This window comes from Pseudoalteromonas sp. R86517 (assembly GCF_042466295.1).
Lineage (GTDB): Bacteria > Pseudomonadota > Gammaproteobacteria > Enterobacterales > Alteromonadaceae > Pseudoalteromonas > Pseudoalteromonas atlantica.
Genome location: NZ_JAXHCB010000001.1, coordinates 295,685 through 353,355, shown reverse-complemented (window position 1 = coordinate 353,355; position 57,671 = coordinate 295,685). Strand labels below are relative to the sequence as shown.

At 41.5% G+C, this 57,671-nt stretch carries 55 protein-coding genes and 1 other RNA gene (2 of these 56 running past the window's edge); 23 read left to right on the top strand and 33 right to left on the bottom strand.

Going from position 1 to position 57,671, the window contains the following annotated elements; all coding sequences use genetic code 11:
• The 3 genes from SJY38_RS01630 to SJY38_RS01620 all read right to left on the bottom strand — a co-directional run.
• Positions 1–1,090 carry the 5' portion of a PleD family two-component system response regulator gene (locus SJY38_RS01630; protein WP_064384744.1) on the bottom strand. The gene continues 38 nt to the left of window position 1, outside the view, so 1,090 of the gene's 1,128 nt are visible here — the first part of the coding sequence; the start codon lies at positions 1,088–1,090; its stop codon lies off the left edge, out of view.
• 49 nt (positions 1,091–1,139) lie between these two features.
• Entirely contained in the window at positions 1,140–3,131 is a 1,992-nt protein-coding gene (locus SJY38_RS01625) for an ATP-binding protein (protein ID WP_248530540.1), read from the bottom strand.
• 110 nt (positions 3,132–3,241) lie between these two features.
• A complete protein-coding gene (locus tag SJY38_RS01620; RefSeq protein ID WP_248451253.1) occupies positions 3,242–3,733 on the bottom strand; it encodes a GNAT family N-acetyltransferase in 492 nt (163 codons plus the stop codon).
• Positions 3,734–3,815: 82 nt separating this feature from the next.
• Here SJY38_RS01620 and SJY38_RS01615 point away from each other — a divergent pair, with 82 nt between their 5' ends.
• The 6 genes from SJY38_RS01615 to SJY38_RS01590 all read left to right on the top strand — a co-directional run bounded on the left by SJY38_RS01615 (position 3,816) and on the right by SJY38_RS01590 (position 9,307).
• Positions 3,816–4,388 carry a glutathione peroxidase gene (locus SJY38_RS01615; protein ID WP_248451254.1) on the top strand — a complete coding sequence of 191 codons (573 nt, stop codon included), beginning with the start codon at positions 3,816–3,818 and terminating at the stop codon, positions 4,386–4,388.
• 79 nt (positions 4,389–4,467) lie between these two features.
• Positions 4,468–4,749 (top strand): peptidylprolyl isomerase, encoded by a 282-nt coding sequence (locus SJY38_RS01610; protein ID WP_004589432.1) that lies wholly within the window; start codon positions 4,468–4,470, stop codon positions 4,747–4,749.
• A 55-nt stretch (positions 4,750–4,804) separates the two neighbouring features.
• Positions 4,805–5,383 carry a glutathione S-transferase family protein gene (locus SJY38_RS01605; protein WP_248451255.1) on the top strand — a complete coding sequence of 193 codons (579 nt, stop codon included), beginning with the start codon at positions 4,805–4,807 and terminating at the stop codon, positions 5,381–5,383.
• A gap of 17 nt (positions 5,384–5,400) precedes the next feature.
• The gene (locus SJY38_RS01600; RefSeq protein ID WP_004589430.1) at positions 5,401–5,751 is read left to right on the top strand and encodes a DUF2750 domain-containing protein; all 351 of its coding nucleotides are present in this window, start codon (positions 5,401–5,403) and stop codon (positions 5,749–5,751) included.
• A gap of 153 nt (positions 5,752–5,904) precedes the next feature.
• Positions 5,905–6,585 (top strand): hypothetical protein, encoded by a 681-nt coding sequence (locus SJY38_RS01595; protein ID WP_004589429.1) that lies wholly within the window; start codon positions 5,905–5,907, stop codon positions 6,583–6,585.
• 148 nt (positions 6,586–6,733) lie between these two features.
• Positions 6,734–9,307 (top strand): M1 family metallopeptidase, encoded by a 2,574-nt coding sequence (locus tag SJY38_RS01590; protein WP_377109178.1) that lies wholly within the window; start codon positions 6,734–6,736, stop codon positions 9,305–9,307.
• A gap of 65 nt (positions 9,308–9,372) precedes the next feature.
• Here the strand turns inward: SJY38_RS01590 and SJY38_RS01585 are convergent, their stop codons facing one another.
• Both SJY38_RS01585 and SJY38_RS01580 read right to left on the bottom strand, forming a co-directional pair.
• Positions 9,373–9,738: a hypothetical protein gene (locus tag SJY38_RS01585; RefSeq protein ID WP_004589427.1), complete on the bottom strand. Its 366-nt coding sequence runs from the start codon at positions 9,736–9,738 to the stop codon at positions 9,373–9,375.
• Between the two features lie 63 nt (positions 9,739–9,801).
• Positions 9,802–10,674 (bottom strand): hypothetical protein, encoded by an 873-nt coding sequence (locus SJY38_RS01580; protein WP_126008172.1) that lies wholly within the window; start codon positions 10,672–10,674, stop codon positions 9,802–9,804.
• Positions 10,675–10,790: 116 nt separating this feature from the next.
• On the opposite strand from SJY38_RS01580, the gene SJY38_RS01575 reads away from it, so the two are divergent.
• From SJY38_RS01575 to yjjG, 3 genes are all read left to right on the top strand, one after another.
• Positions 10,791–11,690 carry a phosphoribulokinase gene (locus tag SJY38_RS01575; protein WP_004589425.1) on the top strand — a complete coding sequence of 300 codons (900 nt, stop codon included), beginning with the start codon at positions 10,791–10,793 and terminating at the stop codon, positions 11,688–11,690.
• Positions 11,691–11,754: 64 nt separating this feature from the next.
• Positions 11,755–12,297, top strand: coding sequence for an inosine/xanthosine triphosphatase (gene yjjX, locus SJY38_RS01570; RefSeq protein WP_377109175.1), 543 nt, complete (start codon positions 11,755–11,757; stop codon positions 12,295–12,297).
• Positions 12,297–12,971 carry a pyrimidine 5'-nucleotidase gene (yjjG, locus tag SJY38_RS01565; RefSeq protein ID WP_121637951.1) on the top strand — a complete coding sequence of 225 codons (675 nt, stop codon included), beginning with the start codon at positions 12,297–12,299 and terminating at the stop codon, positions 12,969–12,971. The genes yjjX and yjjG overlap by 1 nt, the downstream gene beginning before the upstream one ends.
• Positions 12,972–13,100: 129 nt before the next feature.
• On the opposite strand, the gene lpxC is transcribed toward yjjG, so the two are convergent.
• From lpxC to mraZ, 16 genes are all read right to left on the bottom strand, one after another.
• Complete coding sequence (gene lpxC / locus SJY38_RS01560) at positions 13,101–14,012, bottom strand: UDP-3-O-acyl-N-acetylglucosamine deacetylase (protein ID WP_004589422.1); 912 nt, start codon at positions 14,010–14,012, stop codon at positions 13,101–13,103.
• Between the two features lie 106 nt (positions 14,013–14,118).
• A complete protein-coding gene (ftsZ, locus tag SJY38_RS01555; protein WP_004589421.1) occupies positions 14,119–15,366 on the bottom strand; it encodes a cell division protein FtsZ in 1,248 nt (415 codons plus the stop codon).
• 23 nt (positions 15,367–15,389) lie between these two features.
• A complete protein-coding gene (ftsA, locus tag SJY38_RS01550) occupies positions 15,390–16,622 on the bottom strand; it encodes a cell division protein FtsA (RefSeq protein WP_004589420.1) in 1,233 nt (410 codons plus the stop codon).
• Positions 16,619–17,404 (bottom strand): cell division protein FtsQ/DivIB, encoded by a 786-nt coding sequence (locus tag SJY38_RS01545; protein ID WP_377109174.1) that lies wholly within the window; start codon positions 17,402–17,404, stop codon positions 16,619–16,621. Before SJY38_RS01545 ends, ftsA begins: the two co-directional genes overlap by 4 nt.
• Before the next feature lies 1 nt (position 17,405).
• Positions 17,406–18,326, bottom strand: a complete 921-nt coding sequence (locus SJY38_RS01540) for a D-alanine--D-alanine ligase (protein WP_377109172.1) — start codon at positions 18,324–18,326, stop codon at positions 17,406–17,408.
• Positions 18,323–19,732 (bottom strand): UDP-N-acetylmuramate--L-alanine ligase, encoded by a 1,410-nt coding sequence (gene murC / locus SJY38_RS01535; RefSeq protein WP_051063459.1) that lies wholly within the window; start codon positions 19,730–19,732, stop codon positions 18,323–18,325. Before murC ends, SJY38_RS01540 begins: the two co-directional genes overlap by 4 nt.
• A gap of 42 nt (positions 19,733–19,774) precedes the next feature.
• Positions 19,775–20,851, bottom strand: coding sequence for an undecaprenyldiphospho-muramoylpentapeptide beta-N-acetylglucosaminyltransferase (gene murG / locus SJY38_RS01530; RefSeq protein ID WP_096740165.1), 1,077 nt, complete (start codon positions 20,849–20,851; stop codon positions 19,775–19,777).
• Entirely contained in the window at positions 20,848–22,023 is a 1,176-nt protein-coding gene (ftsW, locus tag SJY38_RS01525) for a cell division protein FtsW (protein ID WP_004589415.1), read from the bottom strand. The genes murG and ftsW overlap by 4 nt, the downstream gene beginning before the upstream one ends.
• A complete protein-coding gene (murD, locus tag SJY38_RS01520; RefSeq protein WP_096740166.1) occupies positions 22,020–23,354 on the bottom strand; it encodes a UDP-N-acetylmuramoyl-L-alanine--D-glutamate ligase in 1,335 nt (444 codons plus the stop codon). Before murD ends, ftsW begins: the two co-directional genes overlap by 4 nt.
• Complete coding sequence (mraY, locus tag SJY38_RS01515) at positions 23,355–24,437, bottom strand: phospho-N-acetylmuramoyl-pentapeptide-transferase (protein WP_004589413.1); 1,083 nt, start codon at positions 24,435–24,437, stop codon at positions 23,355–23,357.
• A complete protein-coding gene (gene murF / locus SJY38_RS01510) occupies positions 24,437–25,819 on the bottom strand; it encodes a UDP-N-acetylmuramoyl-tripeptide--D-alanyl-D-alanine ligase (protein WP_248443815.1) in 1,383 nt (460 codons plus the stop codon). The genes mraY and murF overlap by 1 nt, the downstream gene beginning before the upstream one ends.
• The gene (murE, locus tag SJY38_RS01505) at positions 25,816–27,294 is read right to left on the bottom strand and encodes a UDP-N-acetylmuramoyl-L-alanyl-D-glutamate--2,6-diaminopimelate ligase (RefSeq protein WP_248443814.1); all 1,479 of its coding nucleotides are present in this window, start codon (positions 27,292–27,294) and stop codon (positions 25,816–25,818) included. The genes murF and murE overlap by 4 nt, the downstream gene beginning before the upstream one ends.
• On the bottom strand, positions 27,287–29,104 hold the full coding sequence (locus SJY38_RS01500; protein WP_024033305.1) for a penicillin-binding transpeptidase domain-containing protein: 1,818 nt from the start codon (positions 29,102–29,104) through the stop codon (positions 27,287–27,289). Before SJY38_RS01500 ends, murE begins: the two co-directional genes overlap by 8 nt.
• Positions 29,101–29,427 carry a cell division protein FtsL gene (ftsL, locus tag SJY38_RS01495; protein WP_024033306.1) on the bottom strand — a complete coding sequence of 109 codons (327 nt, stop codon included), beginning with the start codon at positions 29,425–29,427 and terminating at the stop codon, positions 29,101–29,103. Before ftsL ends, SJY38_RS01500 begins: the two co-directional genes overlap by 4 nt.
• Positions 29,424–30,362: a 16S rRNA (cytosine(1402)-N(4))-methyltransferase RsmH gene (gene rsmH / locus SJY38_RS01490; RefSeq protein ID WP_004589408.1), complete on the bottom strand. Its 939-nt coding sequence runs from the start codon at positions 30,360–30,362 to the stop codon at positions 29,424–29,426. Before rsmH ends, ftsL begins: the two co-directional genes overlap by 4 nt.
• A 28-nt stretch (positions 30,363–30,390) precedes the next feature.
• Positions 30,391–30,849: a division/cell wall cluster transcriptional repressor MraZ gene (gene mraZ / locus SJY38_RS01485; protein ID WP_004589407.1), complete on the bottom strand. Its 459-nt coding sequence runs from the start codon at positions 30,847–30,849 to the stop codon at positions 30,391–30,393.
• Positions 30,850–31,617: 768 nt separating this feature from the next.
• Here mraZ and SJY38_RS01480 point away from each other — a divergent pair.
• Genes SJY38_RS01480 through SJY38_RS01470 form a run of 3 tightly spaced genes read left to right on the top strand, consistent with a single transcriptional unit; the run spans position 31,618 to position 32,662 of the window.
• Positions 31,618–31,956: a hypothetical protein gene (locus tag SJY38_RS01480; protein WP_004589131.1), complete on the top strand. Its 339-nt coding sequence runs from the start codon at positions 31,618–31,620 to the stop codon at positions 31,954–31,956.
• Between the two features lie 6 nt (positions 31,957–31,962).
• Positions 31,963–32,409: a hypothetical protein gene (locus tag SJY38_RS01475; RefSeq protein ID WP_055252737.1), complete on the top strand. Its 447-nt coding sequence runs from the start codon at positions 31,963–31,965 to the stop codon at positions 32,407–32,409.
• Between the two features lie 10 nt (positions 32,410–32,419).
• Positions 32,420–32,662, top strand: coding sequence for a hypothetical protein (locus SJY38_RS01470; protein ID WP_004589129.1), 243 nt, complete (start codon positions 32,420–32,422; stop codon positions 32,660–32,662).
• A 70-nt stretch (positions 32,663–32,732) separates the two neighbouring features.
• On the opposite strand, the gene SJY38_RS01465 is transcribed toward SJY38_RS01470, so the two are convergent.
• Positions 32,733–33,713 (bottom strand): glutathione S-transferase family protein, encoded by a 981-nt coding sequence (locus tag SJY38_RS01465; RefSeq protein WP_282337760.1) that lies wholly within the window; start codon positions 33,711–33,713, stop codon positions 32,733–32,735.
• A 21-nt stretch (positions 33,714–33,734) separates the two neighbouring features.
• Positions 33,735–34,577: a pirin family protein gene (locus tag SJY38_RS01460; RefSeq protein ID WP_004589127.1), complete on the bottom strand. Its 843-nt coding sequence runs from the start codon at positions 34,575–34,577 to the stop codon at positions 33,735–33,737.
• 345 nt (positions 34,578–34,922) lie between these two features.
• Between SJY38_RS01460 and SJY38_RS01455 the strand changes: the two genes are divergently transcribed.
• Positions 34,923–37,943 carry an EAL domain-containing protein gene (locus tag SJY38_RS01455; RefSeq protein ID WP_377109169.1) on the top strand — a complete coding sequence of 1,007 codons (3,021 nt, stop codon included), beginning with the start codon at positions 34,923–34,925 and terminating at the stop codon, positions 37,941–37,943.
• Between the two features lie 73 nt (positions 37,944–38,016).
• Positions 38,017–38,907, top strand: a complete 891-nt coding sequence (locus SJY38_RS01450) for a LysR family transcriptional regulator (RefSeq protein ID WP_377109167.1) — start codon at positions 38,017–38,019, stop codon at positions 38,905–38,907.
• Here the strand turns inward: SJY38_RS01450 and SJY38_RS01445 are convergent.
• Positions 38,904–39,866, bottom strand: coding sequence for a YihY/virulence factor BrkB family protein (locus tag SJY38_RS01445; RefSeq protein ID WP_004589124.1), 963 nt, complete (start codon positions 39,864–39,866; stop codon positions 38,904–38,906). The genes SJY38_RS01450 and SJY38_RS01445 overlap by 4 nt on opposite strands.
• Positions 39,867–39,997: 131 nt before the next feature.
• Here SJY38_RS01445 and SJY38_RS01440 point away from each other — a divergent pair, with 131 nt between their 5' ends.
• From SJY38_RS01440 to SJY38_RS01420, 5 genes are all read left to right on the top strand, one after another.
• The gene (locus tag SJY38_RS01440; protein WP_377110192.1) at positions 39,998–41,068 is read left to right on the top strand and encodes a mechanosensitive ion channel family protein; all 1,071 of its coding nucleotides are present in this window, start codon (positions 39,998–40,000) and stop codon (positions 41,066–41,068) included.
• Positions 41,069–41,589: 521 nt separating this feature from the next.
• Positions 41,590–42,861 (top strand): dicarboxylate/amino acid:cation symporter, encoded by a 1,272-nt coding sequence (locus SJY38_RS01435; RefSeq protein ID WP_004589122.1) that lies wholly within the window; start codon positions 41,590–41,592, stop codon positions 42,859–42,861.
• A gap of 33 nt (positions 42,862–42,894) precedes the next feature.
• On the top strand, positions 42,895–43,956 hold the full coding sequence (locus SJY38_RS01430) for a putative porin (protein WP_273588637.1): 1,062 nt from the start codon (positions 42,895–42,897) through the stop codon (positions 43,954–43,956).
• A gap of 494 nt (positions 43,957–44,450) precedes the next feature.
• Positions 44,451–46,157: a transporter substrate-binding domain-containing protein gene (locus SJY38_RS01425; RefSeq protein ID WP_377109165.1), complete on the top strand. Its 1,707-nt coding sequence runs from the start codon at positions 44,451–44,453 to the stop codon at positions 46,155–46,157.
• Positions 46,154–47,566, top strand: a complete 1,413-nt coding sequence (locus SJY38_RS01420; protein WP_004589118.1) for a sigma-54 dependent transcriptional regulator — start codon at positions 46,154–46,156, stop codon at positions 47,564–47,566. Before SJY38_RS01425 ends, SJY38_RS01420 begins: the two co-directional genes overlap by 4 nt.
• A gap of 75 nt (positions 47,567–47,641) precedes the next feature.
• Here the strand turns inward: SJY38_RS01420 and rnpB are convergent.
• Both rnpB and rsmI read right to left on the bottom strand, forming a co-directional pair.
• An RNA gene (gene rnpB / locus SJY38_RS01415) (RNase P RNA component class A) lies at positions 47,642–48,020 on the bottom strand.
• A 43-nt stretch (positions 48,021–48,063) separates the two neighbouring features.
• Positions 48,064–48,921, bottom strand: coding sequence for a 16S rRNA (cytidine(1402)-2'-O)-methyltransferase (gene rsmI, locus SJY38_RS01410; protein WP_377109163.1), 858 nt, complete (start codon positions 48,919–48,921; stop codon positions 48,064–48,066).
• Positions 48,922–48,982: 61 nt separating this feature from the next.
• Here rsmI and SJY38_RS01405 point away from each other — a divergent pair, with 61 nt between their 5' ends.
• The 4 genes from SJY38_RS01405 (at position 48,983) to dolP (ending at position 52,471) form a co-directional block, all read left to right on the top strand.
• The gene (locus SJY38_RS01405) at positions 48,983–50,866 is read left to right on the top strand and encodes a penicillin-binding protein activator (protein ID WP_121637965.1); all 1,884 of its coding nucleotides are present in this window, start codon (positions 48,983–48,985) and stop codon (positions 50,864–50,866) included.
• 12 nt (positions 50,867–50,878) lie between these two features.
• Positions 50,879–51,250: a YraN family protein gene (locus tag SJY38_RS01400; RefSeq protein WP_004589112.1), complete on the top strand. Its 372-nt coding sequence runs from the start codon at positions 50,879–50,881 to the stop codon at positions 51,248–51,250.
• Between the two features lie 68 nt (positions 51,251–51,318).
• Positions 51,319–51,912 (top strand): SIS domain-containing protein, encoded by a 594-nt coding sequence (locus SJY38_RS01395; RefSeq protein ID WP_004589111.1) that lies wholly within the window; start codon positions 51,319–51,321, stop codon positions 51,910–51,912.
• On the top strand, positions 51,905–52,471 hold the full coding sequence (gene dolP, locus SJY38_RS01390) for a division/outer membrane stress-associated lipid-binding lipoprotein (RefSeq protein WP_004589110.1): 567 nt from the start codon (positions 51,905–51,907) through the stop codon (positions 52,469–52,471). The genes SJY38_RS01395 and dolP overlap by 8 nt, the downstream gene beginning before the upstream one ends.
• Positions 52,472–52,541: 70 nt before the next feature.
• Here the strand turns inward: dolP and SJY38_RS01385 are convergent, their stop codons facing one another.
• From SJY38_RS01385 to rplM, 7 genes are all read right to left on the bottom strand, one after another.
• Positions 52,542–52,979, bottom strand: coding sequence for a ClpXP protease specificity-enhancing factor (locus tag SJY38_RS01385; protein ID WP_004589109.1), 438 nt, complete (start codon positions 52,977–52,979; stop codon positions 52,542–52,544).
• Complete coding sequence (gene sspA / locus SJY38_RS01380; protein WP_004589108.1) at positions 52,979–53,605, bottom strand: stringent starvation protein SspA; 627 nt, start codon at positions 53,603–53,605, stop codon at positions 52,979–52,981. Before sspA ends, SJY38_RS01385 begins: the two co-directional genes overlap by 1 nt.
• An 80-nt stretch (positions 53,606–53,685) precedes the next feature.
• The gene (locus tag SJY38_RS01375) at positions 53,686–54,435 is read right to left on the bottom strand and encodes a cytochrome c1 (RefSeq protein ID WP_024033324.1); all 750 of its coding nucleotides are present in this window, start codon (positions 54,433–54,435) and stop codon (positions 53,686–53,688) included.
• Positions 54,432–55,697, bottom strand: a complete 1,266-nt coding sequence (locus tag SJY38_RS01370) for a cytochrome b N-terminal domain-containing protein (protein ID WP_004589106.1) — start codon at positions 55,695–55,697, stop codon at positions 54,432–54,434. The genes SJY38_RS01375 and SJY38_RS01370 overlap by 4 nt, the downstream gene beginning before the upstream one ends.
• Positions 55,697–56,287: a ubiquinol-cytochrome c reductase iron-sulfur subunit gene (gene petA, locus SJY38_RS01365; protein WP_004589105.1), complete on the bottom strand. Its 591-nt coding sequence runs from the start codon at positions 56,285–56,287 to the stop codon at positions 55,697–55,699. The genes SJY38_RS01370 and petA overlap by 1 nt, the downstream gene beginning before the upstream one ends.
• 555 nt (positions 56,288–56,842) lie before the next feature.
• Positions 56,843–57,235, bottom strand: a complete 393-nt coding sequence (gene rpsI / locus SJY38_RS01360) for a 30S ribosomal protein S9 (RefSeq protein WP_024600778.1) — start codon at positions 57,233–57,235, stop codon at positions 56,843–56,845.
• Positions 57,236–57,243: 8 nt separating this feature from the next.
• Positions 57,244–57,671: the 3' portion of a 50S ribosomal protein L13 gene (gene rplM, locus SJY38_RS01355; RefSeq protein ID WP_004589103.1), read on the bottom strand. Its footprint extends 1 nt past the window's final position; the window shows 428 of its 429 coding nt (coding positions 2–429); its start codon straddles the right edge of the window (only 2 of its three bases are visible, at positions 57,670–57,671); the stop codon is at positions 57,244–57,246.

Below are 57,671 nucleotides of genomic sequence, written 5' to 3'. Positions count from 1 at the left end.
CAGCAAAGGCGGCTTTAACTTGTTTAACCGACTCTTCTCTGGCAATTGAATTTTGAATAGTTTCGTCCACTTTTTTATAAATAAATACCTCTTGGTCTTCATCTAACCCCATTGTGGGTATGCGTACTTCTAAGTCTTCTTGTAATTGCTTGAATACCTTTTCGTTACTTTCGCGGTTTTCGTTTAGTAACCCAATCAAGCCATGAAACTTACTATGCACTGTGCTGGCTACATCATTTAGCTTTTGCTGCTGCGACTCAAGCATTTGCTTGGTCATAATTGCACGTAACTGCTGTTCAGTCACACTGACAATAAAGCAAACGTGGTCACGAATACGCCCGTGTTTATCTGGGTCGTGATCTGGCATATTCAGAATTAATAAGCTTATCATCTCGTAGTTAACTAATATTCGGTGAGAAAACTCATGTAAGCGACCTTTGTTTTTAAGCATATCAAACAGCTCAATTACAATAGGCGAACACACTCCGCTAAGAGCAAAGTGCTCTATTGTATCGCCATGTCTAAATTCAACATTACTTTGTAGGTCAAACGTTTGTAAGCAGTCTATTAAGGCTTTACCTAAATCTTGCGGATTATTAATAAAACCAATGTTTTCAATGTAATTAACTATTTGCCCCATTTCGCTACTGTTTGCCATAGCGTTAAATGCCGTAGATGTTGCATCTTCTACTTGTTTTTCAAGGCTTTGTTTTTCTATTAATACTTGGTTTAAGTTTTTAAGTTTTGATTTAAGCTCATCATGCCCAAACGGTTTTACAATGTAATCCTCAGCACCGACTGAGTAACCTTCCATACGCTCTTCAACCGTTCCTCTGGCGGAAACAAACATAACAATTATATGCGCGGTATTCGGATTCGCCTTTAATGCTTTACACACTTCGTAGCCATTCATTTGCGGCATACTTACATCAAGTAAAATAACTTGGGGCATGTAGCCTTCAACCATGGCTAAACACTCAGGGCCGCTTGTGGCAACTTGTAATTCGAAATCAAGATCTTCTAAAATTTCTTCAATAATTTCAAGGTTGAAAGGTTCATCATCTACAGCAAGAATTTTAGTTAAGGCCATATTTTCATCATCCAATTAAATATCATTTAAACATTACTTACACATATAATTAGCTATCTTGCACTGCTAGCTTATCATCGGCTAAATGCTCATCTAAATCTATTTCTAGGGGTACCTGAATCCTAATTGTTGCACCACCATCGCTATTATTACTTGCCGTAATTTCGCCTTGATGAAGTGCTACAAACTCTCTACAAAGCGCAAGCCCTAAACCAGTACCACCAGCGCCACTGTTCGTTTTGCTGCTTTGTACAAATTTAGTAAACACGTGCTCTAATTCATCCTCAGGTATACCTATTCCATTGTCTATTACATCAATAATAGCGCTGCTTTGATCAGCCATTAAGTTCACTTCAATACGACTTTTAGGTTCGCTAAATTTAAGTGCGTTACCTAACACATTGCGCAATAGCTGATTAATTTGCTCTTCATCACACTGCACAACCACTGGCCCGGGTTTTGAAAAAACAATTTCAATTTCTTTTTCCATAGCCGTACCAGAGACATCATCAATACTGGTTTTTATAATACTTTCTATATTGTATGGGCGTGGATTAAATGGAAATTTCCCCACATCCAATTTAGATAAATCAAGTAAGTTGTTTAATAACGACAGTAAACGCTCGCCGCTGCTTTCAATACGAGATAAATATTTTAAGAGTTTATCTTTAGCAAAATCGCCCGCTTCTAACTTACTCAAACCAAATCGAGAAAAGCTTAATATAGAGTGCATAGGGGTGCGTAACTCGTGCGACATGTTAGCCAAAAATTCCGATTTGCTTAAATTGGCAGCTTCAGCCACATTTTTAGCATGCTCTAGCTGTGAAGTACGAGCTCGCACTTGCTCCTCAAGTAGGTCTTTGGCTTCAAGGAGTAATTCTTCTTTTTGTTTTAAGTGAGTTACATTTTTAAATATAACCGCCAACGCAATTTCGCCATGGTGGTCTATTTCGTTAAACGAGCCAACCAGCGGAATATACCCGCCGTCTGTTTTTTGCAAACGTAGGTCGCTACTAAATTGGCGGTTACGATTAAGTGTGCTGATTTTATTTTTTATTTCAGCACTTGATTCCTCATCTAAAAATTCAAATACAGAAAAGCCCGCAAGTTTGTCAAAGGGTAGCTTAAACAGCCTTAAGCAGGCATCGTTTGCTTCTATTACTTTGCCGCTGCGTTCAAATAGCATAATGGCGTCAGGGGTATTTTTATAAATAACTTGTAGTAGGCTGTCTTTTTCGATTAATGCATCAACGGTATCTTGTAAACGCTCAACTAGCTCAGCGTTACGGCGTTTTAAAAGCTCTGTTTGCCACAATTTATGTACCGATTGCAGCAGTACGCTATCGGTTAGAGGCTTTATTAAAACATCTTCAACCCCTTTACGAATTGCCTCAATCATTGAAACTTGCTCAGGGCGTGCGGTAAACAATAAGCATCGGCAATCTGGCTGAGACATTTTAATAGCAGAAAAAATATTTAAACCGGTGCCATCTTCAAAGCTAAAATCGCTAATTAAAATATCTATACTGTTTTCATTAGCCACTGCCACCGCTTCGGTTGCGCTGGTTGCGGTTAGCGTTTTGATATGCGCCCCGACTAAATTACTTTTCATTTTTTCAAGGCGCTCAGGCATATGATCAACAAGTAAAATAGTGGGGAGTTTTAAAACGTGGCTAGAGCCAAGCTCTAAGAGATTTTCGAGTAATGAGGTAATTTCTTTATTTGAAAAAAACGGATAAATAACCGTTGCATCTGGGACTAACTTATTAAGCTCGCTAAAGGCGCTAAGTTGCTCACCGCTTTCGGCTTTAGGGGCAAGTAATACACAGCGGTCTTGTGAGATTTTTTGAGCTATCGACTTTACTACTTCACACGGCACTCCGTAAGCACCAATTACCAAGTCATACTGGCTGGTGTTAGAGTATAAATCAATCATAGAGTAATGAACGAGCTCAGCCTCACAACCTATTAATTCTAGTAAAACTTTCACTCTCATTGCGATAACACTGCTGCTATCTACAATTAAAATTTTTCGACTCATTAAGCCACACTATCGTAAACACTTTATATGTTAATAGCGTAGCCTATAATTTCTTAGTTGGTATAGGTTGTTAGACTTAATTTTGATTTTTTTACCGATAAGCTCCACAACTATTTTGGTAGATGCTTACCGAATATTGTTAAACTGTAGCGTGTGTTATCCATTACCGCGATATTAGGCAACTCACCCCATACGCTAAAACCAAAGTGCTTGAATAACTTAATACTTGGTAAGTTGTGGCTAAATATAAAACCAAGCAATACATCAATTCCTAGCTGTTTAGCCTCTATTTGGGCAAACTCCATCAGCTTTTTGCCAAGTCCTTTACCTTGCGCCGCTTTGGTAATATAAATGCTCATTTCGACGGTGCCATCGTATGCGGGGCGCCCGTAAAACGATTTATAACTTAGCCAGGCAAGTACTTGGTCATTTTCGCAATAAACATAAATAGGCCGTTTATCGGTGTGGCTATTAAACCACTCACGTTTGCTCTGTACCGATACTTCTTCGGTATCGGCGGTCACCATACGCGAGGCGATCGTTTCGTTGTATATTGCGACAATGGCAGGTAAATCTTCTATAGTGGCTAAACGTGTAGTCATAACAGCTTAATATTGTTGATCACTTTTGTGCATATTAGCGTAAGATAGACTAGTCAAACAATTATAAATTTAGGCGTTGAGTATGTTAAAAAAAACGATACTAGGGCTCAGTATTTTTATTACGAGCTTAGCTGCCCAAGCAAATGACACGTTACCCAGCAAACAACAGCAGCAACAATGTAAAGACTTTACAAATGTAGAGATACGTAAGCTGCGCTCAAAAGAATCCTTAAACTTATGCCAATTTAAAAACCGCCCTTTGCTCATTGTAAATACGGCTAGCAATTGTGGTTTTACATCTCAATTTGAGGGCCTTGAAAAAGTACACCAACAATACAAAGATAAAGGTTTAGTGGTATTAGGTTTTCCATCTGATGATTTTTTTCAAGAAGAAAACGATGAAAAAGACATAGCAAAAGTGTGTTTTATTAATTACGGCGTTACTTTTACTATGTTTACTACCAGCGAAGTTCGCGGCAGTGATGCAAATCCAATATTTAAACACTTAAACGCGCAAACCAGCTCACCTAACTGGAACTTTTATAAATATTTAGTTTCAGCTGATCGTAAAACAATTAAACGCTTTAACAGTAAAGTAGCTCCTAATTCAAAAGAATTAATTGATGCAATTGAAAATACGCTACTCATCAATTAAGTTTATACTGGTACTGCGAGTTAAAACTAACTAGACTGGCTTTAATGGTTAAATACACCAACTTTAAACAGGAGATTTTATGGCAGTGGCAAGTGCAAGGCACATTTTAGTAGACAGCGAAGCAGAGTGCTTAGATTTAAAAGCTAAGATTGAACAAGGCGAAGACTTTGCAGAGCTTGCAAAAACATATTCAAACTGTCCTTCTGGTCAAGACGGCGGAGCACTTGGCGAGTTTGGCCCAGGTATGATGGTACCTGAGTTTGATAAAGTTGTATTTTCAGCACCAATTAATCAAGTGCAAGGCCCTGTACAAACACAGTTTGGCTATCACTTACTAGAAGTGACAAGCCGCTCAGAATAACGTTGACTTATCGCAACACAAAAAGCCGCTTATGCGGCTTTTTTTAGGAGCAATTATGAAACTTATAGGATCTAACCCTTCTCCATTTGCGCGCAGAGTAAGAATGTGGGCAGCACAAAACAATGTTGACTTAGCGCTAGTAAACCTAGATATTTTTTCTGAGCAAGACCGCCCTACCTTAGCCAGTAACAACCCAGGAAGAAAAATACCGGTTTTAATTGATGGTGATTTAACGCTAAGCGATTCAACTATTATTTTACGTTACCTTATCGCCAAGGCTGGTAAAACACCACTAAGCTGGTCGCAAGAGCACCTACTTAATATTATTAACGCCTGTAACGACTCGTTAGTAGAATTAGCACTTAGCAGACGCTCAGGATTTGATACTAGCGACGATAAATTATTTTTTAATCTGCAAAACGAACGAATTGCACAAACATTAAGCTATTTAAATAGTCATTTAAACGATGATGAATTTAAAGGCTGTGAATGCCTTAACATCAGTTTATACTGCCTACTTGATTGGATTTGCTTTCGTGAATTAACAGACTTTAGCCAACACGCTGCTTTAGTCAGTTTTTATAAAGACTATGGCACGCGTCAAGCTGCAGTAAGCACCGATCCCAGACTCTAAACAAATAAGGTAAACACATGAGCGATATTGAAATTGAATCACAACTAGTTAGCTTTGTAGAAAAAGTACGTTTAAGCGAGCAAGTGTGGGCGTTAGGTGGCGACGACGGCGGCTTTGTAGTGTGCGAATCTAACCAGTTTGCCGAAACGGATGTACTGCTTTTATGGGAAAGCGAAGACGCAGCAAAAGCCCAGTGTAAAGAAGAGTGGCAAGAATTTACGCCTGTAGAAATTAATTTAGATGAATTTTTAGATGAGTGGGTAGAAGATTTAAACGAAGACAGCGCATTAGTTGGTTTAAATTGGAATGACGACCAAGTGTGTGTAGAAATAGAGCCTGTTGGCTTAGCACGCGCACTTAGCGAATAACTGCCACTATAAATTAAATAGTGAATACAACACCTGCTTTTTAAGTGGGTGTTTTTGTTTTGTAGCTAAAAACATAAATACTAAAATCGATACTCGCATGTTTATCTGTTTTAAGTATAAAATATAACATGTCATTAATTTCAAGGGATTACGTTGAAAACCCATCTTGGCCGCCGCCCTTTTTCAGCAATGGAACTGCATACGCTTTATAACGGCTATATTTATGGCGATTTTAAAGTAGCAAGAGAGCAAGCAAAGCACTGGCATTTTTGGTTGCCTTTAATTGCCTATTACAGTGGCGCATATAGCGATGAAATTGGCTGCTTAACGCTTGACGATCTTGAGCTTAAAAATGGCATTTTATGTTTTAATTTTCATACTAATGGAAAAATAAAAGCGCGTTTGGTTCCGGTGCATCAAGCCTTAGTTGATGCAGGGCTTAACGACTTTATTGCCTTTGTTAAAGCACATAATCACACACGTTTGTTGTTTGATTTACCGGCTAAGTCTGGCCGTTACAGCGAAAAAGTACGCATTTGGTTTACTGGTGAAGGTGAGCGTGCGGGTTATTTGCAAAAATGTGCCATTCCCACTGTTGATCAACTTGGTATGAAAACCGCCATAAGTAGCCTACGACTTAATTTTGAGCAACAAGTACGTATTTACGCATTACAGGCTAATTCAAAAGACGCCTTTAATTATTTAATGGGGTTTAACGAATACCCCAATGATAAATTTGACGATACCGCCTTACTAAACAACGTAATACAGCAAATTCGCACCATTAACCCACAGCTGCATTGGCAGCGCTTTAAGCAGCGCCAGAGCCACTGACACTATTTGTTACTATTTTAAATCCAAGCAGCCACTTTATTAAATTACTCTCATAAAAAAAACTGCTAGGATATCTAAATCTCAATTTTTAAGGGCATAGAAATGCCTGTTTGAGTCAGTTTCTAACAACAACAATCTAGGGATCACTATGTTTTTAAAAAGCCTATTAACAGTAAGTGTTGCTTTAGCAATGACTACTGCCAACGCTAACGAGTTCGTTATCGAAAAGCTTGCTAAACCAAGTTCACAAAAGGTGTCGTTAACACTCGACCCAAGCCAAGACACCTTTACAGGGATGACAGAAATAGCCCTAGAAGTGTTAAAACCCACTCATTACATTGAACTTAACGGCGTGGCTTACGCTGTTAAAATGGCGCAGTTACTAGGCGATGAAAACTGCGACTTAAATAACGAAATGCTAAAAACAGAAAAAGTAAAATTTAGCTGTGATGAGCAAATTCAGCCGGGTAAGTACACCCTAAAAATAGATTTTTCTGCGCCGTATAATCGCCAAAGTGTGGGCTTATACAAAACAATTGTTCAGGGCACACCTTATTTATTTACTCAGTTTGAAATGAATGATGCACGCCGTGCATTTCCAGTATTTGATGAGCCAAGTTATAAAATACCGTTTCAGTTAACAATTACAGCGCCAACGTCTCAAAAGGTTTATGCCAATACGCCAGAGCTTAAAACCGCAGTTAACGGCGAGATGACAACGCATTACTTTGATAAAACGCCACCTATTCCTTCTTATTTAGTGGCTATGGCCGTGGGCCCTTTTGAAGAGCTTGAAATAAAAGATATGCCAATTCCAGGGCGTGTTATTACCCCGCAGGGTAAAATTCATTTAGCTGATTACGCAAAAGAGAACATGCCAAAAGTACTTGCTGCACTTGAGGCATATTTTGGTATTCCTTATATTTATAAAAAGCTCGACTCGGTAGCAGTACCCGAGTTTCCTTTTGGCGCAATGGAAAACTCAGGCCTAGTAACCTACCGCGAAGATATATTACTGGTTGATTTAGCAGCTGCTACACGCAGTAAAAAACAGCGTAATGTGTCGATTATTGCTCACGAGCTTGCCCATCAATGGTACGGTAACTTAGTGACCATGAAGTGGTGGAACGACTTATGGTTAAACGAAGCATTTGCCAGCTGGATGGCGGCAAAGATTACTAAGCAGCTTAATCCAGAATTTGAATCTCACCTTGATTTACCACAAAACAACGTAATGGCATTAGATGCTCGATTAAGCACTAAGCCGATTCGTAAACCGATTAAAACCGAAGCCGATATTATGGATGGTTTAGGGCTTGCCTACAGTAAAGGCAGCGCTGTACTGGCTATGGTTGAAAACTGGATTGGTGAAGAGGCATTCCAAAAAGGGATTCAAAGTTACTTAAAAAAATTCTCGTATAAAAACGCCGAAGCAGCCGATTTATGGGAAGCGCTAGGTAAAGCTTCTAATAAAGATGTTGCGAGTGTTTTAAAATCATTTATTGAACAGTCTTCTTTTCCGCTTGTAGATGTAAAACAAGACGGTAAAAAAATTACTATATCGCAAAGTCGCTTTGCTAATGCTGGTGTAGATGCACCCGCACAGCTTTGGAATGTCCCTGTTGGGATAAAATATGGCGCTGGTGATAAAGTAAAAACTGCGAGTATTTTACTTAATAAGCAAAGCCAAACCTTAACACTTGATTTTGAGCCACAGTGGATTTATCCCGATGAAGGGGCGCTAGGTTATTACCGCTGGGTAATGGACGATGCGCAGTTTGATTCACTTATAAAACATGCTCCGCAAGCACTTAATGATCGTGAGCGTTTAGCGCTGCTCTCTGCCACTGATGCACTACTTGATGCGGGTGTAATATCGGCGGCTAAGTTAATGCAAACCTTAGAAGTATTTGTGAGCGATGATCATCCTCGTGTTGCAAATACAGCACTGGGCTATTTGGTATCGCAAAAAAATACCTTTAAAGATGAAAGCAACGAAGCGTTATGGCCTGAGTTTATTCGCAGTGCAGTAATGCCTGCAGCTAAAAAATACTCACTTGAAGCACAAGCTGGCGAAGACGGTGCAGTATCGCAACTACGTGCGGGTGTTGTGTCCTTGCTTGGTTTTGATGGCGAAGATCAACGTGTGATCAGCAAAGCAAAAGAGCAAACGCAAGTGTACTTAAACGATCCGCAAAAAGTGGATCCGTATTTAGCAGCTACCTACTTAAAACTTGCCGCCTATAATGGGGATAAAGCCTTACTTGATCAATTTATGGCAACCTTTAAAACCACTAAAGATCCACAAGTACGCACAAACATGCTGGCTGCAATGGGCTTTATGGGTAAAGCGCAGTTACAAAAGCAAGTATTAGCGTACACCCTAACCGACGAAGTAACCGCATCTGATATGCGCACCATTTTAGCGGGTCAAAGTTATAGCGAGTCACGCCAAGCACTATTTATTGAGTGGATATACAGCAATTACGACAAGGTAACACAAAGCTTACCGCCGTTTTTTGTGCCTAACTTACCGTACTTTACAACCGCGCGTTGTGATGAACAAAGTTTAGCAACCACGCAAACATTCTTTAAAGATAAAATTGAAGAAACACCGGGCTACGCGCGTACACTAAGCAAGCTTGAAGAAAGTACCCATGACTGTATTGCGCTTAAAAAGCGTGAACTGGCATCAGTTAATGACTTTTTAAAAAGCAAGTAAGCTTAATTAAAAGTAAATATGTATAATTAAAGAAGCCGCTGAGTTATTCACTCAGCGGCTTTTATTTACCCGTTAATAATCTGTGTTAGCTTGGCAATAAAGTCTTTTGCTGCTTGCTCTGAGTTAATTTTAAAGGCCACACCATAGTGAATCGGCTGCGCACTTTTGTGAATACGTGTAGGAAAGCGTGTCATCTCGCTACTATGAAAATAACCTTGTACTCGTGTTACCTCATCAATTGTTGCAAAATCATCGCTAAACACCTCAAAGGCTGGGCGAATAATTATTTTTCCTTTACCCGCTTCGCTGTGGGTATAAATTGCTTCTTTAGAATTTGCTAACATGTACTCAGCAATGTTTTTAATTTTAAAGTTGCTTCTGCACTTTAACTGAATGAGCTGCTCTGTTAACTCATCTGCACTATAAGCCACGTGGTGATCCCTTTAATGTTTAATTGTGCATTACATTAGCCTATACGCGCTGCAAAGTCCGAATTATTTTACATCACATACAAAGGCAAGTTTGTCGTTTTTATAACTCATTCGCGTTATATTTGTCTCGCAATATGGGCTTAAGTTAAGCCATTGAGAAACCTCATCGCTGCCGCTTAAGTTACGCATATATACACGATTTTTAACCGCATAAGCCACTGTATTAGCATCTTTTAAAATAAAGTCTTGTACTTGCTCTGGCAATCTAAGTAAATCTTCTACCTGTTTAGATTGCGGGTTAAAGCTTGCTAAAATATGCTGATCATTTTTTGTGTAGCTAAATAAAAATGTTGCGGTTTTACTGTTATAAATAAGCGTGCGCCCTATGTTACTTGCTACCACCTCGCCTTTTGCCGCAGCAACCGAAGTATATTGCAATGTATGTGGCTCACCCAAAATAAACATCACTAAGTCGCTTTGAGCGCCCCATGCGTGGTAGCCAACAGGTTCAATCCAATCAAAGATACGGCTCGGTGCTTGCTCAGTATCGAGTGGGTATTGCCACAACTTTTGTTTGCTATCTTGCTCTACCACAATGGCCGATAAACTTTGTTTTGAGGGCATAACAGTGGGCGAATATTCGCTCACTGGCGTATTTGTTATGTTGCTTACTTGCTTGGTTGCTAAGTCATAATAGGCAATATCGGTTTGACTTTGCTCGCTTGAAATAACTTCATGGGTGAAATAAATACCCTGGTTTGTTAAATAAGGTTGGTTGTTATAGCTATTTTTGTCGCTCACTATACTCACTTGCATACCGTAGGGTGTATTTAAATCAGCAAGTAATATTTGGCTTTTAGGCATGCTAGCCTGCGCTGTAGCAAGGCTTAGCGCCGCTAAAGAGACTAGCCCAAGCCATGGTTTAATAAGTTTCATGCTTTCTCTCGTTTTATTTTTAAGCACCTCATGATAACGTTATTTGCCGATGGCGTCACTTGACCTAAGTCAGTCAACTCTTTATAACTAACTTGGTCCTAAAAAAGAGAAAATACATGTCAGCTAAACATCCTATCATTGCTATTACAGGTTCGTCGGGTGCGGGAACTACCACTACCACCAATGCAATTAAACATATTTTTCGTAGCCTCAACATTGATGCGGCTTTTATCGAAGGAGATAGCTTTCATCGTTACACGCGCCCAGAAATGGATAAAAAAGTACGCGAAGCACAACAAGAAGGTAAACACATAAGTTATTTTGGCCGTGAAGCCAATGACTTTGGCGCATTAGAAACCTTATTTGGTACCTACGGCGAAACAGGCCAAGGCAAATTGCGCCGATACTTACATACCTTTGACGAAGCAGTGCCTTATAATCAATTACCGGGGACCTTTACCCCTTGGCAAGATCTTGAAACAAACACTGATTTAATGTTTTACGAAGGCTTGCACGGTGGCGTGGTTGATCAGGATCATGATGTAGCTAAGCACGTGGATCTACTTATAGGCATGGTGCCTATTATTAACCTTGAATGGATCCAAAAATTGATCCGCGATACGCAAGACCGCGGCCACTCTCGCGAAAAAGTAATGGACTCAATTGTACGCAGTATGGATGACTACATTAACCACATCACACCGCAGTTTTCGCGCACCCATATTAACTTTCAACGTGTGCCAACGGTTGATACGTCAAACCCATTTAGCGCAAAAGATATTCCTTCGCTAGATGAAAGCTTTGTGGTTATTCGCTTTAGAGGAATTGATGACGTTGATTTTCCGTATTATTTACAGATGATTGAAGGCAGCTTTATGTCGCGTATAAATACCCTTGTGGTGCCAGGCGGTAAAATGGGTTTAGCAATGGAGCTGGTGCTTACTCCGCTAATTAAAGACATTATTGTTAAAAAGCGTGCTCTTGAAAACCTAGCCCCTTTAGATATACCCATTTAGCCCCTCTTTTATGATTTACACTTCTGACGTACACTGCTGCTTTTGCTAACAGTGAGGGGAAAACGTGTCGCACTCATTAAAAATTATTGTGGGCTCTAAAAACCCAGTAAAAATTAACGCTGCAAAACATATTTTTGCAATGTACTTTCCTAGTTACGAAATTGATTGCCAAGGCGTTGATGCTCCCTCAAATGTTCCCGATCAACCAATTGGCGAGGAACAAACCCGTATAGGCGCACAAAACCGAGTTACTTACTGTAAAAACATGTACCAAGCAGATTACTACTGTGCAATGGAAGGCGGTGCAGAGCAATTTAGCTATGGTGCTGCCACCTTTGCCTATGTTGTGATTAATAATGGCTCTGAGCAAGCGATAGGACGCAGCAGTAACCTGCCGTTACCACAAGTGTTATATAACGCGCTGCTAAACGGAGAAGAGCTTGGCGATGTAATGGATAAAGCATTTAACACCCATAATGTTAAGCAAAAAGGCGGCGCGATAGGACTTCTCACAAACAATCATGCCACTCGCCAGAGCACCTACACCCAAGCGCTTACCTTAGCTATGGCTCCTTTTTTACACCCTAGCCTTTATCAGGAAAATTAATGAAATACAGTTATGTACTGTTTGATGCAGACGAAACACTATTCAGGTTTGATATTTTAGCGGGAATGACCCGCATGTTTAAAGCGTACAACATTGAGTTTACCCAAACCGATTACATCCATTACCAAAAAACTAATAAGCAGCTGTGGATAGATTATCAAGATGGAAAAATTAGCGCCGATTACTTACAAGTAACCCGCTTTAACGAGTGGGCTGTAAAATTAGGGGTACCCGCTAAGGAGCTAAACGATGCATTTTTAGATGCTATGGCACAAATTTGTGAACCACTCCCCGGCGCAATCGATTTACTAAATGCACTCAAACCGCATGCACGATTGGGTATTATTACTAATGGCTTTGCACGTTTGCAAGCCCTGCGCCTAGCGCATACCGGCCTTGAAAATATGTTTGATTGGCTGGTTATTTCGGAACTGGTAGGCATTGCTAAGCCTAACAAGGCTATTTTTGAGCACACATTTGAGCTTATGGGTAACCCAGACAAAAGCAAAATATTAATGGTGGGCGACACTGCCTCTAGCGATATTTTAGGAGGCAATAATGCCGGTATTGATACCTGTTGGCTACAGCACCCTGGCGAGCAGTTACCAGCAGGCATAATCCCAACCTACACCATAACTGAACTGGCACAGTTACCAGCAATTTTAGCGCTTTAAGCTGCGCGTTAATTATTAAAAATTAATAGTAATTAGCTGCAACTCGCTAATTTAAGGCAAAAAAAATGACGCTATTAAGCGTCATTTTTTATAACTGTTTGTGAGCGTGTATTTTTAAAAAATACTAAATTAGGCCGTCGCTAATTCAAGGCCGGGTGCAGGCATCGTAACAGGCGTTTCAAATGTTGCCCACTCCCATGCTGACTCTGTTGCCATAATTTTGCGAAGTAACTTATTATTTAAATCGTGACCCGATTTATAAGCCGTTACTTTACCTAGTAGGTTATGACCTGTCATAAACATGTCGCCCACACAGTCTAATATTTTGTGTTTTACAAATTCATCGCTGTAGCGCAAACCATTTGGGTTTAGTACTTTAAAGTCATCAAGTACTACTGCGCTGTCCATGCTGCCACCAAGTGCTAGGTTATTAGCATGCATGTATTCAATGTCTTTCATAAAGCCAAACGTACGTGCACGGCTAATTTCTTCAGTAAAGCTTTGCGCAGTAATATCTAAACCAATGCGCTGGCGGCTTTCATTAATGGCCGGGTGATCAAAGGCAATTTCAAAGTCGATATGAAAACCATCATATGGTTCTACTTCGGCCCATTTATCGCCTTCTTCAATACGTACTTTTTCTTTTATACGAATAAAGCGTTTCGCAACATTTTGCTCTTCAATGCCGCCTTTTTGTAATAAATAAATGAACGGTAATGCACTACCATCCATAATCGGCACTTCTGAGCTGTCTAATTCAACAATTAAATTATCGATACCCATTGCAGCAACCGCTGCAATTAGGTGCTCAGTCGTTGATAAGCGAACGCCATCTTTGTTAATTAAACAGGTACACAGCTGCGTATCACCAACGGCTTCAGGTGTTGTTTCAAAATCAACAACCGGATCAAGGTCGACACGACGAAATACAATCCCGGTATTTGCGCTCGCAGGTCGGAGAGTTATTGTGACCTTCTCACCTTTATGAAGTCCAATTCCTATGGCTTTGACTACTTGTGCAATCGTACGCTGTTTAATCATAGGTTCGCTCACTTTTAAATCAGTTACAGATAGACGGCGGAGTTTAACATAAATCCTTTTGCCTTTCAATATTTGTACATATTTCAAACAAAAGCATTAGTAAATGTTAATCAGCCTGCTTACGTAAAAAAGCCGGAATATCAAAATAATCTCCGCCTTCTGATTTATCCGCTTTTTTACTGTTTTGCGCTGATGAACTTGCCGTGTTGCTTGAGCTTGTAGATGGCGCTTGTTCTTTGCTTTCTACTTGCGTGCTTGGCGTCGTTTCTTCAGTGCTTGTGCCTTGGCTTGCAAAGCTTGGTACGTACATGCTGCTAGATTGGTTTGATGAACTTGCTACATCAGAACCTGATGCCTTTTTAAAGCCGTTATCAACAATACCAAACTGCGGACGACGATCGCCGCCTAAACCCGTAGCAACAACGGTTACACGTAACTCGTCGCTCATTTCTGGGTCAATAACCGCACCCACAACCACGGTTGCATTTTCAGACGCTAGCGCTTTAACGTGGTTACCCACAATTTCAAATTCTTCAATCGCAATGTCCATACCCGCGGTAATATTAACCAAAATACCTTTAGCACCGGTTAAATCAACGTCTTCTAGTAATGGGCTTGAGATAGCCGCTTCTGCAGCTTCTTGAGCACGATCTGGGCCTGATGCAGAGGCTGTGCCCATCATGGCAGTACCCATTGCTGACATTACGGTACGTACGTCGGCGAAATCCACGTTAATTAAACCAGAACGTGTAATTAGCTCCGCAATACCTTGAACAGCACCAAAAAGTACATCGTTTGCTTTAGCGAAGGCATCTAACAGTGTAGTCCCTTTACCTAAAACTTTAAGCAATTTATTGTTCGGAATTGTAATAAGTGAGTCTACAATTTCTGACAATTCGTTAATACCTTGTTCAGCAGCTGCTGCACGCTTTTTGCCTTCAAAGTCAAAAGGACGCGTTACTACAGCAACCGTTAAAATACCTAATTCTTTGGCAATTTTAGCAACCACTGGTGCAGCACCTGTACCTGTACCACCACCCATGCCGGCAGCAATAAATACCATATCTGCGCCTTCAAGGCTGGCACGGATTGTTTCTGCATCTTCTTCAGCCGATTCGCGGCCTACTTCTGGGTTTGCACCTGCACCTAACCCTGAGGTTATTTGCGTGCCTAGTTGTACGGTAATATCGGCAGCGGAATTACGTAATGCTTGTGCATCCGTATTTGCGGCTATAAAGCGTACGCCTTCTATTTGTTGTTTTACCATGTGCTCAACAGCGTTACCGCCGCCACCGCCCACGCCAATTACCTTAATTACAGCTTCTTCGCTGTGTTGTTCCATCATATCAAACATGTTTACTCTCCGACTTGAGTACTTTAAAACTCGCCTTGGAACCATTTAGTAATGCGGTTCCACCAATTATTATTATCCTCTGCTTTCGACTTTTGTGCATTCATCGATTGCATAGTGCGCCCGTATTGTAACAAACCTACAGCGGTTGCGTACGAAGGATCGTCTACGTAGTCTGTCAAACCAACTATCCCGATTGGTTTGCCTATCCTCACTGGCATTTGGAAAATGTCTTCAGCCACTTCCATTGCGCCAGTCATTTTAGCGGTCCCGCCTGTAATAACGAGGCCTGCCGCAATTTGGTCTTCTAAACCTGAGCGACGAATTTCTTCCATCGCTAGTTCAAATAATTCTCTAAAACGAGGCTCTACCACTTCAGATAAAGTATGGCGCGACATTAATCGTGCTGGTCGCCCGCCTACACTTGGTACTTCTATGGTGTCTTCGTTACTGGCCATTTGGCTACTTGCACATGCATATTGTACTTTGAGTGACTCAGCATGTGATATAGGTGTACGAAATATTTTTGCAATATCACCGGTTACTTGATTACCCGCCACTGGGATAACCGAAGAATGACGTAATGCCCCATTAATATAAATAGTGATATCCATTGTACCACCACCAATATCAAGTACCGCTACACCAAGCTCTTTTTCGTCATCGGTTAAAACCGAGTAACACGATGCAAGTGCGGTAAATATAAGCTGATCAACCTCTAAACCACAGCGCTCAACACATTTTTCAATGTTTTTAGCCATGTCGTTTGAGCAAGTAATAATGTGTGCACGTGCTTCCATACGTACACCGCTCATACCAAGGGGGTTTTTAATGCCCTCTTGCATATCAATGCTGTATTCTTGCGGTAATGCATGCAGCATTTTACGCTCGGCCGAAATAGGCACAGAGCGCGCTATATGAATTACATTTTCAATGTCTTCATCGGTTACTTCTGTATTATTGATAGCAACCACGCCGCTTTCGTTTTGACACTGTATGTGCTTGCCAGAAATCCCTAAGTACACTGAGCTAATACGACAATCAGCCATTAACTCGGCTTCATCTATTGCTCGGCGAATCGACTCAGACACTAAGTTTAAATCGTTAACGCCGCCTTTATCCATACCATGAGATACTTGGCTGCCCACACCAACAATGCTGAGCTTGTTATCTGCGGTGATTTCACCTACCGTGGCCACCACTTTTGAGGTACCAACGTCTAATCCAATCACTAGGTTTCTTTCTGCTGACTTAGTCATGCCTTACTCTTATTTTGTAATTGCTGTTCTTGCACAGGCTTATAGCTAACTGCAAGGCCGGTATCATAGCGTAAATCTATTGCATCTATTTCTGCATCTGCACGCTTTTCCATGCGCGGGTACACATCTATAAACCGCTGTACTCGCTTTGCTTTGTCTTTGCGCCCTAAATTTAAGCGCACACCATTATCTAACCATAACTGCCACGAAAAACGCTCCGAAAGGGCTAAGCTTTTTAACGTTAATGCATTTACCTTTAGCATTTCGTCAAACTGCTTAAAGGCAATCCACGCTTCTTTTTCGCTGCCTTCTGGGCCGTAAAGTTGCGGTAAATCATTGGCGAGTTTATCGCTACTTGCTTCAAAGGCATCGCCACTTTGGTTTAGCAGTAAATCGCTATTCCAATGGGCTACGGCTTCGTGTTCAACTACGTACACTTGTATTGTATCGGGCCATTGCTTGCGTACCGATACGGTTGCAACCCAAGGTAAATCTTTTACCAGTTGCTGTACGCGTTTTACATCTAGCTCAAAAAAACTGCTTAAATCGGCCTTTTTTATTGCTTTTATTATGGCCTTTTCGTCAGTGTATTTGGGCTTTCCTAGCACTGTTAAGTGCTTTATTTGTGCATCTTTGTTCTCTACTAGCCAATCAGATACACCGGTAGTTATTTGCACGAGCCCAATCACTACCACCAGAAAAAAGCTCACACCAAAAATTAGCGACCAATTAAAGTTAAGTTGCTGTTTTAACTGTTGAGCTTTTTCTAAAAGGGGATGCATATTAAAGCGTTTGCCCCAAAATGCGAACAACTAATTGCTCAAATGTTGCCCCGTTTGCTTTTGCCGCCATAGGCACCAGCGATTTTTCGGTCATGCCAGGGACTGTATTTACTTCTAATAAATAAAAGTTCCCCTGCTCATCTTGCATGGCATCTACACGGCCCCAGCCGCTTGCACCCACTAAATCAAACGCCTCTAACGAGATAGCCTGTAAGTGCTGTGTATCTTTCGCCGATAAATCTGCAGGGCAATGATACTGTGTTGTATTTGATTGATACTTAGCTTGGTAATCGTAAAAACCATTTGGAGTCGTCATTTCAATCACAGGCTGTACTTCATCGCCTAATACAGTCACGGTAAATTCGCGCCCAGTTATCCACTGCTCTACTAACACTTGGCTATCAAACTTAAAAGCGTGTGTAAGGGCATCTTCAAGCTCTTGAGCGGTACTTGCTTGCGCCATACCTATGCTTGAGCCTTCGTGCGATGGCTTAACCATTACTTTTTTAAACTCATCCATAATGGCTTTTGCATCAAAGCCTTTTTTAGCATCAACAACTGCATAAGGCGCTGTGCTTAGCCCTGCAGATTTAAATAAATGCTTACAACGGACTTTATCCATTGCCAAGGCTGAGCCTAATACAGTGCTGCCCGTGTATGGCAAGTTCATAAATTCAAGCGCGCCTTGCACTGTACCATCTTCGCCACCACGGCCATGCAAAGCAATAAAAACACGATCGACCTGTAATTCTTTTAGCTCCCACAAAGAGCGATTTTGCGGGTCAAAAGCAATGGCATCAACGCCGGCATTTTGTAGTGCATTAAGCACCGCTTGCCCTGAACGTAGTGACACTTCGCGCTCTGCTGAGTTACCCCCAAGCAGTACTGCTACTTTACCAAATTGCGCGTTTTCTTGCGTCATACTTCACCTTGCTTTAATTTTTCCACCGACATACCTGTTGCCGCTAATGTTTTAACCAATTGTCCTATATTACCAGCGCCTTGCGTTAAAACTAAGTCGTTATTTTGTAAGTTATCGGCCAGCACACCAGCAAGCTCTGCGCTCGTTGCTACATGTAGAGGCTCTTTTCCGCGCTGACGTAAGCTGCGGCACAGGCTTTTACTGTCTGCACCAACAATAGGCTCTTCGCCGGCACTGTACACATCTAGTAATAAAAGTTGATCTACATCTGCTAATACTTTTACAAAGTCTTCGTATAAATCGCGTGTACGGGTAAACCTGTGCGGTTGATAAACCATAACTAAACGCTTTTCTGGCCAGCCTTCGCGTACCGCTGCAATGGTGGCAGCAACTTCTGATGGGTGATGTCCGTAATCATCCACCAACATGACATTGCCGCGCTCGTTTTCAAAGTTGCCATAATGCTGGAAGCGTCGTCCTATGCCTTCAAATTTTTGCAGCGCCTCTAAAATTGCGTGGTTAGCAATGTTTTGATCTTTAGCCACTGCAATTGCCGCCGTGGCATTAAGTGCGTTGTGCTTACCTGGCATATTAAGCGTTGCACTTAAGCTTTCACCGCTTTTATGTGTCACAGTAAAAGTACAAGTACTTGCTGATTGGCTAAAATCGCTCATGCGGTAGTCGGCATCTTTTGACTCGCCATACGTGATCACAGGGCGACCAAAACGCGGGATCAGCTCACTTGCTACTTGCGAGTCTATGCACACTACGGCTAAGCCATAAAATGGCAGGTTATGAATAAAGTCCACATAGGTGTCTTTCATTTTCTCAAGGCTGCCGCCATAGGTTTCCATGTGATCTTCTTCAATATTGGTGATCACCGATACCATAGGCTGTAAATGCAAAAACGATGCATCGCTTTCATCTGCCTCAGCAATTAAAAAGTCGCTCTTGCCCACTTTTGCGTTACTGCCCGCGCTATTTAATAAGCCGCCAATAATAAAAGTAGGATCAAGCCCCGCCTGAGCATAAATGCTGGCAATTAAACTGGTTGTTGTGGTTTTACCATGTGTGCCCGCAATGGCAATGCCATGGCGAAAACGCATTAATTCGGCAAGCATTTCTGCACGGCGAACTACCGGTATACGCGCTGCTTTTGCAGCAATAATCTCAGGGTTTGTTTCGTCAATAGCACTTGAAACAACAACTACGTTGGCGTCTTTTACGTTGTTTTCGTGATGGCCTATAAATACTTCTGCACCGGCTTTAATTAAGCGTTCAGTCATTGCGCTGTGCGCTATATCTGAGCCTGTAATGCGGTAGCCTTCAAAAGCCAGTACTTCAGCAATGCCGCCCATACCCGCACCACCAATACCAATAAAATGGATGGTTTCTATTCGACGCATAGCAGGTCGAGTTTGTTGTTCTTGTATTGACTTATCTTTCACTTATTTTCTCTTATTTGTTACTTGCTCACAGTGCGAGGCAACGCTTGCTGTGGCATCTAAAATGGCTTGCTGCTTAGCATTGCTGGCCATTTGTTTAATTAATATAGGCTTTGCCAAATACGGGTTTAATAGCTCAACTATTGAATCTTTATTAAACTGCGGCTGAGGCATTAAAAGCGCGCCATTTGCGGTTACTAAATATTTTGCGTTGGCGGTTTGATGATCGTCTACCGCATGTGGAAACGGCACAAACACAGCCATTTTACCCGCTGCGGCAATTTCACTAACAGTCAGTGCACCAGCACGGCAAATAACAATATCGGCCCACGCGTAGGCGGCGTCCATATCATCTATAAATTCAGCAACTTTTAGCTCTTCATCTGCAATGTTGTTTTTCGCATACGCGCTTTTCACGCCCTCAATATGGCCTTTACCTGTTTGGTGCCACACTTTAATTGGCGCTGTTTTAGCAAGTAAATTAAACGCCTCTGGCAGTGTTTGGTTAAGCACTTGTGCGCCTAGCGAGCCACCTACCACTAAAATATTAATAGGGCTTGAAACATCACGTTTAGCTACATTAGCAACGCTTGCACGAACTGGGTTACCGACTAATTCGGCTTGCCCTGGTGCAAAGGCGCTTGGAAACGCAGCAAGTACTCTGTTAGCAAATTTTGCCAACCACTTGTTGCTCATTCCTGCCACTGCATTTTGCTCATGAATCACCAGTGGAATGCCTAAACTTTTAGCGGCAATGCCGGTTGGCCCGGTTACATAGCCGCCCATAGCAAGCACTACATCAGGTTGCTGAGATTTCAATACCTTACGCGCCTGCAATATTGCATTAAGTACCATGAATGGGGCTTTAATAAGACGCTTTAAGCCATTACCGCGTACGCCCTTTACATTAATAAAATCAATTTCAATGTTATGCTTTGGTACAACATCCGCTTCCATTCTGTCTGGCGTGCCTATCCAGCTTACTTGCCAGCCTTGCTCTTTTAAATAATCGGCTACAGCAATACCTGGGAATATATGCCCACCTGTACCACCGGCCACAACTACTAATTTTTTACTCATCGCTTACCTCCGCGTGAGGTGGCTTGTTTGGTTGCCATTTTAGTTTCAAAATCAACACGCAATAAAATACCGGTGGCAATCGTCATTATTAATAAACTTGAACCACCATACGAAATAAACGGCAAGGTTAACCCTTTAGTCGGTAATAACCCCGCACTGGCGCCTACATTAACCATGGTTTGAAACGCAAACCAAATGCCAATAGCAAACGCAAAATAGCCTTCGTATTCTTTGCCACATTTTAAAGCTTGTTGGCCTATTAAAAGCGCCCTAAATACAAACACAGCCAACACACATAAAATACTTGCTACACCTACAAGGCCTAGCTCTTCACCTATAACGGCAAAAATAAAATCGTTATGTGCCTCGGGTAAATACTGTAACTTTTGCACGCTGTTACCTAACCCTTGGCCAAACCAGCCACCTTGGCTGTAGGCCATAAGCGACTGCACTAACTGATACCCTTTACCAAATGGGTCTTCCCAAGGGTCTAAAAAGCCCACCACTCGCGCCATTCTGTATGGCTCTACAATAATCAGTAATACAACAAGCCCTACGCCCGTTAAAATAAGTACAAAAAACTGCCATAACTTTGCGCCGGCCAAAAATAACAGCCCCACAGTTGTTACAAACATAACCACCACGGTTCCTAAATCGGGCTGCAGTAAAATAAGTAAGGCATATACCGCGAATACAGCGATAGGCTTAGCAAAGCCTTTAATATTTTCTTGTACTTCTTCGCGCTTTCTTACCAAGTAGCCTGCTATATAACTGAAAAAGTATAATTTAGCGGCCTCGGCCACCTGAAAACCAACAGGCCCAATGGGTATCCAACGCTTAGCGCCGTTGACTTCGCGGCCTATTATTAACACGGCAATAAGTAGCACCATACCAAGCAGCAACAAATACGGGTTTGAGCGTTTCCACCAATCCATAGGCACGCTGGCGGCAATCCAAAATAAAACAAATGCCATCGCTAAAAACATGCTGTGGCGAATGGTAATATGGTATGAGTTATCAAACAGCCTTTCGGCTGTGGGCATTGAGGCGCTGGTCACCATTATAAAACCCACCCCTATAAGCATTAACATGCAATAAAGCAGTGGCACATCGTAAAGCTGTGCTGAGGGTTTAGGGGTGAGTGTTTCTTTTAAATCGGCAAAGGCAATCATAATTGCCCTTCCATTACACATTGCACAAAGTCATCACCGCGTTGCATGTAGTTGTTATACATATCAATGCTGGCACAGGCAGGGGCAAGTAATACAATGTCACCGCGCTTGCTAAGTACTTTCGCGAGCGATACCGCCTCTTGCATTGTGTTTACCAAGTGCGATTTACTCGTTAAAGCAGCAAGCTCTGCTGCATCTTTACCAAAGCATACAAGCGCTTTTACATGACTTTTTATATATGGCTTTAACGCACTTAAATCAGCGCCTTTAGCATCACCACCGGCTATAACAATCAGGTTTTCGTGATCTGAGGCCAAACTATCTATTGCCGCTATAGTGGCGCCAACATTGGTGGCTTTAGAGTCGTTAAAGTATTGAACACCATGTTGCTCATCAACAAACTGGCAACGGTGCGCTAAACCATTAAATTGACAAAGCGCCGCTGCGTACTGTTCTTTGCTAATATCAAACGGGCTTAATAACGCCATAACCGCAAGTGTATTTAAGTAATTGTGCTTACCAACGACCGCAAGCGTGCTAACAGGTAAGTACGCCTCGCCTTTTACTATAAAGTGCAGCTCATTATTGCGCTCAGCTAAGTGGTAATCACCGTGGTCGGTGCCAAAGCTCATTTGCGGCGCTAAAGCGCGACTAATAGGCTTAGTTTGAATATCATCTGCGTTGGTTACTAAAAGCTCAGCATTGTTATAAATGCTTAATTTAGAGTCGATATAAGCTTGGTAGCTGTCGTAACGATCTAAATGATCTTCAGATATATTTAATACCGCTGCGCTTATTGGTTTTAAGCTTGAGCAGGTATCCAACTGAAAACTCGAAAGCTCCAGCACATACACGTCAAAATCATCACTTAGTAAATCCAATACCGCAGTGCCAATATTGCCACCTAATGCCACCTTATAACCTGCTGCTTTTAATACCTCGTAGGCTAAGGTAACAACGGTTGATTTACCATTAGAGCCTGTAACAGCAACAACCGGTTTTGTATTTATACGAGCAAACAGCTCTACATCACCAATTACTTCAACGCCTGACTCTATTGCTTGAGCAATTGCGGGAATTTTTAAGCTAAGCCCAGGGCTTATGATGATCATATCGGTTTTACAAAGCGCGGCGCTGGCTAAATCACCAAAATGCGTATTAAGCTCAGGAGCATGCTCGCTTAGCCAATCCATACCTGGTGGCGCAACCCGGCTATCAACGACCTTTGGTGCAAAACCATGAGATAATAAAAAACGCACAATGCCCAGACCGGTTACACCGAGTCCGAGCACTGTTATATGTTTGTTTTTTATCTCGTTTAAATACTGCATTTATCGAATCTTTAATGTCGCAAGGCCAGCAAGTACTAGCACAATTGAAATTATCCAAAAGCGCACAATAACACGTGGCTCTGGCCAACCTTTTAGCTCGTAATGATGATGAATCGGCGCCATTCTAAAAATGCGCTGTCCGCGTAATTTGTATGAGCCCACTTGTAAAATTACCGATAAAGCTTCCATTACAAACACACCGCCCATAATAATAAGCAGTAGCTCTTGGCGTACTAAAATAGCAATAATGCCCAGCGCGCCGCCAAGTGCCAGCGACCCTACATCACCCATAAACACTTGTGCTGGGTAAGTGTTAAACCATAAAAAGCCTAACCCAGCGCCAACAATAGCGGTACACACAACCACCAGCTCACTAGCAAGCGGTAAATGCGGGATATGTAAGTAAGCCGAAAAGTTAATATTACCGGTTAAATAAGCAATTATCGCCAGTGCAGCAGCCACTAAAATAGTCGGCACAATCGCCAGGCCATCTAAGCCATCAGTCAGATTTACCGCGTTTGAAGTGCCTACTAATGCAAAGTAAGTAATTACAATGTAAAACAAGCCTAATTGTGGCAATACATCTTTAAAAAATGGCACAACAAGTGAGGTTTCTGACGCTTGTGTACTCGTTGCATACAGTGCAGTTGCCACCACTAGAGCAATAACCGATTGCCAAAAATACTTCCATTTAGCAATTAACCCTTTAGGGTCTTTACGTATTACTTTGCGGTAGTCATCTATAAAGCCCACTAAACCTAATGAGCCAATTACAAATAAGGTTGCCCATACGTATTTGTTTGATAAATCAGCCCATAATAAGGTGCTGGTAAATATGGCGCCTAAAATAAGTAAGCCTCCCATAGTAGGAGTGCCTTTTTTAGATAAGTGAGATTCTGGGCCATCATCTCGCACTACTTGGCCAATTTGCATTTTTTGTAACGAACGAATGAGCTTAGGGCCAAAATAAAGCGACATCATTAACGCTGTTAATATGCCTAAAATGGCACGTAGGGTTAAATACGAAAAAACATTAAAGCCACTGTAATATTGGGTTAAATACTCTGCCAGCCAAACTAACATTATGATACTCCATTGATGGCTTGTTGCTGGCCATTTACTAAATCGGTTACTAATAATTCCATGCGAGAACTGCGCGATCCTTTCACCACAAGCGTGGTTTTATTGTTTGTGTTATTAAGACTGGTTTGAATTTGCTTGAGCATCTCTTCTCGGTTAGAAAAATGACGGTTTGGCTTATCAAATACATCGCTTGCGTATTTACTTAACACACCCAGCGTATACAGCTCATCAATGCCTTGTTGTTTTGCGTATTCGCCTACTTCTTGATGATAAGTTCTGGCTTGCTCACCAAGCTCTCCCATATCGCCCAGTGCTAAAATACGGTGCCCTTGAATATCACTTAATAAATCAATTGCTGCTTTTACCGACTTAACATTTGCATTGTAGGTATCATCAATAACAGTCAGTGAATCAGTTACTTTTATTAAATTTACCCGCCCCTTCACATCGCCCATGGTGGCAAGTGCGGTGGCTATCTCTTCAAGTGATACATCAAACTCGCTGGTTAAAGCCGCGGCAATAAGCGCATTGCTCACGTTGTGCTTACCAGGAAGAGCAAGCGTTACTGGTACTTTTTGATCTTGTGTACACAATAAAAAGCTCGCGCGAGCGTTTTCGTCTAGGCTGATATTTTCAGCCCAAATATCAAGTTTTTCAGTACTTGAAAAACACTTAACAGTGCGCCCTTTTAATTTATCAAGCCAGTATTGGCTAAATTCGCTATCGCAGTTAACAATGGCAACGCCATCGTCTTTTAGGCCATCAAAAATCTCACCTTTTGCCTTAGCAACTCCCATTAGGCTACCAAAGCCTTCTAAATGCGCAGCGGCCACATTACACACCACAGCTACATCGGGTTTTGCCATGGCGGTAGTGTAAGCAATTTCGCCTAAATGATTAGCGCCAAGCTCTATAACAGCAAAACGGTGCTGCGGCTCTAAACGTAATAGCGTAAGTGGTACGCCAATATCGTTATTAAAATTACCTTTTGTAGCAAGCACATCTCCGTGCACCGATAAAATAGCAGCGCACATTTCTTTTACCGTTGTTTTACCCACGCTGCCCGTAATGGCAATGGTTTTAGGGTTAACCTGCGCCATAACCGCCGCACCTATATTACCTAATGCAATACGGGTATCGCTAACAACAAACTGCACAATATCTACATCTACTTTATGCTGAACAATAACGCCAATAGCGCCTTTTTGTTTAGCGTCAGCAATAAATTTATGGCCATCAAAATTAGGCCCTTTTAAAGCTAAAAACACCTCACCGTCGCAAATGCTGCGGGTATCGGTATTAATATTTACTACATTGAGATTATCACCTTGATAATCGGTTGCTAACACATTTGCCAGCCAATCAAAGTCCATTGGGATCATTGAGTTATCCCTCTTACTGCTTTTTTTAGTTGTTCTTTTACATAACTGCGATCGCAAAAGTCGATACGTTGATCGCCAATAATTTGGTAATCCTCGTGGCCTTTGCCGGCAATTAAAATAACGTCATCCGCATTTGCATTTTCTATTGCATAGCGAATGGCTTTTGCTCTGTCAGCCTCTAAATGGGCTTTTTCAGGCTGCGATAAACCCGCTGCCACATCTGCCAAAATAGCATCTGGGTTTTCTGAACGCGGATTGTCGCTGGTAACAATAACCTTATCTGCATTTTGCTCTGCTGCTTGCGCCATTAAGGCACGCTTGCCTTTATCTCTGTCGCCGCCACAACCGAAAACACAACTAACCCCACCAGGCACATGCTTTTGCAATGCTTGTAAAGCCAGAGCAAGTGCATCTGGCGTATGGGCGTAATCAACAACGCACGTGGGTAAATTAACTTCGCTAAACGCTTGCATACGCCCAGCAACGGGTTGCAAATGCGCGCATCCGGCGGCTAACTGCTCAAGCGGATAACCTAGCCCCAACAATGTTGCCAGTGCCGCAGTTAAATTATATAAGTTAAACTCACCAAATAGAGGCGATGTTACGCTAATATCACCCCAACTTGTGCTCAATTGCGCCGAAATGCCATTTTTAGAATACTCAACATCAGAAAAATACACATATTGTGCATTTTTAGGCGCTAAATTTTTACGACCATAACAAATAAGATTATTAAAACTGTATTTTTCAAGCCATTGCTCTGCTTGCCCATCGTCTTGATTAAGCACCACTAACTGTGGGTCAAAATCGCGAAACAGCATAAGCTTAGCGTCGCCATAACTTGTCATATCGCCATGGTAATCAAGGTGATCGCGCGATAAATTAGTAAATACCGCCGCTTTAAATTGGCATTGTGCCACACGTTGTTGCACTAACCCGTGCGATGAAACCTCCATCGCCACAAGCTTTTTATGCTGCTGTTTTAAGTCATGCAATATGTGCTGCAAGTCAACAGCCGAAGGCGTGGTATTAATAAGTGGCGTAAGTGTATCAGGGTGGCCGTAACCTAATGTGCCTATAATGGCCGAAGGGGTACTACAAAACTGCGCTAAATGCGCCATCATAGCCGTTGTTGTAGATTTACCATTAGTGCCCGTTACACCAATTAAATCGAGAGATTGGCTTGGATTTTCATAAAATTGACTCGCCAGTTCTGGGAGTTTTTTATCAAGCTCGGTTACTAAATACAGTGGCTCAAAAGTAACATCAAATTCGCACAGCCTATCGGCAATAATGGCTGTAGCGCCGTTTTCAATTGCTTTGGCAATAAACTGTCCGCCATCAAGCGCATGGCCTTTTATAGCCACAAATACATCGCCAGGGGTTACATCACGGCTATCAAGGCGTAAATCTTTAACTAGCTGCGAAGGTGCATCTATGTCGATGTATTTTAAAATAGCCTTTAAATCACGCATCGTTATCTTTACCTTTTACGTAAGCCACTTCTTCCTTATCAGGGGCTACGTTTAATATTCTTAATGCGTTAGAGACGATTTCTGCAAATGCAGGGCCTGCGGTGGCACCTCCATAGTACACATCGCCACCGGGCTCATTTATCATCACTACCACAGCCAAGCGTGGATTACTTGCCGGTGCTACACCTGCAAAATAACCTACGTATTCATCACCGTAACCACCAGCAACCGCCTTTTTAGAAGTACCGGTTTTGCCTGCCGCACGGTAGCCATCTACTTTTATGTTTCGGGCTGTACCGTCTTTTTCAAACACGCTTTCCATCATGTGAACAACGGCTTCTACGTCTTTTTGTTTAAAAATACGCTCGCCTTCTGGCACACCGTCTTGCTTTAAAATCGTTAACGGACGATTAATCCCACCGGCACCTAACATGGTGTAAAAGCGGGCCATTTGCGCCGTACTTACCGAAATAGCATAACCAAACGATAACGTGGCAATTTCAAAGTCAGACCAGCGGCGGTTTGGATAAAATAAACCACTACTTTCGCCAACCATGCCTGTGCCGGTATCGCTACCAAAGCCCACTTTTTGATATAAGCCAACTAAGTAATCTTTAGGTACTTGCTGCGTTACCTTCGCCACGCCCATGTTTGATGAATACTTTAAAATTTCGCGAAGCGTCATTTCACCGTGGTTACGGGTATCTTTTACTAAACTGCCGCCTAAACGCATCCAACCTGGGTAGGTATCAATGGTGTCGTCGGCTTTAATTGCGCCGTAGTCTAGCCCAGCTAAAATGGCTAGTGGCTTAACGGTTGAGCCTGGTTCAAACAAATCGGTAATTGCGCGGTTACGGCGTTTATGTGGTTGTGCATCGTTCAAATTATTTGGATTAAATGATGGGCTATTTACCATGGCCAAAACTTCACCGGTTTTAACATCAACCACCATGGCCGACCCCGATGTCGCTTTATATGTGAGTACAGCAGATTTTACTGCTTTATAAGCAATTGCTTGGATACGTTGATCAATACTCAGCTGAATGTTTTCAGGCTCTACACGCTCACGCTCATCTAATACTTCAACTTCGCGGCCTTGGGCATCTTTACGAATAGTGCGACGGCCTTCTTCGCCTGTTAAGGCATTTTCGTAGAGTTTTTCAATGCCTTCTATGCCTTTTCCATCAATGTTTGTAAAACCAATAATGTGGGCCGTTACCTCTCCTGCAGGGTAATAACGTTTAGACTCATCTAACAAATGAATACCAGGTAAGCGTAATTGGCTAATGTAGTTGGCAACCGCCGGTGTAACTTGGCGCTTTAAATACACAAAACGACGGGTGGGATCATTTAATAAACGCGAATTTATTTTTTTAGGATCGATACGTAATACATCTGCCAGCTCACGCCAACGCAGATCATTTTCATAATAAACAGAAGTACGCTTATCAAGCTCAGCGGCATTTTCTGCAAGCGTTTTATGATCTTCACCGTTTTTACGTGCTTGTTTTATAACTTTGGCAACAAGTGACTTATGTAATGCTTTAGGATCGGCATACACACTGACTACAGGCACACTTACAGCAAGCTCTTTGCCTTGACGATCGAAGATCATACCGCGTTGTACATGTAGTTTTTCTACACGAACGGTGCGTTTATCGCTTTCTGAACGGGCTTTATCTGGCTCAATAACTTGTAAATAGGCAGCACGCGACACCAGTGTTACAAACACTAAAAACACCACAGTGCACACCAACATAAAGCGCCATGTGATTAAGTTATTGACCTGTTTTTTGCCGCGATTTCTCATTGTATTATTATTACCTGTTCATCCTGACTGGTAGGGCGCTTCATTTGAAGCTGCGTGGTAGCAACTTCTTCAATGCGCGCATGCTGCGAATAAAACTCTTCTTCTACAAGTAAATAACGCCATTCAAGGTCGAGCTCATCTCGCTCTTGTAGCAGCGTATCTTGCTTAATTAGCTGCGCGCGAGCCGAGTGCGTAACCTGTACTACTGCAAAGCTTGAAGCGAATATCACAACCAACAAGGCCGAGGTTAGCTTGTTAGCTCCTAGGCCTTTTAATATTTCTAAAAATAAATTGGGTTGGCGATGATTCGCTTTAGTGTTCATCCAAGCCTCTGTGCAATCCTAAGTACTGAGCTGCGAGAGCGTGGATTACGCTCAATTTCTTCAGCACTTGGTTTAATAGCTTTACCCACTGCTTTTAACGTCAGGTTTTTATTTATTTGTGCGTCGGTTAAAGGCAGACCTCTGGGTATCGCTTCTCCCTTACTCTGTTTTCTAATAAATTGCTTCACTATCCTGTCTTCAAGTGAATGAAACGAAATAACCACTAAACGTCCACCTGGCTTTAATACTTTTACAGCGGCTTGCAGTGCGGTTTGAATTTCTTCCAGTTCACTGTTTATGTAAATTCTGATTGCCTGAAATGTACGTGTGGCTGGGTGTTTAAATTTATCTTTTACGGGCACCGCTTCATCGACTAAATCGGCAAGTTGCTTGGTTGTGGTAATTGGCGTGTGCTCTCTTACCTCTAGTACTTTGTGGGCAATACGCTTACCAAATTTTTCTTCACCGTAGGTTTTAATTACATGGGTAATGTCTTCAAGCTCAGCTTCGGCTAGCCACTGCGCTGCACTGCGCCCACTTGTTGGGTCCATGCGCATATCAAGAGGGCCGTCTTTCATAAAGCTAAAGCCACGCTCTGCGTCATCAAGCTGGGGTGAGGACACGCCAATATCTAATAAAATGCCATCAACTTTACCTAACAGATCGTTTTGCTCTGCAACATCGTATAAGTTAGAAAAGCGGGTGTGAGCTATAGCAAAGCGTGCGTCATCGGCAAATTTTTCAGCCGATTTTATTGCTTGTGGGTCTTGATCAATGGCCTGTAAACGCCCTTGCTCACCAAGTCGAGCAAGTATTTGACCTGAGTGTCCGCCACGTCCAAAAGTACCATCCATGTATATGCCGTCTGGCTTAATTGCAAGAGCATCGATGGTTTCGTCCATTAATACGGATACGTGTTCAAATTGCGCAGTCATTAGCTTGTGTTTGCCTTTTTTAGTGCCGTTAGAGTGTGAAATTATCTAAATCTTGGTTTGCTTCAAAATCGCCGAGCCTTTCCAACTCAGTGTCTTGGCGCATTTGTTCGTGCCAACGCGCTTCATCCCAAATTTCAAATTTATTCATTAAACCAACTAGCATGATCTTTTTGCCAAGTTCTGCGTGGCTACGCAATGAAGGCGCCAGCAAAATTCGACCATTTTTATCAAGTTGATACTCTGTGGCATTACCTAACAACATACGTTGCATTCGGCGAGCGCGTGGATTCATATTAGAGATTTTAGATAAGCGGCTTTCTATTTCTTGCCACTGTGCAAGAGGATACAACCATAAACACGGCTCGTTTAGCGCAATGGTACATATTACCGTTCCTTGATCTTCAGACAGCAAAGCGTCTCGGTACTTAGTCGGTACCGCAAAACGTCCTTTATCATCCAAGCTCAGTGAACTAGCGCCACGAAACATAAAAAGCCTACTTTTAAATTGTGTAATCGAGTTTCGATTAATTTGATCCAGTTAGATCCACTAAAAACCACTTTTTACCACAGTGCTCCAGTTTAGGGCTTGACAAGCCTTTTTGTCAAGTAAGCTGACCAGCTTTAACGTCTCGCTAAGCTAGAAAAAATAAGGCTTTACGCAAAGCGATTGAATTACGTGGGAAAAAGTGGAGGTAGTAGATAAAATTTTTTTTAAGCGATACTAATAACGTTTGGTTTACATAATTTGCTTACTGAATAATCAATGAATAATTACAAAAAAATGAATCTAGGGCCTGTTGACCTTTAAGGATTATAATTTGTTCAATCTAGGGGGTATTTAATCGCGGCGTGAGGTTTGTAACCTAGTGGGCTAAGTAAAAACCGAGTAACAAAGAGTAAATGCCCCCTAGGCAGAACCCTTCGGGCAGCGCCTGTTTGACATTTATACATCGTTATCGCCTATTTATGGGGAATAACCACACTACATAGGCTCTACCTTGCCTAAATCCCAAACAGACTGCTGCAAATTAAATCTCGAAAGGTAAACAGGCCCTAGGTTTATAGGCATGTAAAATTTACTTAGCACAGCAGCAATACTTACTTCATACTGCTTTTTATTTAATCTTACGCACCCTACCTTAAATATATAAAATTAATAAAATCAATTGGTTATATTATTTTTAATGGTTGGTTTAATCGTTGCATCTGCTATAGCACCAGTTAAATTTTTTATTTTATTTATTAAGGATTGATTATGGCTACTGCAACAAATACAAAACCGAATACTGAAACAAACATGAAACCTGATCTTAAACAAAAAGAGAGTGAGGCACCGTTGACTGAAAAAGCAACGTCTGTAGCACACGATGCAGTAGATGCACTTTCAAGCAAGGCATCAGTTGCTGAGTCAAGCGTACGTAAAGGCGCTTCAAGCTCTGCAGAAGCACTAAGCGAAAAACAACTTATTGCTCGTGAAAAACTAACTGAGTGCAGCGCAAAAACGCGTGCTTTTGCCTCAGAAAATCCGCTAGCAACAGCGGGTATTGCTTTTGCGGCGGGTATGCTTGTAACGTCACTATTTCGTCGTAAGTAATAAATAATGAGTAGCTCACAAACAACAGCAACCACGGACGGTAATGCTCAAAATCAAACAACAGATGACCCTAGCCAAAAGGATGATTGGCAGGATCATATAGCAAAGATCATTGAATACTCTAACCAGCTCAAGGAGGATTATAAAACGCAAGGAAAGCTTACCCACCAACTTGCAAAAGCTGAGTGGAAGCTGTCGTTACGATCAATGGCGTTGATCACTATATTTTTAGGATGTTTTGCCAGTGGTTTGATTTTGTTGTGGGCCGGCTTACTAGGTGCAATTGGCTACGGTGTATATGATTTATTTGGCTCGGTTTGGCTTAGCTTTGCTACTGCTGCACTCGCGCAAATAATTTGTTTAATTTGGCTTTGGCGAAATACCGTATACCTAAGCAATAAAATTGGCTTTAGTAAAACGATTAAAAGTGTGAAGCAACTTTTAAATCTATAAGGAAATAACCATGCTCGTTAATTTTCTAATTAAAGAACCCAATGAGAACGTTGACACGTTAAATAAGCAAATGGATTTACAGCATGCATTAAAGCGCCAGCACCATGCAGCAATAAAGTACCGCTTTAAGCGCTTTGCAGCCACCAAGGTAGGATTGGCATCAGCCTTTTTAGCCGGAGCAACGGTTCAAGCTGGCAAAAGCGAAACGAGCTTTGTGCGAAAATACGGCTGGCTGGTAAAGTTATTTGCATAGCAGCAATTGCATTTATAAAAGCTTTTTTAAAAGTGCAATTGCCGCTTACTTTAATGCCTTCTAATACCTCTTAGCCCAACTCGTCTCTATTATGGTTTTGGCTAAAGTTTAACGCCGGCCCTTTTGGTATAATTTGCGTTGGGTTGATCATTGTGTGGCTAAAATAGTAATGCCGCTTAATATGCTCAAGGTTAACCGTACTGGCTACTCCCTCTATTTGGTATAACTCACGTACATAGTTACTCAGCGCTGGGTAGCTTTCAATGGTGCGTAAATTACACTTAAAATGCCCTACATACACGCTATCGAACCGAATGAGTGTGGTAAATAAACGCCAATCCGCTTCAGTTAATGTGCTCCCCATCAGGTAGCGATTTTTACTTAGTATGCCCTCTACTTTATCAAGTGCTTTAAATAACGCAGTAAATGCATCTTCGTATGCTGTTTGTGTGGTTGCAAAACCCGCTTTATATACCCCATTATTAATATTGGTATAAACAAGGTCGTTAATTTCATCAATATCAGCTTGTAGTGATTGTGGGTAATAGTCATCCGTATTATTCGTAATTTCATTAAATGCGGTATTAAACATACGAATAATATCTGCAGATTCATTACTAACAATTTTATTTTGCTGCTTATCCCAAAGCACAGGCACAGTTACTCGCCCACTGTAATTTTCATCGTGCTTAGTATAAATTTGATGTAAGTATTCACTATTAAATAAATCATCGCCGCTACTGAGGTTATCTTTATCAAAGCTCCACCCCTTATCTAACATATCTGGGCTGACTACCGATACGCTAATAATATCACTTAGGCCTTTTAGCTGTCTGAATATAAGTGTGCGGTGCGCCCACGGGCACGCTAAGGCAACATATAAGTGGTAGCGATTTGCTTGCGCCTTAAACCCACCACTTCCTGTAGGACCAGGGCTGCCATCTTTTGTGATCCAATTACGAAGCTGCGCTGCTTCGCGTTTAAATTTACCATTATTCGAGTCGGTGTCGTACCATTTGTCTTGCCATTGGCCATCAACTAATAAACCCATAATAACCTCCTCATTTAACTATTAAATGTTGCCAAATTCACCGTTTTGATAATCACGCACCGCTTGTTTAATTTCCTCTTGCGTGGTCATTACAAATGGGCCCATATGTGCAATAGGTTGCTCAAGTGGGTCACCCGCTAAAATAAGTATCCCCGCCCCCTTTTGTGAAGATATATCAATGTCACTGTTTTCACTTAATATAAGCAACTTGCCAGCATTAAATGTTTGCTCGTCACCTGTAATAAGCTCACCTGTATGAACATAAATCATCACTTTACGTTGTTTAAGCCCTGCTAACTGCATGCGTGTATTAACGGGGAGAGTAACATTGGCCAGTGCAGCATTGGCCGCTAAGCTTTGCAAACTCGACGTTAACGTACAATCTTCAAACTGCCAATTACCCGCAAGTGCGCTAAAGCTCACGCCGTGCTTGTTAGTGACTTCAGGCGCTGGATTTTGTGTAGTATCTTGATAACGTGGCGCACGCATTTTTTCGCCACTGGGCATATTGATCCAAATTTGAAAGCCATGCAGCCCCTCTTTTGCATCTGTTAGTGGCATTTCACTGTGCATTACGCCTCTACCTGTACTCATCCATTGTACATCACCAGATCGGATCGCTTTTTTGTTACCCATTTGATCTTGGTGTTCAAAGCCACCTTTAATAATGTACGTAAAGGTTTCAATGCCGCGATGAGGGTGCGGTGGAAAGCCACCAATATAGTCACTTTCATTGTTAGACTTTAGCTCATCAATCATTAAAAAAGGGTCGAGATATTTGCCATCAAAACCAGGTATTCGACTTATGTTTACACCATCACCATCTTGGGTGGCGTAAGCAGTTAACACTTTTGCTATGTTCATATTTAAAATACTGTAGTAGATTAATTAATGAGCTTATTAAAGCATTCATAAAACAATACGACTATGTCTTTAAATCGAGCAAAACATTCTATTTTTTAGAAAGTTGAGTGCTTATTTTGATAATTCGTTTATTTGGCATAATAAGCTTCATGATTAAAAACACAGACTTAAGCTGATTTCTAATAACTTTTTAGTGCAACCCTATATTTTGTATGGTTATTTTTGGCTTTTATGTCTACAATCACTTTTTAGGGACGCAGAGCTTAAGGAAAACTTATTTTTACTTCATCGCTTAAAAGTCAGCTGTATAGGCTACTCATCCTACTTAGCATTCCCGGCGCCGCTGTGACGGTATTTACGCTATGGTATGAGCGTGATGCTGCCATAGAAAAAAGTGAAGAAAGAATAGTAAATATCGCTAAGCAATTGACACAACATCAAAAAATCATGGTTGATGATGTTAAACGTATTACTATTTATTTAGCCGATAAAACTGCAAAAAATGAAACACTCCCCACAACTTGCCCTAACTATTTTTATGAAATAAAAGCCCTTCACCAGAATATTGCAAATATAGGTATTGTTGATAAAAACGGCGACCTACAATGCGTGACAAATGGTCGTAGTAAAAATATTAATATTAGCGATCGTACTTATTTTCAAAATGCCATTAGTAATAAAAGTTTTTCGGTGGGGTATTTTCAATACGACCGAAGTATTCAAGCGCAAAGTGTCAATTTTGCCTACCCAATTATAGATAGTAATAACCAATTAAAAGGCACACTAGTTACCGTTATTGCATTGAATTGGTGGAATATCGCCTTAAGCGAAGCAAAATTACCTAACAATGCCAAGGCCGTTATTGCCGACTCTAACGGCTTAATACTGGCCAACTACCCTAATCAACCACGTAATTTAGGCCAAAAAATTACCGACATAGATTTACTTCACGATAAAAGCTCGTTAACCGTGTTTAAAAATGCAGAAGGCGAAAACCAGGTTTTTCATCGCTCAGTTATATACGAAGACGACCATGATAATAATTTAGATATTTATATAGCCGTTTCGGTTGAAGACTTTATTAATACAGTTAATAAAAACTTTGCTAAAACTATTTTTGCGTTTTTATCGGCTATTGCCTTGTTGGTGTTGCTCGCTAGGCGCTTAATTAAACAAAGTATATTTAAGCCTATCGCTAATTTAACCAAAGCCACAGATGAACTGGCAAATGGCACTATGCCAAAACATATTAAAAAGCCTAACAGCCCAGAGCTGCGTGCGCTTTATGACCGTTTTGCTGTTATGGCACAAACCCGGTTATCTGCAGAGGCTAAATTAAAAAATAAGCACAACGAGTTAATGAGCTTATTAAATGCTTTACCCGATACCTACATACGTATAAATGCCCAAGGCAAAATCCTTTATATTGGCGGCTATATTAGCCCTGTGCTAAACGTTGAGACAGGCAAAGTTTTAAAATTAGTTGATGTACTCTCTGAGGCCAACGCAGAGTTACTGCTTTCTCAATTAGGTACTTTAGAGGGTTCACAAACCATTGAGTTTACATTGTTTAAAAAATCTAAAGAGCACTTTTTTGAGGCAAGAACCAATGCACTCACTAATAATGAATACATTATTGTTCTTAGGGATATAAGCCAGAAAAAGGTCAACGAAAAAGCACTTCATTTAGCGTCGCTTGTTTACAGTAATAGTAGTGAAGGGATGATGATTACAGACCCCGACGGCATTATTTATGACGTAAACCCTGCGTTTTGCGAAACAACCCAATACAGCAAAGAAGAAGCGATAGGTAAAACCAGCCGTATTTTAGCATCTGGCAAACATTCAAAAGCTTTTTATGAAAAAATGTGGGCAGAGCTCAGAGAAACTGGCCGTTGGCAGGGTGAGATAATTAATCGTAAAAAAAATGGCGACACCTATACCGAGTTTCTGATCATAGATACCGTTTACGATGATAAAAACATGCCTACTCGCCGGGTGGCCATTTTTACCGACCTAACAGAAAAAAAACAAGCCGATGAAACCATATGGCGAAAAACTCACTTCGACCACTTAACTGATTTACCAAATAGGCTTGAGCTTAAAGAGCGTTTAAATAAGCGTTTTGAAGAAGTAACAGGCGACAAATGCGAACTTGTTGTGATGCTGCTCGATATTGATCACTTTAAAGATATTAATGACACGTTAGGCCATCATTATGGCGATAATCTACTTAAGTTAGTTTCTCAACGGATAATTCAAGCTGCAATAAACGCCAGTTTTGTCGCGCGTATTGGCGGTGATGAGTTTGTGATTGTATACGACCATGTTAAAAGCAGTCGCCATATAAACCAAATTGCCAGCAATATATTGCAAAGCCTTTCATCAAGTATACAGCTTGAAGACGAGGAGCTATTTATTAGCGCTAGTATCGGCATTGCATGCGCACCTAGCGATGGCCAAAGTACAGAGCTGCTATTAAAAGCTGCCGACCAAGCCATGTATAAAGCTAAAAATAACGGCCGTAATGGGTTTGAGTTTTTTTCAAAAGATATGCGTATTCATGCACAAGCGCGTATGCAGCTATTAAAAGATTTACGCTCCGCCATAGAGCTTGAACAATTTGAGCTATTTTATCAGCCTATTGTGGCATTAAACGATTTGCACATTCATAAAGCCGAAGGGCTTATTCGCTGGCACCACCCTAAAAAGGGGTTAGTCTCGCCGGCGACGTTTATACCGCTTGCTGAGGAAACTAGGCAAATAAATGCGCTGGGCCAATTTGTATTTACACAAGCAATACACACCCTAAAAGAAATAAACACCACCATGGGGGAGCAATTTCAAATTAGTATAAATGTCTCTCCTGTGCAGTTATCAACAATCGATAGCGGAATTGACGATTGGTGTGAGATTTTAAAAGCAGCCAAACTACCCGCCTCCTCTATTGTGGCTGAGATCACAGAAGGCCTTATGGTTAACCCAGAGCCACTAACTCAAAGTCGCTTAAAAACATTAGTCCAGTCAGGTGTGCAATTAGCGCTAGATGACTTTGGCACCGGCTATTCATCGCTCGCGTACTTGCAAGAAATGGATACCGATTACCTAAAAATAGATAAACGCTTTATTGATAATATTAAAGCAGGGAGCCAAGAGCTTGCTTTATGTGAAGCCATTATTGTAATGGCCCACCAGCTTGGCCTAAAAGTTATTGCCGAAGGGATTGAAACGCAGCAACAAATGCAACTACTACTAAAAGCAGGATGCGACTACGGGCAAGGTTATTTGTTTTCAAAGCCAGTGCCTAAAAAAGAGTTTATGACGCTGCTGAGCAGCAAAAAAATGGTAATTGCCAATAATAAATAAGTAGTTACGCAATAAATAGAGTGCCTACACGGTCAGGTAGTTTAATCAATAGTAAGTAGTAACAAGGTTTAAAATGGCAAAGGCAACACTCGAGCAATGGAGAATGTTTAAAGCTGTTGTAGAGCATGGTGGATTTGCCGGTGCTAGCAGCGCGGTATTTAAAAGCCAATCAACCGTGCACCATGCAGTGCAAAAGTTAGAGTCGGCACTGCAAGTAAAATTGCTTGAAGTAAAAGGCCGTAAAGCGTATTTAACCGAAAACGGTAAGCTTATATTGCGCCGCGCCGAATTTTTAATAGATGAAGCCAGCAAAATAGAATCGGTTGCTAATACGTTAAGCGAAGGTATTGAAAGCACATTAAAAATAGCAGTAGATGAAGTGTTTCCGCAGCATTTATTGTACCAAGCGCTAAGCCATATTAATGAGCAATACCCACTGGTAAAAATAGAACTGATAGAAAGCGTACTTAACGGCGCAAACGAATTACTTACCAATGCAGTGGTCGACTTAGCAATTACCTCTATTGCACTTTATGGCATTAATTGCCATAGCTTGTGCGAGATAGAATTTATTGCCGTTGCGCACCCTGATCACCCCTTACACCAGCGCACTGAACCACTGACCTACAGAGAGCTTAAATTACACAGGCAAATAGTTGTTCGCGATTCGGCCACCCACACCAACCACGACGACGGCTGGCTTGGGGCAGATATGCGCTGGACAGTGAGTCACTTACGTAACTCTATTGATATGGTTAGCCAAAACTTTGGTTATGCATGGCTGCCTAGTGCACAAATTAAACCTTATCTTAAAAACAACACACTTAAGCCCCTTAATTTAGAGCAAGGTACAACCCGCTCCTTAAAGCTTTATTTAATGTGCACCGACAATGACCGTTTAGGCCCCGTTGGCCAAGCATTTACTCAGCATCTCATAAGCTTGTGTAATAATGAGCCCGGCTAAGAGTTTGTCGGCTCATCTACATCAAGGTGATCAGCAACATAGGCGCCGCGTTTACCGCGTTCTTTAGCGGGGCCTTTGGTACTATCTTTCGCTGTTTGTTGTTCGGTTGCCGCATTTATTACCGCCCCAAGCGTAATAATATAGGCACTTATATAGAGCCACATTAGCATAATCACTACCCCGCCTAACGAACCATACGTTTCGTTGTAGCTTGCAAAGTGAGACACATAAAACGAAAAACCAATTGAGGCTAAAATCCATAATACAGTCGCAATACACGAGCCAAGTGTGATCCAGCGCCATTTAGCGGGTTTTCGGTGTGGTGCATAGCGATACAAAAGCACCAATGCAAAATTAAACATAAAGGCGAGTAATGGCCACGATATTAACTTTATAAGTAAGTCTATACTTTCTTTTAAGCCCACTAAATTAAGTACTATGGGTAAAATACCTATAATTAGCAAAGCAAAAATAGCCACTAAAATAGCCCCTACCGAAAATAAAAAACGTACTAACTGAGCATGAAAAAAAGAGCGTTTTTCGTATTCATGATAACTAATGTTACAGGCAGTAATAAGCGCTTGGCTGCCTTTAGAGCTACTCCAAATAGTAAGAATAAGTGTACCAATTGCACTTAAGCTTAAACTGGCGTTAGAGGTTTGAGCCAAGCTCGAGACCTGAGATAAAATTAAATCGCTCGTGCTTTGCGGTAATAAGGTAACTATTTTACTTAAGTGTTCACTAATATCGGTGGGCGATGAAAAGTACGCATACACAGAAACCATTGCAGCAATAGCAGGAAAAATAGCAAGTAAGGCATAAAACGCAACGCCCGCTGCAACCAGCGATAAGTTATCTTGGCTCATTTGCTTAAAAATACGTTTGGCTATGTCCCACCAACCAATAACCGGAATGTGCACTGGCTGCTCGGCATGTTGTCCCCGTTTAGGTTTGCTCATTGTTTGCTCCTTTTTAGCCTATTATCGAGCAAAAAGTTTGCCAAGCTGTGCTTTTGGCATTGGTATTAAACTTGCTGCTTGCTAGATTATTTAAAATACCAAGGTAATACGCCATGAACAGCCTTATAACTATGCTAATTGCAGTGAACACCACGGCTGTGAATGCCTTAAACACCCCAGAAAGCGTGCTCAGTTGGCAGTATTTATACGCCCAAAGTTTGCAATTACTTCACGCAACAGCGCAAATATTACCCACTCTTTTATTAGGTTTTATACTTTTAACTATTAGCTACTTTGTCGCCAGTCCTTTGTCTAAGCTGTTAGTAAAACCGCTCATTTATATGACCGACAGTAAACTTGTGCACTTAGTGGCCAAACGCGGGATTAGCATTTTAATTTTATTGCTGGGCGTGTATTTATTTTTACGTTTAGCAGGACTTACCGAATTTGCTATTGCCATTATGAGCGGTACCGGATTAATAGGCTTAATATTGGGCTTTGCCTTTAGAGACATAGCAGAGAACTTCATTGCTAGCTTACTGTTGAGCGTTCAACGGCCATTTAAAATAGACGATGTAATAGAAGTCGATGGCCGCTTAGGTGTGGTTAAAAAGGTCACCGCTCGCGCAACCACCTTAGTTGATTACGATGGCAACCATATACAAATACCTAACGCCACGGTTTATAAAAATACCATTAAAAACCTAACTGCAAATCCAAAAATGCGTGCCAAGGTGGTGATTGGCATAGGTTACGATAACGATATTCGTTACTGCCAAACACTCGCCCTTGAAATTGCAAACAAGCAAACGGGTGTGATTACTGAGCCACCAGCACAAGTACTGATCAATAATTTAGGCAGCTCAACAATTAACTTTAATCTGTTTTTTTGGGTTAACAGCGAGCAACATAGTCCGTTAAAAGTGGCCTCGCAGTTAATGCGTGAGCTAGTAACCGAATTTACAGCGCAAAACATCAGTATGCCAGATGATGCCCGCGAGCGTATTTTACTCAGTGCACCTGATGAGAGTGATACACAAAATCCCACCAACAAAGCTGAGCAACCTTTAACTACTCAGCAAAGCTCTAAGCAGCTGCAGCAGCAAAATGAAACGGTTGATGATGTAAGTAGTGATACCGACGAAATTCGTGATCAAGCCGAAAAATCACGGGATCCTGAACAGGGTAAAAATATTATCTAAGTTAAACGTATAAGAAAAAATAAAACCACATACAGCCAGTTTACAACTTAATAATGTTTTAAACCCTAAAAAATCAAAAAATATGATTAATTAATGCATTAAATATAACTTTTGTTATATCAATAATAAAAGTTATACAACTATCAACTCATTGATTTTAAATGAGTTATTTATAAACCATCATTTAAGCCGCCTTTAACCCGCCTTTCATTATTAATAATTATTCAAAAAGTTATATTAACAAACCACCAACCAAAAACAATAAAACCGATAATATTCAATACGTTATTAACAAAGCCGTGCTTGGCATTATTAATGCAATAACAATAATCTAACAACTTTAGAGCTTAATTATGCACGTGTACAAACACCCCCTATCTAAAAAGGCTAACGAAAGCTTGTCCATATCATTGCAAGCCCCTTGTGCGGCCTGTGCACGTGCCGGTGCAATATGCGCGTTAACGCCCTAAGCAAAAGTTAAATAGCTCCCACTAAATATTATAAATAATTGGAATAACACTATGACCAGTACAACAAGTATTAATAACAACGAGCCTAAAAAAATGGCGCTCTGGCTAAAAATACTCATAGGTATGATAGCGGGTATTATTGCCGGCATGCTGTTAGGCAATAATGCTGAATATATAAAGCCAATTGGCCAGCTATTTATTAGCGCCATTAAAATGTTAATTGTACCGCTTATATTTTGCTCATTAATTGTTGGTGTTACCTCAATGAAAGACACCACTAAAATGGGGCGTATTGGTGTTAAGTCAATCGTATTTTATTTAGCCACCACCGCAGTAGCCATTTCGATTGGTTTGGGTCTTGGGTTGTTGTTTGAACCTGGCGCAGGCTTAAATATGGTTGCAACCACAGTGGCTGATGCTAAACCAAGCCCTACCTTAGTAGACACCATTGTAGGTTTAGTACCAAAAAACCCAGTGGGCTCATTAGCCTCAGGTAATATTTTACAAATTATTGTGTTTGCGTTGAGCTTAGGCATTGCTTTAAACCTAATTGGTGAAAAAGGCGAACCCGCTAGCAAAATGTTTGAAAGCCTAGCCGATGCAATGTACAAATTAACGGAGCTTGTAATGAAGCTGGCGCCATATGGTGTATTTGCATTAATGGCTTGGGTATCTGGCAAGTACGGACTGGATGTATTACTGCCACTTATAAAAGTAATTGGCTTAGTGTACCTAGGCTGCATTATTCACGTTTTAGTGTTAGGTGGCGGCTTTGTAGGCTTACTAGGCAAGCTTAATCCACAGCGTTTTTATAAAGGTATTATTGAAGCGCAAATTATTGCTTTTACCACCACAAGTAGCTCAGGTACTTTACCTGCCAGCATTAAATGCGCCACCCAAAACTTAGGTGTATCGCGTACTGTATCAAGCTTTGTACTGCCAGTAGGCGCCACTATTAACATGGATGGCACCGCTTTATACCAAGGCGTATTAGCACTGTTTATTGCCCAAGCCTTTGGTATTGACCTCACCACAACAGATTACTTAACCATTATAGCTACAGCTACTTTAGCCTCTGTAGGCACCGCTGGTGTACCCGGTGCAGGCCTTATTATGCTTTCGCTAGTACTGACCACCGTTGGCTTACCACTTGAAGGCATTGCAATAGTTGCCGGTATTGACCGAATTTTAGATATGGCGCGCACTACCATAAATGTAACTGGCGATTTAATGGTTACTTTATTAATTGGCAAAAGCGAAGGCGAGCTTGACGAAACCCTTTACAACCAAGATAACACAGCGGCTCAACCCGCTAAGCAATAACCCTCGATTTAGTAATTTTATAGAGAACAAACCATGACTAGTAAACTTATCTATTTACCCGTTGCATTAGGTGTTATTGCCTTAGCTAAGCCTGCCCACGCAGATATTACAATTGAAGGTTTAAATGGCCTTGAAGCCGTTAAGCTATTTGGCGATATGCGTATGCGCTTTGAGCGCACCGAAGGCGATACAATTGACTCAACAAGCCGCGCCCGTTTGCGTGCCCGATTTGGTATTAAATACGCAGCTACCGAGAACTGGTCTGCGCAAATGCGCTTTAGAACAACCTCAAGCCAACACGATTCAACCCATCAAACTTTTGGTATCACCGATACCAGCGATAACGATGACTTTGGTTTAGACCGCGCCTTTATGAAGTACACAGGGCTTAGTAACACCCAAGTATATATTGGTAAGGCGGCACCCGTTTATATGCATTCATCAGAGCTGCTTTTTCGTGACGATATAGCGCTAGAAGGTGTACAAGCTAACTGGAGTAACAATACGTTTAGCGTTAATGCGGGGCATATTATTCTTGAAGAAAACGTCGATAATGGCGAAGGCAAGCGCGATGCTAGCTGGCAACAGCTACAAGGTGTATATGCTACAAGTTTTAATAACATTAACGTTAAAGCCGGTATTGGCGGAATTTTTGTTAGCGCCTCAGATACGGCCTATGCCAGTGCTGAGTCGGGTCTTGATGATGACCAAGCAGGCAATGTAATGACCTACAACCTTGATGTACGTTATGGCGCAGTGCGCTTTGCAGCCGATTACTACACAAGTGAAGCCGATAGCGAAAATACAGCGTTTACTGTGCATGCTCGTTATCAAATTAATAAACAGTTTGGCCTGCGTTTTTACGTGCTACGTACCGAAGCCTATGCATTGCCTATGAACGGCGCGTTTACGCAAACTAATACTCCGGGTTCTTATACCAATATTAAAGGCACACGCGTACAGCTAGATTACAAAATTGCAGAGAACCTAAATGCCGATTTAAGATGGTTTAGCGTGGATAATATTAATAACGATATACCCACTAACAACAATGGCCGCGATCGCATTCAAGTAAACCTAAACATGAAGTTTTAGTACTAAGGCATGTTGACCAATCGTGATTAAAATTACAGTAGTGAGTTTAGTATTTAGCAAAAGCGATTATTAAGCCCACTCGCTTAAAAGCCAAGCGCCTTGCTTAAACTGCCCTAGCTTGAAAAACGTTAATCTACACAGGTCAACATTCTCTAAATAGGCCCAACCAATAAAAGCGATTTAATAGCCGATATTAAATCGCTTTTATTTTATTAAACAGCCTTAAAAAGACATAACTGCCTTACAAAAAACCTTAATTAACAATTAATTTATTCTTATTTAGTTTAAAGTATAAATAGATAAGACTTAAAACCATGATAAATTCGTTAGTACCTAATTTATATAAAATTAAAATACAGACTATAGTCCCCTGCTGCCAACTAAAAACAACCTTATTTGCGGCTGTAAAAGGAACATAAACGCCATTTTATTTGTACTGTTTAGACAATTTACAAACGCACTACCACAACTAAAAAATGCAGAGGTTTACTCACTTGTTTATTAAACAAAACGCTTGGTTTTATGTATTAAAAATAGCGCTACTAAGCCTACTGGGTATTAATAGCCTAAACTGCATTGCACAAGCTAATTTATCGCAGCCTAAACAAATTATAGTGGGCGGAGATTTTAACTACCCCCCTTATGAGTTTATTAACGAAGATGGCGAACTTACAGGTTACAACGTAGAACTTAGCCAAGAAATAGCCGCTGTAATGGGGCTTAATATAAAAATAAAGCTAATGCCCTGGGCCGAAATAAGAGCCGAGTTTGACTGTGGAAATGTGGATATTTTACAAGGCATGGCCGCCACACCCGAGCGCACCGATCTGTATAACTTTAGCCCGCACACGTTTGTTAACCACTCTATATTTGCGCGCGACAATAGTCCTAAAATAACGCACTACAGCGAGCTTGAAAACTACCGCGTTATTGTACAAAGCAATGGCTCAGCATTTGATATGCTTAACCACTCAGGCTTAAACATTACCCTTATACCGGTTGAAACCCATGCCGATGCCCTGCGCTTGCTTGCCTCTGGCCGCTATGACTTTGCAGTGGTTTCAAACTTACCCGGTTTATATTTAAGTAAAAAATTGGGGCTATCAAACATCACTGCTATTTCTAGCCTAGAAAGAAACCGGCTTTATGGCTATGCCACTAAAACCGCAGATGAAGCACTGTTATCGCAATTTACTCAAGGCTTAGCTATTTTAAAAAACACCGGCCGTCAGCAAGAAATTTACGACAAATGGTTTGGCCCGTTAAACGTATCACCTTGGTCAAAAGCTGGCGTAATAGCAGGTATATGTGTAGTGGTGCTGCTACTAATTAGTACCGTGGTGATAATTTGGAACAAAGCCCTGCGCAAAAAAGTAGAAAGCCGCACCAAAGAGCTACAAGCCCAGCAGTTACAGCTACTTCATGCAGATAAAATGGCCTCACTGGGGGTGTTGGTTTCGGGAGTAGCTCACGAAATTAATAACCCATGTAGTATTTTAACGTTAAATTTTCCGTTTATAAAAGAAGCCTTTGAAGATGCAACAGACATACTTGATGAGCATCAAGCACGCCAAGGCGACTTTCTTGTTGCCGGTGTAAGCTATCAGCGCTTTAAACATATGCTGCCAGAAATTTTAGACGATATGCACATTGCCAGTAACAAGGTAAAAGGCATAGTAGAGGATTTAAAAAGCTTTGCCGTAAAAGGTGAAGCATCGCATGAGAAAACTGAGCAGCTAGATTTAAACCTACTAACAAACCGCTCTATTCGCTTAGTCACAAATCAAATTAAAAACTCGACAAACCACTTAGAGGTTAACTTAGCCAACTCACTGCCTGCGTTTAAAGGCAGCGGCAGCCGCATTGAGCAAGTAATCGTAAATTTAATTTTAAATGCCTGCCAAGCGCTTGAAGACAAATCGCAAAAAATTATTATCACCAGCTATTTCCATACTAAACACAATCAGGTTGTGCTGAGCATTGAAGATCAAGGCGTAGGCATTGATCAACAGCACTTAATTAAGCTCACCGACCCGTTTTATACCACCAAACGACAATCTGGCGGCACTGGCTTAGGGCTTTCTGTATCAGCGGGGATCGTGGCAGATCACCAAGGCCAACTCACCTTTAAATCAACCCTCGGTAAAGGCACAAAAGTAAAGCTATCACTACCCTTATTACAACACGAGAGTGAACTATGAATACTAATTTATATCCTAGTTTTGAGGTCCTCATTTGTGATGACGACAACAGCTTTTTACGAAGCATATCGTTTGCAATAGAGCGCTACTGCGGCATTAACAACATTGTACAATGTAATGATAGCCGCGATGTAATTGCCAAACTAAACCAAGGGAATGTTCGCGTTGTATTGCTTGATTTAAACATGCCACATATCAGTGGCGATGAGCTTATAGCGCAAATTACAGAGCTTTTTCCGCACATTTCGGTGGTGATCATCAGCGGCATTAACCAAGTAGAAGCCGCTGTAAAATGCATAAAGTTAGGTGCTTATGGTTATCATGTAAAAACAGAAGATCCCGAACGCCTAAGCAATAGCATAATGCAGGTGGTGCGTTTTCAAGAGCTAAACCTAGAAAACCAAGCCATGCGCGGCTATCTACTAGAAAACCAAACAAGCCTGCATCCTGCGTTTTCTAAAATTATCAGTGTAGATCACCAAATGCATTCGGTGTTTAATTACATTGAGTCTATATCAAATAGCCAACAACCTATTCTTATAACCGGAGAAAGCGGCGTAGGAAAGGAGCTTATAGCCAGAGCCATTCACGAAACCAGTAGCTGCAGTGGCGAACTTGTGTGTGTAAACGTAGCCGGCCTTGACGATAACTTATTTTCGGATACCTTATTTGGCCATAAAAAAGGCGCTTTTACAGGTGCTGAGCAAGCCCGCAAAGGCATGATAGAACGCGCATCAGGCGGGATACTATTTCTTGATGAAATTGGCGATTTAAACCTGGCCTCGCAAGTAAAGTTATTAAGGCTTTTGCAAGAAGGCGAATATTACCCAGTAGGCAGCGATACCCCAAAGCGCATCAACGCGCGCATTATTGCAGCCACCCACCAAAATTTACTCACTAAAAAAGAAAATGGCGAATTTAGAAACGACTTATACTACCGTTTAAAAATTCATCATGTAAATATTCCGCCGCTTAGAGAGCGCAAGCAAGATATAGCCTTATTACTAGAGCACTTTTTAACGCTTGCCGCACAAGAATTTAATAAACCGGTGGCAAGTATTCCAAAAGAATTATTAATTTTACTCGAAAACTACGCTTTCCCAGGCAATATAAGAGAGCTGCGCGCCATGGCCTTTGATGCAATGAGCACCCACCAAAGTGGCGCCCTGTCTATGAAAGCGTTTGAAAGCGTACGCAGCGCCGTGCCCAAATTAGATATGCAAGCCCAGCTTGCCAAGCCGTTATTTGAGTCAACATCAACGCTACCCACTTTAAAACAAGCCGCAGAATTACTGGTAGCAGAAGCTATGAAACGTAGCAACTCAAATCAATCAATGGCAGCGCAACTACTCGGTATATCGCAGCCAGCACTCAGTAAGCGACTTAAAAAAGGACAGCCTGAGCCTTAAAAAACAACAAAGTACTTAATCAAATTTTAGGCACAAAAAAGCCCGCAGCGTTAACTGCGGGCTTTTTTGTTGAATGAGTGAGTTAGCCATGTAAGCCGGGTTCTGTCCTTTCCGAAGAAAGTGATAATCATTCGTCTAGGCCATAAATCGCTCTATGGCTCAAGCAACCTACCCGGTTCTCACGTGGGCCACGCGTTCATTATTTAAAATGATAGAACCCTATTTGGTCTTGCTCCGAGTGGAGTTTACCTTGCAACCAACTGTTACCAGTGGCCCGGTGCGCTCTTACCGCACCCTTTCACCCTTACCAACCCGAGGGTTGGCGGTCTCCTCTCTGCTGCACTTGTCGTGGGCTCACGCCCCCCAGCCGTTAGCTGGCACTCTGCCCTGTGGAGCCCGGACTTTCCTCCCCCTGATCATTTTCGTCACAGGCAGCGATTATCTTGGCTAACTCGGCGCGCAGTATACATGAGCTGCGCCTTGTACGCAGTAAAGATTTACCCTTTTTCGTCAATAATTGTTTTATACAGGGCGTTTTTCTTCATTCCAAAGTATTCAGCAACAATACCACAGGCTTTTTTCATCGGCATTTCGCTTTCAAGTAGCGCTAGCATTTTACGTGCCTCGGGTGGAATATCGTCCACAAGCTTAGGTTTGCCTGGCAACATTAAAACAATTTCGCCACGTTGCTTAGTGGGATCATCAGTTAAAAATTGCTTGAGCTCACTCACTGTGCCGTTAAAAAAAGTTTCAAAGGTTTTGGTTAGCTCTTTTGCAAATACCACTTGTTGCTCACTACCTAAGGCCGCTTCTAAATCATCTAGGCTTGCCATAATACGGTGGGTGCTTTCGTACATTATGCTGGTAATGCTTGAGTTTACAGCTTCTATGAAAAAGTCTTGGCGGGCTTTACTTTTAGCCGGTGTAAAGCCAATAAACTGAAAACGATCTGTTGGCAGGCCTGAGCAACACACTGCAGTAATAGCAGCACACGCACCGGGCACGGGTGTTACATGCGCGCCTTGCTCGCGGCACAAGTTTACAACGGCATAACCTGGGTCGCTTATCAGTGGCGTGCCGGCATCTGAAACTAGCGCGATATTTTTGCCTTCGTTTAGCCAATCAATAATCTGCTGCGCTTTTTGTTTTTCGTTATGGTCATGTAATGCAAAGGTTTTAGCCTTTATACCAAAGTGGCTTAGTAGCTTACCGGTGTGGCGCGTGTCTTCAGCAGCGATTAAGTCAACTTGCGATAATGTCGCGATGGCACGCTGGCTTAAGTCGTCAAAATTGCCAATTGGGGTGGCAACAATGTAAAGAGTGCCAATTTTCTGTGAATTCTCCTCATTTAACATTGAGGTCTCCTGCGTCAGTCAGTAATATAAGCAAATCGCGTTAACGTATTGGGAAATCATTGTGCGACTTAAACTTGTTAGTCTATTAATTATATTGTCAGGGTTATCGGCCTGTAGCACAACCGAAAAACCAACTAAAAATAGCGATAGCATTAACACCAGTGCGAATGCGCTGCAAAATCAAGCAACCAGTGCCGATGCTATTTATAAATTAGCGCTTAATCGTACCGGTGCCGACAAAATTCAATTGCTTTATAGTGCGCGTGATGCGGCTATTTCGGAGCAAAGCTGGCCGTTACTTGAAAACATTTGTAATGAGCTTGAGCAAACCCCAAGTGTAGATAAAATTCAAAACCGCTTATACATTGCTTATGCACAAAAGCAGCAAAATAAAAACGACCAAGCGCTCGTTATTTTGCAATCGCTCGATGGCCAACTTAAACAGCCTGAACACTTTGCTTGGCATCAATATTTAACTGCTAGCATATATGCATCGCAAAACTTTCCTAAGCGCGCCGCACCTTATTTTTTTAGAGCCTCAGAAACTGCGAATAAAAACAATATTGAGATCCCTGCTCTGCAAAGTGCGCTTTGGGATAACTTAACAAAGCTGTCTTCTTATGCGCTAGAGCGCTTTAATCGTGGCTCTGTTATTCAACAAGGTTGGACTAACTTAGCTTTGTACCACCAGGTATATGCAAATAGCGGTGTAGAGCTTGACCAAGCCATTAATAATTGGCGCCGTCGCTACCCTGGCCACCCTGCCGTAGCTATTTTACCCGAGCAAGATGAAGCCCTAGCCGACCTAGCACCAGTTAATATAGAGCGATTAGCTGTACTTTTACCGCAATCAGGCGCAAATGAGCGCTTAGGTGACGCCCTAAAAGCCGGCATTTTGGCAGGGCTTGATAAGCAAACTATTAGCGACACTGTTTTTATAGATGAGAACCTTTCAACCCAAGTGCTAAGCGAGCAGCTGAGTCAATTTAATCCAGACTTTGTGATTGGGCCATTATTAAAAGCGAATATAGATAAACTTGCGCAAGCTAAAACACTTATTGATACCCCAACATTACACTTAAATACATTTGATGGTGAGCGACTCTCGCTGCAACATTACTTTTTTGCTTTAAACCCTGAGCATGAAGTGCAGCAAGCGCTGGAGCACTTTTTAGCTAAAGGTTATCAAAAGCCTATGTTATTAGCGCCTAATAATGCCAATGGTCAGCGTTTGGTTGATTACTTTAATATTCAGTGGCAGCGCTATAGCGAAACAAAACCGCAAATTGGGTTTTATAACGATAACAAAGACATGCCAAACACAATTACAAGCTTGTTAGAGGTTGATAAATCTAAGCAGCGTATTAAAACGGTTAAGTCTTTATTTAAACAAGAAGTAGAAAGTGAAACCCGCTCTCGTAGCGATATTGATGCGATTTACATTTTAGGCGACGCTATAGAAACACGCCTGATAAAACCTTATTTAGATGTAAATGTAAGTACTTTTGCACAGCGTATCCCGCTTTATGCCAGCTCTAAAAGCCATAGTAAACAAATAGATCGCACTGATAAAGGCGATTTAGAAGGGCTTTACTTTACAGAGCTTCCGTGGATGCTTAATGCGACAGTTAAACAACATAACTTACGCAACCAATACAACACGCTGTGGCCTGAAAATGCCGATATAAGCCAACGCCTATTTGCCATGGCTTACGATGCCGTGTCGGTGCTAAGCGACATTAGGCAATTGAGTGTAATGCCCGGTAATAAGTTTACAGGTTTAAGTGGGAAGCTTTCGGTGAATACAAGCGGACACATAGAGCGTACGCTTGATTGGGCACAATACACAAATAGACGCATAAAAGCCGTACAGCTAGAAACAAAGCAGCCCGTGCCTTTATTTATGCAATCAGCCAACGAAAGCAATACGCTTACGTTTGATTAATCTGGAGCGGCTATGTCGTGGTTTAAAGAGCTGTGGCAAAATAGCCGAGAAAAAGGCCAGTACTATGAACGCCAAGCAGAGAAATACTTAACCCGTGAAGGGCTTACGCCTATTGAGCGTAATTATTATTGCCCCTTTGGTGAGCTTGATGTAATTATGAAACACGGCGATACGCTTGTATTTGTAGAAGTTAAGTTTCGTAAAAACAATGCGAGAGGCGGTGCAAATTATGCCCTTGGCGCACAAAAACAAGCACGATTAAAACGCACTATTTATCACTACTTGGCAGCAAAAAACTTAACTAATCAGCCTATAAGAGTCGACTACGTTGCCATTACAGGTGAAGGCTCTGGCAATATAAATTGGATCAAAAGCGTACTTTAACACCACGCAAACAGATTAGTAAAACGCCCAGCAACAAACAAAAATGACGAATAAATTATTGGTAGTCTATGCAAGATACAATTAAAGAAATTTTTACAGAAAGCATTCAAGTACAAATAGCAGCAGGCGAAGTACTGCCAAGCGCACTAGAGTCTGCGGCATTTACCATTGCACAAAGTTTAATTAATGGTAACAAACTCCTTTGCTGTGGCACGGCAAACTGCCATATGCTAGCGCAGCACATGGCCGGCGTATTAGTTAATCACTACGAAACAGAGCGCCCCTGTTTACCTGCTATTGCGCTATCTCAAGAAAACATCAATTTAGGGCAAAGTAGCCAAGTAGATGAGCATGATACCTTTGCTCGCCAAGTACGTGCCTTTGCACAGCAAGGCGATTTACTGCTTGCGTTAGCAATTAATGGCAACGAAAAACATATTATTTCTGCTGTAGAAGCGGCACTTACTAAAGATATGAAGGTCATAGTGATGGTAGGTGACGATGGTGGAGAACTCGTTGGATTATTAGGCCCTAATGATGTAGAAATTCGTACGCCTTCTAAGCGCCCTAGCCGCATTATTGAATCTCACTTAGTTAACTTACATTGCTTAAGTGAACTGGTTGATTTAACTCTTTTCCCGCAGGATGAAAATTATGTTTAAACGCTCTCTTATTGTTTTAGGTACTGTTGTTTTACTGCAAGGCTGTGCAGCCGCAGTGGTTGCAGGAACAGCTGGTGCAGTAACAGCAGCAAATGATCGCCGCACCATTGGCTCGCAAATAGACGACAATAATATAGAAATTAAAGCCAGTATTGCGCTTAGTGAAGTTGAACGACTAGAAAAGTTCGCCAATGTAGACGCTATAAGCGTTAATGGCATTGTTTTACTGGTAGGTCAGGTTGCCAATCAAGAAATGAAAAACCAAGCTCAGCAGAGCATTGAGGGGCTCTCAGGTATACGTAAAATACATAACCAAATTAGAATTGGCTCAAATATTGGAATTACCACACAAACGCATGACTCGTGGCTAACCTCTAAAGTAAAAGCGCAGCTTTTAACAGCTAAAGATATACCGAGTAATAATATTAAAGTAGTGACCGAAAACGCTGAAGTATTTTTAATGGGATTAGTATCTGAATCTGAGTCTAACCAAGCGGTTAACATTGCACGCAATGTATCGGGTGTAGAGCGCGTTATTAAAGTGTTTGAATATTTATAAAATACATAAAAAGCCGTTGATAAGGCACATAAAAAAACCGCTTAATTAGCGGTTTTTTTGTATTTAAGCGTTACTTGATAACGCGTAAATGTGAGCCTTTTTTCTTTTCTGGCTTTTCTGGCGGGGTCTCATCAATAATTTCATCTGATGTTTCCACACTTTCAAGGTCAGGTGCAAAATCGTCTTCGTCCTCTAAAAACTCATCTGCAGTAAAGACTGTTCCTTCGCCATTTTCACGCGCATAAATAGCAAGCACCGCACCTAAAGGCACATATACTTGCATTGGCTGTCCGCCAAAGCGCGCATTAAAGCTTAGTTGTTCCATATCTAACGAAAACCCAGTAACGGCAGAAGGGCTAATATTAAGCACTATTTGGCCATCTTGTACAAACTGCGTAGGCACTTGTACTGCTGGGTACTGCGCATCAACCACTAAATGTGGTGTGCAGTCGTTATCTACGATCCAATCAAAAAAAGCACGTAGTAAATAAGGACGATTAGGCGTCATTATAAACGGATCTCACGCTCTGCTTCAGTTAAAGAAGCTTGGAATGACTCACGCTCAAATAAGCGGATCATGTACTCTTTTAGCTCTTTAGCGCCAGAGCCATTAAGCTCAATACCAAACTCTGGTAAACGCCATAATAGTGGTGCTAAATAACAATCCACTAAGCTAAACTCTTCACTCATAAAGTATGGAGCTTCGTTAAAGATTGGTGCAATTGCAAGTAACGCTTCAGTTAACTCTTTACGAGCTTGTGCAGCATCTGCTGTATTGTTAATGATTTTTTCAGCAAGGCTGTACCAATCAGTATCAATACGGTGCATCATTAAACGGCTACGACCACGCATTACCGGATACACAGGCATTAGTGGAGGATGAGGGAAACGTTCATCAAGGTATTCCATGATGATGTTTGCCTGATATAAGCCAAGCTCACGGTCAATCAGTGTGGGTACTGTACCGTAAGGGTTAATTTCGTGAAGTGCCTCTGGCAAGTTATCCTTTTCAGCCAAATGAATATCTACACTTACACCTTTTTCTGCAAGTACAATACGTACTTGGTGGCTATACATACAGTTAGCACCAGAAAAAAGGGTCATTACAGGGCGCTTATTGGCAGCTACGGCCATGCCTATACCTCCATTAAATAACTAAAACAGCAATAGGGGCTTAAGCCCCTATTGCAAAATTACCTTGTAAAATGCTCAAATTAATGAACATCTCTCCAGTATTCTTTCTTAAGCATAAATGCCAAGATAAACAGGATAACTAAAAATCCAATTACCTTAATACCTAACGCTTCTGACTCAAGGCGTGTAGGTTCACCTACATACTCTAAGAAATTCGTTAAATCACGAACCGCTTGATCGTATTCATCAACGCTTAATTCGCCCTTACCATCTGTTTCAGTACCAACAACTTTAGTCACTGTTTGACCATGTTGTTCAACTTCTTCAATGATAGGTGTTGGTAAACCTTGTAGTTCTTGAAGAACATGTGGCATACCCACCGATGGGAATAACGTATTATTTACGCCAAACGGACGAGATTCATCTTTATAAAACGATTTTAAGTAAGTGTAAATCCAATCACTGCCACGCACACGCGCCACATTGGTTAGATCCGGCGGAGCCGCACCAAACCATTTAGCAGCATCTTCTTTTGCGATAGCGTTAAGAATATGGCCACCTACTTTTGAACCATCAAAAATCAATTGCTCTTTACCAAGCTCGGTTGGAATACCAATATCACGGAAAGTACGTTCATAACGTTGATACTGCATTTGGTGACAACCAAGACAGTAGTTCATGAACAACTTTGCGCCGCGCTGCAAAGAAGGCTGATCAGATATATCGTTACCCGCTTCCATAAGAGGAACCGAAGGACCCGCAGCCATAACCATGTTAGGCAGCAAGTTTACTGATAAAGCAAATACACCAATAAGTAGCTTTTTCATCATTTCGTTAACCTCTCAGGCAATGGCTTAGTTTTTTCATTCTTACTGTATATAAATAACAGTACGAAGAACATAAAGTAAGTCACAGTACAGATTTGAGAAATTATCGTTTTCATATCAGTTTGTGGAGTTGCACCCACCCAACCTAAAAGAACGAAAGTTACAACAAAACCTGCAATGTTCCATTTGTGGAAACCACAACGGTAACGAACCGATTTAACACGACCACGGTCAATCCACGGTAACAATGCGAGTACCACAATTGACGCACCCATAGCCGCAACACCGATAAGTTTATCAGGGATTGCACGTAAGATTGCATAGAATGGCGTAAAGTACCAAACTGGGAAAATGTGCTCTGGTGTTTTAAGTGGGTTTGCTGCTTCAAAGTTTGGCGCTTCTAGGAAGAAACCATTCATCGCAGGCATAAAGAATACAACCCAACAGAACAAGATTAAGAAACCAACCACGCCCACAATATCTTTTACTGTGTAGTACGGGTGGAACGGTATCGCATCAACAATGTCTTTTTTGTCGGTGTAATACTCATGGAATTTAAATTTAGACTTATCTTCTTCAGCCACAGTGCCTTTTTTGCGTTTTATTTCAACACCGTCAGGGTTGTTAGAGCCCACTTCGTGCAGCGCAACAATGTGTAAGAACACTAAAATTACAATAACCAATGGTAGTGCAATAACGTGTAATGCAAAGAAGCGGTTAAGCGTTGCACCCGATATTACGTAGTCACCACGGATCCAAAGTGTTAAGTCATCACCAATTACCGGAATAGCCCCGAATAACGAAATGATTACCTGCGCACCCCAGAACGACATTTGACCCCATGGTAGTAAGTAACCCATGAAGGCTTCAGCCATTAATGCTAAGAAAATAAACATACCGAACAACCACAGTAATTCACGTGGTTTTTGGTAAGAGCCGTAGATCATGCCACGGAACATATGCATATAAACAACGATGAAAAACGCAGATGCACCCGTTGAGTGTAAATAACGTAATAACCAACCGTATTCAACATCACGCATGATGTACTCTACTGATGCGAAAGCGCCTTCAGAAGAGGGAACAAAGTTCATCGTTAACCAAATACCAGTAAGTATTTGGTTTACTAGTACTAACATGGCTAGCGAGCCAAAAAAGTACCAGAAGTTAAAGTTTTTAGGTGCTGGATACTGTGCAATGTGCATGTTCCAAACACGTGTCATTGGGATACGGTCGTCAATCCAACTAACAATTTTACCAAACATTAGGCTACCCCTTTTTCTTCGCCCACTAAAATAGTGGTTTCATCAAGAAAAGTATAAGGTGGTACTTCTAAGTTCAATGGTGCAGGAACTGATTGAAATACTCGCCCAGCCATATCAAATTTAGAACCGTGACATGGACAGTAAAAACCATCATCTGTCCCTTCAACTTTTTCACTAAAGTTACCTTGGAAAAAGCCTGGAGAACACCCTAAATGCGTACAAATACCAACAGCGACAAAAATCTCTGGGCGTAATGAACGGTAATCATTTGTTGATGATTCTAGTTGTTGTGGCTCTTGCGATTGCGGATCACGAAGTTGACCTTCATGTTCTTTCATCTGCTCAAGCATTTTAGGGGTACGTGATACAACCCATACAGGTTTACCACGCCACTCGACACGTATTAATTGTCCTGGCTCAAGTTTGCTGATATCTACTTCTACAGGCGCACCCGCAGATTTAGCTCGCTCACTTGGATTCCAAGACGCAATAAAAGGAACAGCAGCCCCAGCCGCACCAACACCACCTACAACAGAGGTAGCTATGGTTAAAAAGCGACGTCGGCCATTGTCTACAGGCGCATTGCTCATCCACTTATCTCCACTATGATTCTCAACACTTGCTATATTGAGAACATCAGTTACAGCAGGTTAATTTTTCGAAATTTTTAAAATAGAAGCGATCATAATTAAAACCCTTGATTAAAACAAGGTTATTCACAGCCTCACGCTCGAATAACCCGACTTGATCAATAGTTTGATAAAGTAAGCTCGAGAATAAAGCCGAATGACTATAATAGCGCTTCTGTAAAAACAATATACTGACCAAGATCAACCCCACTACGAGGAAACAGATAAACTGTACATGGTGATGTTGAACTTGCTCATACTACTTGCCAGCCAATTGTAGCAAAAAATTCCACCAATTAACTGATGGATTTACACTAATTGCGATAATTATTTAACTTTTTTGCAGCGAAATGGGTATTTTAAAGCTTTCGTACATTAAATACGCAGTATTTATAAAATATGATCAGCGCCTAGCCTTAAAAAAGCGGGCTTGAGGTAGGTAAGTACTTAAATTTTAATGCCAAAAACAAAAAACCCAGCATAAGCTGGGTTTTTGAATTCTTGATAACGTAAAAATTAACGTTTTGAGAACTGTGGACGCTTACGCGCTTTCTTAAGACCCACTTTCTTACGTTCAACTTTACGTGCATCACGTGTAACAAAACCTGCTTTACGAAGTTGTGGACGTAATGACTCGTCAAACTCCATAAGTGCACGAGTGATACCGTGACGGATAGCACCAGCTTGACCAGTTGTACCACCACCGGCAACGGTGATGTGAAGGTCAAATTTTTCAGTCATGTCAACAAGCTCAAGAGCTTGACGAACAACCATGCGTGCTGTTTCGCGACCAAAGTACTCTTCTAAAGAGCGCTTGTTGATTACGATGTTACCAGTGCCTGGGCGTAAGAATACGCGAGCACTTGAACTTTTACGACGACCTGTACCGTAGTATTGATTTGCCATGATAGTGCTCCTTAAATGTCTAGAACCTGAGGCTGTTGTGCAGCATGGTTGTGCTCAGTACCTGCGTAAACTTTAAGTTTACGGTACATAGCGCGGCCTAAAGGACCACGTGGCAACATGCCTTTAACAGCTTTTTCGATGATCATTTCAGGCTTTGCAGCTTGAAGTTTATCAAAAGTAGTAGACTTAAGACCACCTGGGAAACCAGTATGAGCGTAGTACACTTTATCTTTGAATTTGTTACCAGTTACAGTAACTTTCTCAGCGTTGATAACGATGATGTAATCACCAGTATCTACGTGTGGAGTGTATTCAGCTTTGTGCTTACCGCGTAGGCGATGAGCGATTTCAGTAGCGATGCGACCTAAAGTTTTACCTTCAGCGTCAACTACGTACCAGTCACGTTTTACTGTTTCTGGTTTAGCAACAAACGTTTTCA

Coding starts and splice junctions, on each gene's coding strand:
- SJY38_RS01375 (WP_024033324.1), bottom strand. CDS start 54,435: ATGATGAAAAAGCTACTTATTGGTGTATTTGCTTTATCAGTAAACTTG.
- ftsZ (WP_004589421.1), bottom strand. CDS start 15,366: ATGTTTGATATGATGGAACAACACAGCGAAGAAGCTGTAATTAAGGTA.
- SJY38_RS01610 (WP_004589432.1), top strand. CDS start 4,468: ATGGCAGTGGCAAGTGCAAGGCACATTTTAGTAGACAGCGAAGCAGAG.
- SJY38_RS01590 (WP_377109178.1), top strand. CDS start 6,734: ATGTTTTTAAAAAGCCTATTAACAGTAAGTGTTGCTTTAGCAATGACT.
- SJY38_RS01440 (WP_377110192.1), top strand. CDS start 39,998: ATGCTAATTGCAGTGAACACCACGGCTGTGAATGCCTTAAACACCCCA.
- SJY38_RS01500 (WP_024033305.1), bottom strand. CDS start 29,104: ATGAGAAATCGCGGCAAAAAACAGGTCAATAACTTAATCACATGGCGC.
- SJY38_RS01625 (WP_248530540.1), bottom strand. CDS start 3,131: ATGAGTCGAAAAATTTTAATTGTAGATAGCAGCAGTGTTATCGCAATG.
- SJY38_RS01420 (WP_004589118.1), top strand. CDS start 46,154: ATGAATACTAATTTATATCCTAGTTTTGAGGTCCTCATTTGTGATGAC.
- SJY38_RS01450 (WP_377109167.1), top strand. CDS start 38,017: ATGGCAAAGGCAACACTCGAGCAATGGAGAATGTTTAAAGCTGTTGTA.
- murE (WP_248443814.1), bottom strand. CDS start 27,294: ATGCGTGATTTAAAGGCTATTTTAAAATACATCGACATAGATGCACCT.
- murF (WP_248443815.1), bottom strand. CDS start 25,819: ATGATCCCAATGGACTTTGATTGGCTGGCAAATGTGTTAGCAACCGAT.
- ftsA (WP_004589420.1), bottom strand. CDS start 16,622: ATGACTAAGTCAGCAGAAAGAAACCTAGTGATTGGATTAGACGTTGGT.
- SJY38_RS01575 (WP_004589425.1), top strand. CDS start 10,791: ATGTCAGCTAAACATCCTATCATTGCTATTACAGGTTCGTCGGGTGCG.
- murC (WP_051063459.1), bottom strand. CDS start 19,732: ATGCGTCGAATAGAAACCATCCATTTTATTGGTATTGGTGGTGCGGGT.
- ftsL (WP_024033306.1), bottom strand. CDS start 29,427: ATGAACACTAAAGCGAATCATCGCCAACCCAATTTATTTTTAGAAATA.
- SJY38_RS01385 (WP_004589109.1), bottom strand. CDS start 52,979: ATGACGCCTAATCGTCCTTATTTACTACGTGCTTTTTTTGATTGGATC.
- SJY38_RS01430 (WP_273588637.1), top strand. CDS start 42,895: ATGACTAGTAAACTTATCTATTTACCCGTTGCATTAGGTGTTATTGCC.
- SJY38_RS01470 (WP_004589129.1), top strand. CDS start 32,420: ATGCTCGTTAATTTTCTAATTAAAGAACCCAATGAGAACGTTGACACG.
- petA (WP_004589105.1), bottom strand. CDS start 56,287: ATGAGCAATGCGCCTGTAGACAATGGCCGACGTCGCTTTTTAACCATA.
- SJY38_RS01475 (WP_055252737.1), top strand. CDS start 31,963: ATGAGTAGCTCACAAACAACAGCAACCACGGACGGTAATGCTCAAAAT.
- SJY38_RS01540 (WP_377109172.1), bottom strand. CDS start 18,326: ATGACGCAAGAAAACGCGCAATTTGGTAAAGTAGCAGTACTGCTTGGG.
- murD (WP_096740166.1), bottom strand. CDS start 23,354: ATGCAGTATTTAAACGAGATAAAAAACAAACATATAACAGTGCTCGGA.
- SJY38_RS01400 (WP_004589112.1), top strand. CDS start 50,879: ATGTCGTGGTTTAAAGAGCTGTGGCAAAATAGCCGAGAAAAAGGCCAG.
- murG (WP_096740165.1), bottom strand. CDS start 20,851: ATGAGTAAAAAATTAGTAGTTGTGGCCGGTGGTACAGGTGGGCATATA.
- mraZ (WP_004589407.1), bottom strand. CDS start 30,849: ATGTTTCGTGGCGCTAGTTCACTGAGCTTGGATGATAAAGGACGTTTT.
- SJY38_RS01620 (WP_248451253.1), bottom strand. CDS start 3,733: ATGACTACACGTTTAGCCACTATAGAAGATTTACCTGCCATTGTCGCA.
- SJY38_RS01395 (WP_004589111.1), top strand. CDS start 51,319: ATGCAAGATACAATTAAAGAAATTTTTACAGAAAGCATTCAAGTACAA.
- sspA (WP_004589108.1), bottom strand. CDS start 53,605: ATGGCCGTAGCTGCCAATAAGCGCCCTGTAATGACCCTTTTTTCTGGT.
- SJY38_RS01615 (WP_248451254.1), top strand. CDS start 3,816: ATGTTAAAAAAAACGATACTAGGGCTCAGTATTTTTATTACGAGCTTA.
- ftsW (WP_004589415.1), bottom strand. CDS start 22,023: ATGATTGCCTTTGCCGATTTAAAAGAAACACTCACCCCTAAACCCTCA.
- SJY38_RS01370 (WP_004589106.1), bottom strand. CDS start 55,697: ATGTTTGGTAAAATTGTTAGTTGGATTGACGACCGTATCCCAATGACA.
- SJY38_RS01435 (WP_004589122.1), top strand. CDS start 41,590: ATGACCAGTACAACAAGTATTAATAACAACGAGCCTAAAAAAATGGCG.
- rsmH (WP_004589408.1), bottom strand. CDS start 30,362: ATGACTGCGCAATTTGAACACGTATCCGTATTAATGGACGAAACCATC.
- SJY38_RS01465 (WP_282337760.1), bottom strand. CDS start 33,713: ATGGGTTTATTAGTTGATGGCCAATGGCAAGACAAATGGTACGACACC.
- SJY38_RS01605 (WP_248451255.1), top strand. CDS start 4,805: ATGAAACTTATAGGATCTAACCCTTCTCCATTTGCGCGCAGAGTAAGA.
- SJY38_RS01480 (WP_004589131.1), top strand. CDS start 31,618: ATGGCTACTGCAACAAATACAAAACCGAATACTGAAACAAACATGAAA.
- lpxC (WP_004589422.1), bottom strand. CDS start 14,012: ATGATTAAACAGCGTACGATTGCACAAGTAGTCAAAGCCATAGGAATT.
- SJY38_RS01460 (WP_004589127.1), bottom strand. CDS start 34,577: ATGAACATAGCAAAAGTGTTAACTGCTTACGCCACCCAAGATGGTGAT.
- rsmI (WP_377109163.1), bottom strand. CDS start 48,921: ATGTTAAATGAGGAGAATTCACAGAAAATTGGCACTCTTTACATTGTT.
- SJY38_RS01545 (WP_377109174.1), bottom strand. CDS start 17,404: ATGCATCCCCTTTTAGAAAAAGCTCAACAGTTAAAACAGCAACTTAAC.
- yjjG (WP_121637951.1), top strand. CDS start 12,297: ATGAAATACAGTTATGTACTGTTTGATGCAGACGAAACACTATTCAGG.
- SJY38_RS01600 (WP_004589430.1), top strand. CDS start 5,401: ATGAGCGATATTGAAATTGAATCACAACTAGTTAGCTTTGTAGAAAAA.
- SJY38_RS01580 (WP_126008172.1), bottom strand. CDS start 10,674: ATGAAACTTATTAAACCATGGCTTGGGCTAGTCTCTTTAGCGGCGCTA.
- dolP (WP_004589110.1), top strand. CDS start 51,905: ATGTTTAAACGCTCTCTTATTGTTTTAGGTACTGTTGTTTTACTGCAA.
- SJY38_RS01445 (WP_004589124.1), bottom strand. CDS start 39,866: ATGAGCAAACCTAAACGGGGACAACATGCCGAGCAGCCAGTGCACATT.
- mraY (WP_004589413.1), bottom strand. CDS start 24,437: ATGTTAGTTTGGCTGGCAGAGTATTTAACCCAATATTACAGTGGCTTT.